40 protein-coding genes (2 of these 40 cut by a window edge) are annotated in these 57,671 nt (G+C 58.5%); 12 read left to right on the top strand and 28 right to left on the bottom strand.

The annotated features are described in order from the left end of the window. Window positions 1-889: the 3' portion of a 6-phosphofructokinase gene (pfkA, locus tag HMPREF1121_RS08560; RefSeq protein WP_044115835.1), read on the top strand. 92 nt of this gene lie to the left of the window's left edge; only the last 889 of its 981 coding nucleotides appear in the window; the start codon falls outside the window, past its left edge; the stop codon is at window positions 887-889. Window positions 890-1,015: 126 nt separating this feature from the next. Here the strand turns inward: pfkA and rpoN are convergent, their stop codons facing one another. The 8 genes from rpoN to HMPREF1121_RS08520 form a co-directional block, all read right to left on the bottom strand. Beyond that, entirely contained in the window at window positions 1,016-2,470 is a 1,455-nt protein-coding gene (gene rpoN, locus HMPREF1121_RS08555) for an RNA polymerase factor sigma-54 (RefSeq protein WP_044115834.1), read from the bottom strand. A gap of 50 nt (window positions 2,471-2,520) precedes the next feature. Continuing rightward, window positions 2,521-3,096 (bottom strand): cob(I)yrinic acid a,c-diamide adenosyltransferase, encoded by a 576-nt coding sequence (locus tag HMPREF1121_RS08550; protein ID WP_044115833.1) that lies wholly within the window; start codon window positions 3,094-3,096, stop codon window positions 2,521-2,523. 52 nt (window positions 3,097-3,148) lie between these two features. Further along, window positions 3,149-3,958: an MBL fold metallo-hydrolase gene (locus tag HMPREF1121_RS08545; protein WP_044115832.1), complete on the bottom strand. Its 810-nt coding sequence runs from the start codon at window positions 3,956-3,958 to the stop codon at window positions 3,149-3,151. Window positions 3,959-3,989: 31 nt separating this feature from the next. Then, window positions 3,990-5,075, bottom strand: coding sequence for an asparaginase (locus HMPREF1121_RS08540; RefSeq protein ID WP_044115831.1), 1,086 nt, complete (start codon window positions 5,073-5,075; stop codon window positions 3,990-3,992). A 631-nt stretch (window positions 5,076-5,706) separates the two neighbouring features. Further along, window positions 5,707-8,226 carry a TonB-dependent receptor gene (locus HMPREF1121_RS08535; RefSeq protein ID WP_084152050.1) on the bottom strand — a complete coding sequence of 840 codons (2,520 nt, stop codon included), beginning with the start codon at window positions 8,224-8,226 and terminating at the stop codon, window positions 5,707-5,709. A gap of 221 nt (window positions 8,227-8,447) precedes the next feature. Further along, window positions 8,448-9,335 (bottom strand): ACP S-malonyltransferase, encoded by an 888-nt coding sequence (fabD, locus tag HMPREF1121_RS08530; protein WP_044115830.1) that lies wholly within the window; start codon window positions 9,333-9,335, stop codon window positions 8,448-8,450. Window positions 9,336-9,383: 48 nt separating this feature from the next. Next, window positions 9,384-10,838 (bottom strand): aminoacyl-histidine dipeptidase, encoded by a 1,455-nt coding sequence (locus tag HMPREF1121_RS08525; protein WP_044115829.1) that lies wholly within the window; start codon window positions 10,836-10,838, stop codon window positions 9,384-9,386. Window positions 10,839-10,877: 39 nt separating this feature from the next. Further along, entirely contained in the window at window positions 10,878-11,909 is a 1,032-nt protein-coding gene (locus HMPREF1121_RS08520) for a lysylphosphatidylglycerol synthase transmembrane domain-containing protein (protein ID WP_044115828.1), read from the bottom strand. A 131-nt stretch (window positions 11,910-12,040) separates the two neighbouring features. On the opposite strand from HMPREF1121_RS08520, the gene rsmA reads away from it, so the two are divergent. Next, a complete protein-coding gene (rsmA, locus tag HMPREF1121_RS08515; RefSeq protein WP_044115827.1) occupies window positions 12,041-12,844 on the top strand; it encodes a 16S rRNA (adenine(1518)-N(6)/adenine(1519)-N(6))-dimethyltransferase RsmA in 804 nt (267 codons plus the stop codon). Window positions 12,845-13,237: 393 nt separating this feature from the next. On the opposite strand, the gene HMPREF1121_RS08510 is transcribed toward rsmA, so the two are convergent. The 4 genes from HMPREF1121_RS08510 to HMPREF1121_RS08495 all read right to left on the bottom strand — a co-directional run bounded on the left by HMPREF1121_RS08510 (window position 13,238) and on the right by HMPREF1121_RS08495 (window position 21,928). Continuing rightward, on the bottom strand, window positions 13,238-15,517 hold the full coding sequence (locus HMPREF1121_RS08510) for a GH92 family glycosyl hydrolase (RefSeq protein ID WP_044115826.1): 2,280 nt from the start codon (window positions 15,515-15,517) through the stop codon (window positions 13,238-13,240). Between the two features lie 154 nt (window positions 15,518-15,671). Then, window positions 15,672-16,688 (bottom strand): OmpA family protein, encoded by a 1,017-nt coding sequence (locus HMPREF1121_RS08505; RefSeq protein WP_198019172.1) that lies wholly within the window; start codon window positions 16,686-16,688, stop codon window positions 15,672-15,674. A gap of 14 nt (window positions 16,689-16,702) precedes the next feature. Next, entirely contained in the window at window positions 16,703-19,141 is a 2,439-nt protein-coding gene (locus tag HMPREF1121_RS08500) for a coiled-coil domain-containing protein (RefSeq protein WP_044115824.1), read from the bottom strand. Window positions 19,142-19,750: 609 nt separating this feature from the next. Beyond that, window positions 19,751-21,928, bottom strand: a complete 2,178-nt coding sequence (locus HMPREF1121_RS08495; RefSeq protein WP_044115823.1) for a TonB-dependent receptor — start codon at window positions 21,926-21,928, stop codon at window positions 19,751-19,753. Between the two features lie 462 nt (window positions 21,929-22,390). On the opposite strand from HMPREF1121_RS08495, the gene HMPREF1121_RS08490 reads away from it, so the two are divergent. Then, entirely contained in the window at window positions 22,391-23,530 is a 1,140-nt protein-coding gene (locus tag HMPREF1121_RS08490) for an MBL fold metallo-hydrolase (RefSeq protein WP_044115822.1), read from the top strand. Between the two features lie 103 nt (window positions 23,531-23,633). On the opposite strand, the gene HMPREF1121_RS08485 is transcribed toward HMPREF1121_RS08490, so the two are convergent. The 6 genes from HMPREF1121_RS08485 to HMPREF1121_RS08460 form a co-directional block, all read right to left on the bottom strand. Beyond that, window positions 23,634-26,828, bottom strand: coding sequence for a TonB-dependent receptor (locus tag HMPREF1121_RS08485; protein ID WP_044115821.1), 3,195 nt, complete (start codon window positions 26,826-26,828; stop codon window positions 23,634-23,636). 187 nt (window positions 26,829-27,015) lie between these two features. After that, entirely contained in the window at window positions 27,016-27,555 is a 540-nt protein-coding gene (locus HMPREF1121_RS08480; protein ID WP_009433396.1) for a 30S ribosomal protein S16, read from the bottom strand. Between the two features lie 158 nt (window positions 27,556-27,713). Further along, complete coding sequence (gene secG, locus HMPREF1121_RS08475) at window positions 27,714-28,112, bottom strand: preprotein translocase subunit SecG (protein ID WP_044115820.1); 399 nt, start codon at window positions 28,110-28,112, stop codon at window positions 27,714-27,716. A gap of 8 nt (window positions 28,113-28,120) precedes the next feature. Continuing rightward, entirely contained in the window at window positions 28,121-28,789 is a 669-nt protein-coding gene (locus tag HMPREF1121_RS08470) for a hypothetical protein (RefSeq protein WP_044115819.1), read from the bottom strand. After that, on the bottom strand, window positions 28,790-29,317 hold the full coding sequence (gene lptE / locus HMPREF1121_RS08465) for an LPS assembly lipoprotein LptE (RefSeq protein WP_009433402.1): 528 nt from the start codon (window positions 29,315-29,317) through the stop codon (window positions 28,790-28,792). Beyond that, window positions 29,301-30,608: a sigma-54-dependent transcriptional regulator gene (locus HMPREF1121_RS08460; protein ID WP_044115818.1), complete on the bottom strand. Its 1,308-nt coding sequence runs from the start codon at window positions 30,606-30,608 to the stop codon at window positions 29,301-29,303. The genes lptE and HMPREF1121_RS08460 overlap by 17 nt, the downstream gene beginning before the upstream one ends. A gap of 688 nt (window positions 30,609-31,296) precedes the next feature. On the opposite strand from HMPREF1121_RS08460, the gene HMPREF1121_RS08455 reads away from it, so the two are divergent. Both HMPREF1121_RS08455 and HMPREF1121_RS08450 read left to right on the top strand, forming a co-directional pair. Beyond that, complete coding sequence (locus HMPREF1121_RS08455; protein WP_044115817.1) at window positions 31,297-32,727, top strand: aspartate ammonia-lyase; 1,431 nt, start codon at window positions 31,297-31,299, stop codon at window positions 32,725-32,727. 174 nt (window positions 32,728-32,901) lie between these two features. After that, the gene (locus HMPREF1121_RS08450) at window positions 32,902-34,758 is read left to right on the top strand and encodes a hypothetical protein (RefSeq protein ID WP_044115816.1); all 1,857 of its coding nucleotides are present in this window, start codon (window positions 32,902-32,904) and stop codon (window positions 34,756-34,758) included. Window positions 34,759-34,854: 96 nt separating this feature from the next. On the opposite strand, the gene HMPREF1121_RS08445 is transcribed toward HMPREF1121_RS08450, so the two are convergent. Then, window positions 34,855-35,232, bottom strand: a complete 378-nt coding sequence (locus tag HMPREF1121_RS08445; protein ID WP_052353666.1) for a hypothetical protein — start codon at window positions 35,230-35,232, stop codon at window positions 34,855-34,857. Window positions 35,233-36,272: 1,040 nt separating this feature from the next. Between HMPREF1121_RS08445 and HMPREF1121_RS08440 the strand changes: the two genes are divergently transcribed. Genes HMPREF1121_RS08440 through HMPREF1121_RS08430 form a run of 3 tightly spaced genes read left to right on the top strand, consistent with a single transcriptional unit; the run spans window position 36,273 to window position 40,909 of the window. Beyond that, on the top strand, window positions 36,273-38,963 hold the full coding sequence (locus HMPREF1121_RS08440) for a 4-alpha-glucanotransferase (RefSeq protein ID WP_052353665.1): 2,691 nt from the start codon (window positions 36,273-36,275) through the stop codon (window positions 38,961-38,963). A gap of 4 nt (window positions 38,964-38,967) precedes the next feature. Then, window positions 38,968-39,963, top strand: coding sequence for a PhoH family protein (locus HMPREF1121_RS08435; RefSeq protein WP_044115814.1), 996 nt, complete (start codon window positions 38,968-38,970; stop codon window positions 39,961-39,963). 4 nt (window positions 39,964-39,967) lie between these two features. Next, window positions 39,968-40,909 carry a phosphoribosylaminoimidazolesuccinocarboxamide synthase gene (locus HMPREF1121_RS08430; protein WP_044115813.1) on the top strand — a complete coding sequence of 314 codons (942 nt, stop codon included), beginning with the start codon at window positions 39,968-39,970 and terminating at the stop codon, window positions 40,907-40,909. A gap of 466 nt (window positions 40,910-41,375) precedes the next feature. Here the strand turns inward: HMPREF1121_RS08430 and HMPREF1121_RS08425 are convergent, their stop codons facing one another. The 9 genes from HMPREF1121_RS08425 to HMPREF1121_RS08385 form a co-directional block, all read right to left on the bottom strand. Beyond that, entirely contained in the window at window positions 41,376-42,092 is a 717-nt protein-coding gene (locus HMPREF1121_RS08425) for an SIR2 family NAD-dependent protein deacylase (RefSeq protein WP_044115812.1), read from the bottom strand. Then, window positions 42,089-44,248: a S46 family peptidase gene (locus HMPREF1121_RS08420; RefSeq protein ID WP_369793571.1), complete on the bottom strand. Its 2,160-nt coding sequence runs from the start codon at window positions 44,246-44,248 to the stop codon at window positions 42,089-42,091. The genes HMPREF1121_RS08425 and HMPREF1121_RS08420 overlap by 4 nt, the downstream gene beginning before the upstream one ends. Before the next feature lie 52 nt (window positions 44,249-44,300). Further along, a complete protein-coding gene (locus tag HMPREF1121_RS08415) occupies window positions 44,301-44,891 on the bottom strand; it encodes a 4'-phosphopantetheinyl transferase family protein (protein WP_052353664.1) in 591 nt (196 codons plus the stop codon). Continuing rightward, window positions 44,888-46,207, bottom strand: a complete 1,320-nt coding sequence (locus HMPREF1121_RS08410; RefSeq protein WP_044115810.1) for a hemolysin family protein — start codon at window positions 46,205-46,207, stop codon at window positions 44,888-44,890. The genes HMPREF1121_RS08415 and HMPREF1121_RS08410 overlap by 4 nt, the downstream gene beginning before the upstream one ends. Window positions 46,208-46,231: 24 nt before the next feature. Then, window positions 46,232-47,515, bottom strand: a complete 1,284-nt coding sequence (locus HMPREF1121_RS08405) for a hypothetical protein (protein ID WP_044115809.1) — start codon at window positions 47,513-47,515, stop codon at window positions 46,232-46,234. A 9-nt stretch (window positions 47,516-47,524) separates the two neighbouring features. After that, window positions 47,525-48,835, bottom strand: a complete 1,311-nt coding sequence (locus tag HMPREF1121_RS08400) for a porin (RefSeq protein WP_044115808.1) — start codon at window positions 48,833-48,835, stop codon at window positions 47,525-47,527. 160 nt (window positions 48,836-48,995) lie between these two features. Continuing rightward, the gene (locus HMPREF1121_RS08395) at window positions 48,996-50,531 is read right to left on the bottom strand and encodes a Do family serine endopeptidase (RefSeq protein ID WP_044115807.1); all 1,536 of its coding nucleotides are present in this window, start codon (window positions 50,529-50,531) and stop codon (window positions 48,996-48,998) included. Window positions 50,532-51,364: 833 nt separating this feature from the next. Next, complete coding sequence (locus HMPREF1121_RS08390) at window positions 51,365-52,627, bottom strand: DUF2851 family protein (RefSeq protein WP_044115806.1); 1,263 nt, start codon at window positions 52,625-52,627, stop codon at window positions 51,365-51,367. A gap of 34 nt (window positions 52,628-52,661) precedes the next feature. Then, entirely contained in the window at window positions 52,662-53,114 is a 453-nt protein-coding gene (locus tag HMPREF1121_RS08385) for a type I restriction enzyme HsdR N-terminal domain-containing protein (protein WP_044115844.1), read from the bottom strand. Window positions 53,115-53,178: 64 nt separating this feature from the next. On the opposite strand from HMPREF1121_RS08385, the gene holA reads away from it, so the two are divergent. The 4 genes from holA to HMPREF1121_RS08365 all read left to right on the top strand — a co-directional run. Then, complete coding sequence (gene holA, locus HMPREF1121_RS08380) at window positions 53,179-54,183, top strand: DNA polymerase III subunit delta (protein ID WP_044115805.1); 1,005 nt, start codon at window positions 53,179-53,181, stop codon at window positions 54,181-54,183. A 2-nt stretch (window positions 54,184-54,185) separates the two neighbouring features. Continuing rightward, window positions 54,186-56,456, top strand: a complete 2,271-nt coding sequence (locus HMPREF1121_RS08375; RefSeq protein WP_044115804.1) for a helix-turn-helix domain-containing protein — start codon at window positions 54,186-54,188, stop codon at window positions 56,454-56,456. A 90-nt stretch (window positions 56,457-56,546) separates the two neighbouring features. Next, entirely contained in the window at window positions 56,547-57,161 is a 615-nt protein-coding gene (locus HMPREF1121_RS08370) for a DUF4254 domain-containing protein (protein WP_009433385.1), read from the top strand. A 24-nt stretch (window positions 57,162-57,185) separates the two neighbouring features. Further along, window positions 57,186-57,671: the 5' end (the start) of a glycosyltransferase family 9 protein gene (locus tag HMPREF1121_RS08365; RefSeq protein ID WP_044115803.1), read on the top strand. 582 nt of this gene lie beyond the right edge of the window; the window shows 486 of its 1,068 coding nt (coding positions 1-486); the start codon lies at window positions 57,186-57,188; the stop codon falls past the right edge of the window.

The raw sequence follows: 57,671 nt of genomic DNA, 5'->3' as shown, positions 1-57,671 counted from the left end.
CTACCACGGCATCCGCGTCAAGGGGATCTACCGCGGCTACAAGGGACTGATCACCGGTGAGATCGAAGACTTCGAGACACAGCACGTGAGCAACATCATCCAGCGTGGGGGTACGATCCTCAAGACGGCACGCTGCCCCGAGTTCCGCACGCCCGAAGGTCGCGCTCAGGCCTATGAGACGATGCGTGCCCACGGGATCGATGCCCTCGTCGTCATCGGTGGTGACGGGTCGCTCTCTGGCGCACGTGAGTTCGCCGAAGAATTCGACATTCCCATCGTTGGGCTCCCTGGCACGATCGACAACGACCTCTACGGCACCGACCTCACGATCGGCTACGACACGGCGCTGAACACCATCGTCTCCGCCGTGGACAAGATCCGCGACACCGCCTCCTCACATGAGCGCCTCTTCTTCGTAGAAGTGATGGGGCGCGAAGCTGGCTTCCTTGCCCTCAACGGCGCTATCGCTTCGGGAGCAGAAGCTGCGATCATCCCCGAGTTTGCCTTCGAGAAAGACCAGCTCGCCGAGACGATTGAGAACGGCTTCCGCAAGACGAAGAATAGCAGCATCGTGCTCGTCTCCGAGAGCGAGAGCACGGGCGGAGCGATGAAGGTCGCCGAGCGCGTGGAGAAGGAATACCCACAGTTCGATGTGCGTGTCGTGATCCTCGGCCACATCCAGCGCGGGGGCTCTCCCAGCGCGCAGGACCGCATCATCGCCAGCCGTATGGGTGTCGCCGCCATCGAAGCCCTCCTCGAGGGGCAGCGCAACGTGATGATCGGGATCGTCAATGATGCCCTCGTGTACGTGCCCTTCTCAAAAGCAATCAAGAAGAACAAGCCCATCGACATGGACCTCGTCGAGTCCCTGCGCATCCTCTCGATCTAAGGAAAGGACTCCCCTACCCTCACACACTTCGCCAAAGCAGCGAGAGAAACAAAAGCACGAGCGGTCGCAAAGCAATAGATGCTTTGCGACCGCTCGTGCTTTATGCGTAATGGGAGAGTGCGGGACTTACAGCTCGCGACGCAGACGTGCTACAGGGAGACGGAGCTGCTCACGATACTTCGCCACGGTGCGCCGGGCTATGGGATAGCCACGGGCAGCAAGGAGCTGGGTGAGCTGCTCATCGGAGAGCGGCTGACGCTTGTCCTCGCCTGCGATCAGCTCAGCAAGGGCTTCGCGGACCTCACGGGTAGAGACGCTCTCGCCCTCATCATTGAGGATGCCTTCGCCGAAGAAGAACTTCAGCATATAGACTCCGTAGTCGGTCTGTACGGACTTGCTATTGCTCACACGAGAGATCGTGCTGATATCGAGGCCTGTAGCCTCGGCGATATCCTTGAGGATCATCGGACGTAGAGCCGACACCTCTCCCGTGAGGAAGAAGGCACGCTGGTGCTCGACGATGGCGGTCATCGTCTTACGTAGGGTCTCCTCGCGCTGATGAATGGCATCGATGAACCAGCGGGCCTGCTCGACCTTGTGGCGCAGGAAGGTCATCGCCTCACGGCTCTGACGCGAGCCATCGCGCTGATCCTTGTGCTGCTCCAGCAGGGCAAGGTAGGTGGGACTTAGGCGCAAGGGTGGCAGATCTCGCTCACCGACGAGCGAAATCAAGAGCTCGCCATCACGCTCGGTGACGATGAAGTCGGGGGTGATGTGCATGAAGCGCCCTTCGCTGTCATCGCCGTAGCCACCAGCTGGCTTGGGGCTGAGATGCGAGATGAAGGCGTAGAGCTCGGAGAGACGCTCCTCGCTCACACCGAGTGCTGCACATAGGCGGTCAAAACGCTTATTGACAAAGTCCTCGTAGTGATGCTCGATCATACGCTGCGCCTCACGATGTAGGGGGGTAGCTGGCAGGCGCTCGATCTGCAAGAGGAGTGACTCTCTGAGGTCGCGTGCACCGATACCAGCGGGATCCAGCGTCTTCACCAGACGGATGAGTTCGGCGATCTCTTCGGGCGTGACGGAGAGGCCTGCCTTGAAGAGCAGATCATCCTCGATCTCCTCGACAGAGCGTGTCAGATAGCCGTCGTCGTCAATGTTCCCGATGATGTAGCGTGCGATCTCGCGGCGTGTCCCCTCCAGCGGAGTGACGAGCGAGAGCTGCTCCATCAGATACTCATCAAGCGAAGGGGCACCAGCCGCGAAGGGGATCTCTTCGCGGACCGACTGGCGCTCCTGCAGCTCACGGAGCTTATAGTCGGGGATATCATCCTCGGTAGCGTATTCGCCGAGCTCCCAGTCTTGGTCGTCGCTATCGGAGGAAGTCGCCTCGTCGTCGGAGCCTTCTTGCTGGGGCGCCTCGTCGTTCTCCTCGAGTGCAGGGTTCTCCTCCAGCTCACGCTCGATACGCGCCTCCAGCTCCAGTCCCGTGAGCTCCAGCATCTTGATGGCTTGGATCTGTGCGGGCGTGAGCGAAAGCGATTGGTCGAGCTTCTGCTGCTGAGTGAGCTTATTCATCGGAGGTAGGGAGCGAAGAGGATGAGGGAAAAGGCAGGTAGAGATACGGGCTACAGATCTTCGTGGTCGTAAGTCCAGACGATCTCCTCACCGTTGATGCGGAAGACCTCCTTACGTGCCAGAGCGAAGAAGTAGTCACTCAGGCGATTGACGAAGCGCAGGACATTCACATCCAACGGCGTCTCGCTATTGAGGCGGTAGATGATGCGCTCGGCACGACGGCAGACGGTACGGCAGACGTGCGCAGCAGCCGTGATCGCTCCACCAGAGGGGAGGATGAAGGCCTTGATAGGTGGTACCATATCGTCAAGGCGATCGATCTCACGCTCGACACGTGCCACGGCGCTCTCAGTGACGGAGGTCACGGTGTGCACATCGTCCTGCGTGGTGTCGGTAGCGAGGTAGCCACCGACGGAGAAGAGCTTGTGCTGTAGCCAGAAGAGGAACTTCTTATCCTCCTCCTCGAGCTCGTGTGCCAGCAGCACGCCGACGAACGAATTCAGCTCATCGATCGTGCCGTAGCTCTCCAGACGGATGTCGTACTTGGGCACACGCTGCCCACCGACCAGGGAGGTGCGGCCTTTGTCGCCGCCCTTTGTATATAGCTTATACTTCTCGGTATCCATAGTGATAGGGGTAAGGCGGGGGTGATGTACCCGCTCTGTAGAGATAACAGCGCTAAGGCTCTAAAAGATACATCGGCGAAGCAGTCGTGCGCTTCAGTGCCGTGAGCGAGAGGTCCTTACCCACGCGAATGCCCTCGGCGAAGAGGCGCTGCTCGACGGTCTTCCAGCAGAGATCGGGGTGGTTGTTGTCCTTACTCAGGTGACACAGCCAGACGTTCTTCATACCCGTGTGATAGACTCGGGCGAGGAGTTCAGCCGCCTCATCATTGGAGAGGTGCCCCTGCGGCGAGGCGACACGCCCCTTGAGGAACTCAGGATAGCTCCCACTGCGTAGCATCTCGGGGTCGTAGTTTGCCTCGAGTACCACGTGGTCTGCACGGCCGATATAGTCGGCGATATCGTCAGTGACGTGGCCGACGTCGGTAGCGAGCGTGAAGCGGAAGTCACCCTTCGTGATGTGGTAGCCCACGTTCTCCGCGCTGTCATGCGGCACGGGGAAGGGCTCGATAGTGAAGCCTGCTACGGTGAAGGGCTCGTAGATCTTGATCTCACGGCGCGAGGGGCCGATAGGGTCCTGCACGAAGCGGCTATTGGCTATGCTGTCGTGCACCAGCCGCGTGGCGTAGACGGGCAGGTGATAGACGCCCCCGATGACCCCGACGGTACGGATATGGTCGGCGTGGTCATGCGTGACGATGACCCCGTGGATGGCACCGCCGTCGAGCGGTATGCCTTCAGCCTTGAGGGTCTTAGTGATAGTACGGATAGGGATCCCCGCATCGATGAGGAAGCCCCCCGCCTCGTCTCCTATGTAGTAGCAATTCCCACTGCTCCCACTGGAGAGGCACATAAATCTTATCATTCGTGGATCTGGGTGTAGATACGTGTCGCCTCTATCGGCGATAGATGGAGATCTCGCGGGAGAAGCCCTCCATCTCCTGATCGAGGCTCATCTCTCCGCGCAGAGGGATGGCCATCAAGCGGCTGACCTCCTCGCTGCTGAAGCCCTGACCGAGGAGATACATCAGCTTCGTCAGTGCGGCCTCAGTCGTGGCATCACGCCCGCTGACCAGCCCGATCTTCTCGAGGAGGACGCCCGTCTCGTAGCGCGTCATATCGACGTAGCCCGTGACGCACTGTGTGACATTCACGATGACGACACCGCGCGCCACAGCGGCACGGAGCGCATCGAGGAACCAAGGCATCATCGGCGCATTGCCACTGCCGAAGGTCTCCATCACCACCCCGCGCAGCGAAGGCACGGAGAGGACGGCTTCGACGACCTCACGTGTGATACCAGGGAAGAGCTTCAAGACCGCCACATGAGGATCGAAGTGCGGGCGCACCGAAAGCGTACGCCCTACATGAGCGTTTGCGATGACGGCGTCGTGGTAGCGGATCTCGATACCGGCATAAGCCAGATGGGGATAGTTATACGACTCGAAGGCGCTGAACTGATCGGCGCTGATCTTGCTCGTGCGGTTGCCACGCATCAGATAGTTCTCGAAGAAGAGCGATACCTCAGGCACACGTGGGCGGCCTGCTTCATCACGAGCTGCAGCGATCTCAATAGCCGTGATGAGGTTCTCCTTCCCGTCCGTACGGAGCTTCCCCACGGGGAGCTGCGAGCCGGTGAAGACGATAGGCTTAGCGAGCCCCTCGAAGACGAAGCTCAGCGCCGAGGCGGTATAAGCCATCGTATCGGTGCCGTGGAGGATGACGAAGCCGTCGTACTTATCGTAGTTCTCCTCGATGACACGAGCCAGCTGTACCCAGTGCTCGGTAGTGATCGCCGAGGAGTCCAGCGGAGGCTGAAACTCCACGCTGGAGATATCGCAGCCCAAGAGACGCAGCTCTGGGACGTTGTCCTGCAGGTAATTAAAGTCAAGGGGTTCGAGAGCACCCGTCTCAGGGTTCTCAAGCATCCCGATCGTCCCTCCGGTGTAGACCAAGAGGATAGATGCGCGTGGTGCAACCATGTTGTAGTGTAGTTGTAAGCACATTAGCAGGGCGAAGCAAGGCCTTTGTAGCCCCCCATCGCCCCCATGTTTATTCTCTACAGACAAAGATAACAATAATATACCGCCATCCGGCTTCTTAGCGGGGCTCTTCTTAGGGCTCGTAGGGGAGCGGAATATAGGATGGCGAAGAAAGCTATATGGCTTTGTGAAGTGACCTCTATTAGGTTGTTGCTCCGTGTAGGGATAAAAGTTGTGGACGAGTGGCTGATAAGCTTGATCTACGTACGTGGCTCTAATATCTACGTACGTGGATATTTGGATTGACGTGCCTGGTCTTTAAATCTACGTGCATAGACAGAGGAAAACCACTATGTGAAGGCGCTTTTTTATTCACGAGAAGGACACTTTTCCCCTCCGCTAAATAAGAGGAATACGCGCGATGAGGCGAAGGGCTTACTTGGACACTTCGGAGAGGCATATCGGCGAGCTGGGCGTGCTATACCACTCTAAAAGGAGGGCAGGACTCTCGGGAACAGGCTCCGATGACGAGCGAATAGGGATAGACCGGATACAACTTCCCCCGCTATACACCCGACACACGGGGTATAGCGGGGGAGGAGAAAGAAGTGAAGTGGTGCGCTTCTATCCCTTAGAAGCGGTAGGTCGCAGAGAGGCTCAAGTGACGTGGCGAGCCAGGGAAGGAGCGCAGACGGTCGTAGCCCGAGACGTAGTAGCGCTTATCCAGCAGGTTATTCGCATTCAGCTGGAGCTGTACATCGCGCACCTTATAGTAGAGAGCCGCATCGAGGAGGACATAGCCAGGGTAGGTGACTACATTGGCACGGCGGCCGACCTGCCCAAGACGCTCACTCACGCCATGGACACCGAAGCCGATACCGAGCCCTTCGATAGGGCCTTGAGGGATGACGAACTTCGTCCAGACGTTTGCCGAATGACGGGGCGTACCAGGGCGCTGCAGGTTGAGGTCCTTCGTCCCCTCGGCAGCCTTAGTGATCTCAGCGACATTGTAGCTATAGCTGGCCATCACGCTCCAGTAGGGCAGGATCTTCCCAGTGACATCAAGCTCTACGCCTCGCGAGAGTTCTTCGCCGATGGGCACCATACGGTTGGGTTCACCCGTGATCCCCGCATTGTAGAGCGTATTGCGCTGGCGGAGGCTGAAGAGGCTGAGCGTCGCCGTGAGGCGGCTATTGAGGTAGTCACCCTTCGCTCCGATCTCCCACAGCTCACTCTGGACGGGATCAAAGGGACCACCCGAAGTGGGATCACTCTGTACAGAGACGGCCTGCGGCTCGAAGCCTCGTATCCATGTAGCGTAGACATTGGTAGAGGGTGTGATACCATAGACCAAGCCTACACGTGGAGTGAAGGCATGCTGGTGCGTGCGGGTCTTCACTCCCTTAGCATCCTGCACGACGTCGGTGAACCACTCTATGCGAGCACCGAGGAGGAGCTGCAGGCGCTGCCATGAGAGCTGCTCTTGCAAGTAAATCCCATTGGTATACTGATCTGAGGGGCGTACGGCCTTCGACTCGTAGATGTACTTCGTGACGTCTTGATACTGATTGCCGACGGTAGAGTTGAGGTCGAAGGCAGGGACGTTCGTACGTGGGTTGCCGTCCTTATCCAGGAGGTACTTAGCGATATCAGCCTTCTTGAAGGTCTTGGCCGTGCCACCGTTAGCTAAGAGGTAGCCGCCTGCCTCGATGTAGGACGAGCCTGGAGCCAGCTGCGTATTGAAGTGGTCATAGCCGAAGAGGAGCTTGTGCTGGACGGCTCCCGTAGCGACATTCCACGTCAAGTAGTTATTGAAGGCGTGATTGCGGAAGTTGCGGAAGCGCTTGGTCACACGCATCAGGACGAGGGCGGGGTCATCCGTGCCGTCCGCCTTCTTGACGAAGGCATTGTCCTGCGAGTGCTCCATCATATCCTCGCTGTAGGAGGAGTAGAGGTAGGTACTATTGAAGAGGAGCCCCTCGGCGATCTGATGCGAGAGAGCGAAGGTCAGGTTCAGCGTCTGCTCACGCAGATAGTCATTGGCTGCCGACTGCGTAGAAGAGAGCGGACGGGAGAAGAGATCCCCATCGCCGAAGATCGCGACGCCACGGTCGAGCTTCCCCGCACTGCTGGTGTACACCAGGTCTACATTGAGGCGAGTACGATCTGAGGGCAGGTAGGTGATCGAGGGGGCTACGATCTGCGTCGTGAGCTTCTGCAGATCACGGAAGGTATCCGAATTCTCATAGCCGAGGTTCAGGCGGTAGAGGAGCGTCTTGCGCTCATTCAGAGGTCCCGTAAAGTCGGCATAGGCACGACTCGTATTGAAGCTCCCAGCCGTCAGCGATACCGAGCGACGGGCTATATTGAGGGGCTTCTTCGTCACACGATTGATGACACCACCTGGGGCAGCATTCCCGAAGAGTGCGGAAGCAGGGCCCTTGATGACCTCGACGCGCTCAATATTCGCCAGCGATGACTGACGCCAGAGGCTCGTCTGAGCACGCATGCCGTTGAGGAGATTACCTGAGTTGCGGTTCCCCGTAGCACGGAAGCCACGGATCGAGAAGTCGTTGTAGAAGGAGTACTGGTTGATACCGCTGATGTTCTTCACCACATCATTGACGGTGATGGCACCTTGGTCTAAGACCAGCTCTTTCGTGACGTAGCCGATGGACTGAGGGACGTCACGCAGGAGTGTCGCCGTCTTGGTCCCAGCGAAGGACAGAGCATTACGATACGACTGCTCACGGCGCCCGATGACGTCGACGGTAGGCAGTGCTTGCTCGCGCTCATCGAGGATGAAGTGCAGGTCTGTGCCTGCTCCCTCTCCGAGGAAGAGGAGACGGCGCTGCGTGATATAGCCCATCGCCTGGATGATGACGGGCTGGCGTCCTGCGGGAAGGCCGTCGAGAGTAAAGCGCCCCTCACGGTCCGTATGCGCAGTGAGGCGAAGCTGAGGATCGCCGACGGCGAGGACTGCCCCCTCGATAGGAGCACCATGAGAGTCGGTGACACGACCACGGAGCTGTGCTGCAGTAGGCGTCACAGCCTTAGCAGAGAGGGTATCTGGGGTAGCTACGGGCAATAGCGTCTCGCCTCGGGCCGCAGTGCTCCATACGAGCAGCCCCAGGAGTATACATTTCTTCATTGACGGATATACAATTGGTGAAATTAGGGAACGAATGTAAATGCCGTGCAAAGGTATAGCGCACACGAGGTGAGCACAATACCTAATAGTATGTATTTTCCAGAGGCTTCTCAGGCATGATCTCCCCTCGGCTGGGGGCTATCAAAGCGCCGCCGCCCGACCGTCTCCGTAAGGGAGAGGGTCGGGCGGCGGACTATTGGGGGATAGAGCGGAGGCGGAGCTTACTGCTTGCCTTCGGTCTCTACTGCGGGAGCGATCTTCTTGACCAGCCCCTGAAGGACAGCACCAGGGCCTACCTCGACGAAGCGCGTAGCACCGTCAGCGACCATAGCCTGTACGCTCTCCGTCCAGCGTACGGGAGCCGTCAGCTGAGCGATGAGGTTCTTCTTGATGCCGTGCGTGCAGTTGACAGCGTGGGCAGGTACATTCTGATAGATGGGGCAGCGGGGGGTATGGAACTCCGTAGCCTCGATAGCTTCGGCGAGTGCGACACGTGCTGGCTCCATCAGAGGTGAGTGGAAGGCACCACCGACGTTGAGGCGCAGAGCACGCTTAGCACCAGCTTCCTTGAGGGCTTCGCAAGCGCGGTCGATAGCATCGACGTCACCAGAGATGACGAGCTGACCAGGGCAGTTGAAGTTGGCAGCGATGACTACCCCACCCTCGATGGTCTTGAGGATCTCGACGACCTTCTCATCGGGCAGACCGAGGATAGCAGCCATCGTACCAGGGTTAGCTTCGCAAGCCTCCTGCATAGCCAGAGCACGCTTGGAGACGAGACGAAGACCGTCTTCGAAGCTCAGTGCACCAGCAGCGACGAGTGCGGAGAACTCACCGAGAGAGTGACCAGCGACCATATCGGGCTGGAATTCGTCCCCGAGGCAGAGTGCTCGGATGACGGAGTGCAGGAAGACCGCGGGCTGCGTGACCTTCGTCTGCTTGAGCTCTTCGTCCGTACCAGCGAACATGATGTCCGTGATGCGGAATCCGAGGATATCGTTGGCCTTCTCGAAGAGCTCCTTGGCTAAGGGATGATTCTCATAAAGCTCCTTCCCCATACCCACGAACTGGGCGCCTTGGCCAGGGAATACATAAGCTGTCTTACTCATTTACTAAATTCTTCTTGTGATGATATACTTAGGGTCTTGGTATGCGAATTAAATCAGCTCCAGCGCCTTGACGAGGACCTTCCAAGTGCGCTCAACAGAGGCGATGTGCACCTTCTCGTCGGGAGAGTGGGGCGAGCGAAGGTCAGGACCGATGGAGATCATATCCATATCAGGCATGACGCCCTGGATGATACCACACTCCAGCCCTGCGTGGACGACGGTGATCTCGGGGGACTTACCCGTGACCTCTTCGTAAGCGCGGCGCATCGTCTTGAGGACGGCGGAGTCAGCGTTAGGCGCCCAGCCGTTGTAAGCACCTGCGAACTCGACCTCTGCACCCGCCAGATTCATCGCGCTCTCGATCTGAGAAGCGACGTACTCCTTGCGGCTCTCCGAGGAGCTACGCAGCATGAAGGTAGCGGTGAAGGTACCGTCGCCGACGAAGATCTTCGCCATATTCGTAGAGGACTCTACGATGCCAGGGAAGTCGGTGAGCATGCTCTGCACGCCATTGATGCACGCATCCAGGGCACCGATGACGCCGTCCTGGATCTCTTCGGGGATGACCGTCTTGGGCAGATCCGTGCGCTCGAGGCTGAGGCTGATGCCGTCCTCGATATTCTTATACTCCGTCTGCAGGGTGTCGAGGAAGTCCGAAGCGAACTCCCACAGGCCGTCAGCCTCTGCTTCGGGGATGGTCACGAGCGCGAAGGCTTCGCGAGGGATCGCATTGCGAGCTGAGCCCCCTTCGAGGTGCACGAGGCGAGCACCGTAGCTGGCGATAGCCTCCTTGAGGAAGCGCACGAGCTGCTTATTAGCGTTGGCACGGCCGAGGATGATATCCATACCCGAGTGACCACCGCGCAGACCCGTCAGGCTGATGCGCACAGCGATATCCCCTTCGGGCGTAGGCTCCTGATCCTTGTACTCGAGTTTGACGTTGACGTCGAGGCCACCTGCACAGCCAGCGAAGAGAAGACCTTCATCCTCGCTGTCGAGGTTGATGAGGATATCTCCCTTAGAGAAGCCAGGCTGTAGGCCGTTGGCACCGACCATACCGACCTCTTCGTCTACGGTGAAGAGCGCTTCGAGAGGGCCGTGCTTGAGGGTGTCATCCGAGAGGACGGCCATCATATAGGCTGCGCCGATACCATTGTCTGCGCCGAGCGTCGTATCACGTGCCGTCACCCACTCGCCATCGATGTAGGCATCGATAGGATCCTTGATGAAATCATGCTCGATGTGGCTATTCTTCTGGGGCACCATATCGATGTGGGCCTGCAGGGTCACCACGGGGCGTCCTTCGAGGCCAGGAGTAGCAGGCTTGCGGATGAGTATATTGCCCGTAGCGTCACGCTGAGCCTCGAGGTTCAGACGCTTTGCCAGAGCAAGGAGGTACTCTTGGACCGCCTCAGTGTGGAACGTCGGGCGGGGGATCTGTGTGAGATCATAGAAGTAGCTCCACACGCAAGCGGGAGACAGGGTCTTGATTTCAGCAGCCATAGTCGATTCGTTCTTAATATGAATAATGGATAGTTATGCTCAGCGCACGCTCGTAGCGGGTGCGGTGCGTCTGCGCGTGTAGTGTCTATTGATGATGGGAAGAGTGATGATCGCGATGAGGCCCACGAGCGTGATCCACAGCGTCTGCGCCGTGTGCACGATGAGGGCGAAGTCCTTGGCTGGCTGGGTAGCCATACCAAAGGTAGTGAAGGTGATGATGACCGCAGCATGCCACGCCCCCATACCCGCCTGGACGGGCACGATAACCGACATACTACTCATGGCGAAGGCGATGCTTGCCACGGAGAGGGGAAGGTCGCGCGTGGCCTCGAAGGCAAAGAGCGCGAAGTAGAAGTAGCAGAAGTACCCGATCCAGATGAGGAGCGTCAAGAGGAGAAAGCGCCCGCGGTGTGGCATATAGCGGATGCTCATCATCCCGTCCCAGATATGCAGGAAGAACTGTGCGATACGGCTCCCGCGGCGGTAGCGCAGGAGCCAGATGAAGCCTCCGAGAGCGAGCAGCCCGACCGCTACCAGCACCACCGACCACGGGGAGTAGATGAAGGCGCACAGCGAGGCCTCCAGCTCGGGGTGGGAGGCGAAGTAACCGATGAAGAAGTCTGTCGAGCTGAGGATAATCCCGAGGAGGATCAGCGCCAGCATCGTCACGTCCGTCAGGCGATCGACGATGAGCGTACCGAAGAGCCCAGCGAAGGGGATGTCCTCACGGCGCTCCATCTCGACGCAGCGCCACACCTCGCCCGAGCGAGGTATCCCCATGTTCACCGTATAGGAGCCGAGCACCGTACAGACGGCATTGATGCGCCGTGGAGGTGCTTCGCCAGCGGTGAGCGGGCGCACAAGGAGCTCCCAGCGCAAGCCTCGGCAGAGGTTGCTCATAAGTCCAAAGAGGAGGCTGAAAAGGAGGATGGGATAGTTGACCCCCGTGCGGAGGGTCTCCTGCAGCTCGTGCCAGTCGGTATCACGATAGAGGCCATAGAAGCCCAACCCACCGAGGAGCAGTGGGACTACAATCCAGAGAATGGACTTAAGGGTAGGATGGATCTTCATTCGACACACACCCACTCGAGAGGCGGGCAAAGCTCGAGGCTCGGCACCACGCAAGGGAGTGTACTCTAATAGCTCTTGATAAATTGTACTACTTTAGTATAGCAAATGTAATAAGTTTTTAGTTATCTCCCATGCAGCAAGTTAAAGCCAAGAAGGCATTAGGCCAACATTTTCTCACCGATCTCTCTATCGCCGAGCGCATCGCCGACAGCATCTCCAGCCACCGCGATCTGCCTGTACTTGAGATCGGTCCTGGCATGGGAGTGCTAACCCAATTCCTCCTGGAGAAGGGCTACGACACGCACGTCATCGAGATCGACACCGAGTCAGTAGCCTACCTCAAGGCGCATTTCCCCGCGCTCGAGGGGCGTATCATCGAGGGTGACTTCCTCAAGATCCCCATCGAAGACTACTTCCCTGGTGACGCTCCCTTCGCCCTCATCGGCAACTACCCCTACAACATCTCCTCACAGATCTTCTTCCGTATGCTCGACTACCGCGAGCGCATCCCCTGCTGCGCCGGTATGCTCCAGCGTGAGGTCGCCCAGCGTCTGGCATCCCCTCCAGGCAACAAGGACTACGGCATCCTGAGCGTCCTCCTGCAGGCGTGGTATGATGTGGAGTACCTCTTCACCGTCGACGAGCACGTCTTCAACCCGCCCCCCAAGGTCAAGAGCGGTGTCATCCGCCTAATCCGCAATGAGCGCACCGACCTCGGTTGCTCCGAAGCCCTCTTCAAGCAGGTCATCAAGACGGGCTTCAACCAGCGTCGTAAGACCCTGCGCAACTCACTCAAGGCGCTCTTCGGAGCCGACTACACGGGCTACACGGCGGAGATCTTCTCCAAGCGCCCCGAGCAGCTCAGTGTCGAGGACTTCGTCACACTGACGCACCTCCTCGAGGAGCATCAGGCGAAGGCCGCTGCTAAGGCATAGCATTTACACGACACGATAAAGCGGGCTCAGATGACTATCATCTGAGCCCGCTTTCGTATCTCTATTCGTCATGCTTGGGAGCCGCATTCTCCATCCTTATAGTGAAGGGTGGCACGAACCTATATTGGTCGATGGGCGAACCACTACTGGTCAGCGAGCGGACCAGTAGTGGTCACGATGCGAAGCAGTACTGGTTGATATTAGTTACCAGTACTGGTCACTTCGTCGACCAGTACTGGTTCACCCAATGACCTCCCGAAGGGGACATTCTGAGTTACGCCTTCTCGCACACGGATTAGCGTGTGAGTGAGGCAAATAAACGACCGCTCCCCCACCCCGTGCGGCTGTGGCACGAGGCGGGGGAGCGGTAGGGCTTTTTAAGAGCGGTGCGGACTATTCCGTCAGCTCGACGCGCTCCGCAGAGGGAGGAGGCGTAGTCGCACCCCAGCTCTTATTGGGGCGAGAGCCCATGGTGAAGACGAGCTTGCCACCGGCAGCCAGGTCGCTGTGGCGGATCCAGGGGCGATCGAGTGGCTTGCCGTTGAGCGTAGCCTTCTGGATGTACTTGTTCTCCGAGGAAGCGCCTTCCGCCTCGATGACGAAGGTGCGACCCGAAGCCAGACGCAGCGTCACCTTCGAGAAGAAGGGCGTACCGATGTTGTACACGGGTATCCCAGGGGTCACGGGATAGATACCCATCATAGAGAAGACCACGAAGGCTGTCATACCGCCACCGTCTTCGTCACCGGGCATACCCATCAGGTCACCACGGAACCACGTGTCGATGAGCTTACGCACCAGACGCTGCGTACGCCAGGGAGCGCCAGCATAGTTGTAGAGATAGGGGATGTGGAGGCTGGGCTCGTTCGACATAGCGAACTGACCGACGTTCCCCGTCTGGTCGGGGAGCTTGCTGTAGAACTCCCACTTCGACATACTGAGTGGTGTGCGCAGGGTCTCGTCCAGACGCTCGATGAAGCGCTCACGACCGCCCATCAGATAGATGAGGTCAGCGGGGTTGTGCTGTACGTCCCAGCGGTAGGTGTAGGCATTGTTCTCATCGTAGTAGTCACGTGCACCGAGGCCACCAGAGAGCTCATAGTTGAAGGGCTCGATGAAGCGCCCCTTCTTATTCTTGGGGTGGAAGAAGCCCGTATCGTAGTTGAAGAGCTTGCGGTAGTCGTAGGAGCGACGCAGGTAGTCGGCACTCTCCACGTCGTGCCCGGAGAACTTCGCCAGCTGCGACAGACACCAGTAGTCGTAGGCAGCAGCAAGGCTGACAGCGATACTCTGACGCTTCTCCCACAGCGTCACCTCGGGGACGGTCTCCTTCTCCCCGATATCCAGACCAGGGAAGTAGCCTTCCTTATCCATAAACTCCGAGAGTACCCCCTTGGGGCGACGTGTCCAGGGCAGGTAAGACTTCTCGGCCATCGTCTTCTTCGCTGCTTGGTAAGCAGCACTCAGGTTGAAGCCCGAGAGCCCCTTAGCATAGGCATCAGCGAAGGTAGCGATGGTGTGCGAGCCGTTCATACGGTGCGTATCGCCCGTGACTTCGGGGAAGGTAGGCAGCCATCCCTCGGGGCTCTGCTCGGCCATACGGAGGTAGCTCGTGAGCATCTGCTGCTCCTTCACGGGGTCGAGGAGGATGCGTAAGGGGTGCGTAGCGCGGTAGGTATCCCACAGCCAGTCGTCGGTGTAGAAGGGTACGCCTTCGTCATCGTGGACCTTCTTGTCGAAGCCACTCCAGTAGCGACCGTCCTCCGAGAGGCAGATCATACGCTCATAGGTGCGGTAGAGTGAGGTATAGAAGACACGGCGCTCCTCGGGAGTACCGCCCTCGATCTCGACCTTATCGAGAGCCTTAGACCACTCGTTGCGCCCGTACTTAGCCACGAGATCGACCTCGAAGGACTGGATCTCCTGCTCGACGTTGCGCTTGGCCTGCTCGACGCTGATGTACGACACACCGTAGCGGAGGGTCACGCCCTGCTTAGCGAAGGAGAGGCAGAGGGTATTGCCACGTGCCACGCCATCGACCGTCACGAGGCGACCCGTGAGTGTATCACGCACGAGGCGCTCCGTGGGCTCAGCATCCATCTCGGCGTAGAGGTAGACACGCGTAGAGTCCTCGAGCTGCTGGTAGCCGAAGAGGTTCTTCCCCGAAGCGACGAGCTCCCCATCGGGCGTGGAGAAGACAAGGTGATGGCCTGCCTTAGCCCGCTCGAAGTTGAACTGATAGATCGCACTGCGGTACGAGGGAGCATAGCGCACACGCACCTCAGGCTCCAGCAAGGTCACCTCATAGAGGTAGGGACGGACGCTCTCGCTATCGTAGCTATAGCGTGATACCTCGGGGAGGCTATCGCTGAGGGCACTCAGCGGGCTGATAGCGAAGGCCGATACACCACGGTGCGACGTCAGGATTACCGGTAGGCCAGCGATCTGCTCAGAAGCATAGTCCGTACGCTGCGGGTGCACACGCATCATCCCATTAGGCAGATGCACTGTGGGGTAGGTGGGCACAAGGAGATGGCTAATATTCCCTATGTAGGGGTCTACATAGTCGATCGGGTCAAGGCTCTTTGAGCGACCGAGACCCGTCGAGGAGCAGCCTACCAGTACGAGGCTGAGCAGGAGGCCCGCCAGGAGCGAGCGTGTCTGATGAAGCATGGGCGATAAATGAAACTTGGGACGATAGCCCCCTATAGACGAGATGCCTTAGCACTCACCTGCAGGGCATATTCTCCTCAAAGATAACGAAAAAGCCCCATCTATCAGCGGGATAGATGGGGCTTCTTGCTATGTGGATAGCGTGCCGATGGGCTTACTTCTTCAGCTCAATGTCGACACGGCGAGCGCTGCTCTTGAGGTCGGTATTGCGGTCGACGCCACCAGCGATGCTGATGAGGCGGTCGGAAGAGATCCCACAAGCAGTGAGGTAGTCAAGGACAGCCTGACTACGGCGCTGCGAAAGACGCTCGTTCACGAGGGCATTCCCTTCGGGGGAAGCGTAGCCCGTGAGGTAGAGCTTCATATCGGGATCGCCTGCGAGGACGCGATAGACTTCGTTGAGAGTGAGGCGTGCTTCGGGAAGCAGATCGCTCTTACCTACGGGGAAGAAGACCTGACGCTTGAAGTAAGAGACGACGACCGTGTCCGTGCGGACCTCTGTCTTCGTCTGCACCTCGGGCTGCAGGGGCTGCTGAATGATCGTAGGAGCAGGCTGCTGGATGATCACCTGGGGCTGCTGTGCGGGCTGAGCCTGCTGAGCGGCACGCAGGGCAGCGAGCTCCTGCTGGAGCTCGCGCAGGAGCGAGTCGCTCGAGCTATTATCTACGACAGGCTGCTGGACGATCGTCTGCTTCTGGCCCTTAGAGCGAGCGGGCAGGACGATAGCATCGCGGTCCGAGTCACGGCGCTGCAGGAGGAGGAGCATCAGCTGCTCGAGGCGATCGAGACGGCTGTTGCTCACCTGAGGCTGTGCCTGGGTAGCAGTATGAGGTGCGTAGGTATAGTTCACGCTACCAGCAGGTGCGTAGGGCATGGGCTGCTGGACAGGTGCTACGCCACCGAGACCGAGGGCACTGAGGAGCATCTGCAGCTTCACCAGACGGAGGTCTTCGGCCGTGAGGCCGTAGGTCGTCTGCTTGGTCTGCTGCTGGCTCTCCGATGCGATACGGGCTTCGGCGACAGCACGCACGGCACGCATCAGATCTTCCTCAGAGAGGGTGATGAGCGTGTCGGCCGCAGCGAGAGGCTGACTCACGCTCTGCCCTGCGCTCTGTGCCAAGGCGACAGAGCTAACAGAGAAGAGGGAGAGAGCAAGGAGGAGGGACTTCATAGGACGCATGTCTCTTAGAAGTTGAAGCGATAGCCTACAGCCAGCTGGTTGTTGCGGAAGGCACCACGAGCGGTGTAGTCAACGAAGACACGACCACCGAGGACGTTGCCGAGGGACGTACCGACGACAAAGTTGGGGAGGAAGCGTGATAGACCACCGATGCTATTGACACCCAGACCGACACCGAGGTAAGGTGTGATAGCCCCGTCGAGGAAGGTAGGCAGGTTGTAGAGGACGTTAGCGTTCAGACCAAAGCCCGTCTTCTTACCGAGAGATACATAGACATCGGGAGCGAAGTCGAACTGAGAGTCGAGGATCTGCATGTAGCCGCGAGCGCCTACGTTGAGAGCGAACTGGTCACCGAAGTTAGGACCTACGAAGAGGGCAGCGCGGTTGAACTTCAGCGTTTCCTTAGCAGGCTCTACCTTGACTTCCTTAGCGTAGACTTCATCCTTCTCGTTCTGACCAGCGACGATGATGCGGTCACGACGGTTCTGCTCATTCTGCAGATACTGCTCGATGAGGCGGATGTCATCGCTGGACTTACCCGACTGCTGAGCACCAGCGGTCTGCTGAGCCTGAGTCGTGTTGATAGCGTCGAGGCGGTCGATGACCTGGTCGAGGCGCTTGACGAGAGCGATGTTGGGGTCTGCCTTAGAGGAGTCCTGGCTCTGCAGCTGCTGGGGCTGTACCTGAGGCTGAGCCTGTACGGGCTGGCCGAGGAAGTTAGGAGCAGCGTAGGGGCTACGGTAGAGAGCGTTCAGCAGGAGGATCTTATCGAGGTCAGAGAGGTTGCTACCCGTGACATCAGATACAGATACCTGTGAACCCTTCTCACGCTTAAGGTCGCTGACAACCTGATTGACGAGAGCGTCGAACTGAGCCTTGGTCAGCGTGACCGTACGGCCCTGCTGAGCGACCTGAGGCTTCTGCGTAGCGACCTGAGCCGTCTGGTTGTCGACGTCCGTGATGCGGTCAGCTACTTCGCTCTTCTCACGCAGTACGCGGGTCACCGTGACGGTATCGCGGCGAGAGACAGCATCAGCCAGCTCTTCGTTGAGCTTCTTGATACGAGCGTCGTAGTCAGCACGCTGAGCGTTGAGCTTCTTGATACGAGCATCGTAGTCTGCACGCAGAGCGTTCATTTCCTCGAGGTTGGATTCCTGCAGGCGAGCGACTTCAGAGCGCATCTGAGCATCGCTGTAGCTCTGGTAGAGCTCACGACCATCGCGGTTAGAGCGACCGAAGTTGAAGCGGACACCAGCCTGGTAGAAGGCGTTGACCTTCACGTCAGCAGGGTCGGTGACACTCGTGATAGCAGGATTTTCCTGTTCGCTCAGCATAGCGTTGATGCTACCGTAGAGAGCGACATACTTGAAGAGGGGGATCTCAAGACCACCACCACCAAAGAGGAAGAGCCCGCTCTTAGGCGTAGCACCCGTGATGGTAGGCGTGAACTTACCCGTGACTTCGCGATAACCAGCACCGAGGTTGAGGTAAGGCGTCAGACCGCGAGGCATGTTCAGACGAGCAATGAAGTTACCCCCGTACATGCGGAGCTCGTTGTTCAGGTCGAAGTCGAGCGTACCAGGAGTCTTCGTAGCTGAGTAGTAGAACCCGCGGATACCGAAGATCGACGAGAAGTCAAACCCTGCAGAACCACCGAGGAACCACTGAGGCTCAAGGCCCGAAGCAGCGGGGTAGTCTACATAAGCGATACCGGGCTCGAGGACGAACTTAACGCCACGGAAGCCATCGGAGTACATGTTACGGTACGCACGAGAGATCGCATCGCCAGAGTCGTAGTTCGTGCCACCGAAGTAGATGTCAAGCGAAGCCTGACCCGTCCAGTTGTGGAGCTGGTCACCACCGTTAGCAGCAGAAGCGAGGTAGCGGTTGCTTGGATTGACGTTGAAGATAAGGTCCTTACCTTCGAGCGAGAGTGATACGCGACGGCCCATGTTGAACTTCAGACCGACACCACCGGCGCCGTAGATCTGCTTTTCCTTATAGCTCGTAGCTGCACCACCGACGGGCGTAGCCGTGTAGCCGAGCTCCATGATACCACCACCAGCGGTGAGGTAAGGCGTGATGAAGGAGTTAGACCAGAGGTTGAACTTGAGTTCACCACCGTAGCGCTTAATGTCTACGTTGGAGTCTTCGAGCTTGTCAGCCCAGTTGAGGAGCCATGAGGGAGTCGAGGAATTGTTCTTGAGCTTGCCCTTGAGGTCAAAGCTACGCTCATAGATCCCGCGGATCTCAACGAGGGGGCCGAAGCCGAAGCCAGCGCGCACACCCCAGAAGGGTGAGTCACCGAGGTTGAGCTTGCTGTCCCAGTGGGTGTAGCCTACTACGGGTGCGACCGTGAAGCTAACATCCTGTACCTGAGCCATAGCCTTGCTACCAATGCCAGCAAGCATCGTAGCGCAAAGAACCAAAGAAAGTTTCTTCATATATACATTCGAATTAGGAGTTGTCATGTTACTTGTCCTGACGAGGGCTGAAGCAGTATGCTAAGGCTTCGTAAATAGCCCTCCATAAGCAAGATGGCATTAGATTCAGTGGGTCGTAGACTCAATGGATCCTCCCTCTAAAGGGAAGCCACCTCACCTGTTAAAACATTACAAAGATATAAAATTCTTAACAACCTGAGATATAAGCAGTCTATTCCTATATAGACAATGGTTATTCCTTGAGAAATGTCTCAGCCCCTATGTAGGAATCTCTCATCTTCTTCGGGGCTTCGCATTTTCATCACCCCAATTGCGACCTATATCTATACAATATATACAGCTCTTTTACGCAACACAAACGCTTCCATCCACCCAAGCACCAGCACAGCGTGCGAGGCAGGAGTCACGCGAAGCAATATACGTCCCCTCCACCGTTCAAATAGATATTCGTATTCAAAGCAGTAGTGGTTCACCACCCCAATAAGTAGTCGATTGCACCACCCTACTACACTGGCAGCACCACGAAACAAGTCGGGCAACCGCAGGACGGAAGAGACCGACCTACGATTGCCCGATTCCCCGCTCATAAGCGGGAGGCATTATCGCCAACTAATAGCGGTAGCTCAGCGAGAGTGTGACCATACGCCCATTGCCCTGCGTATACTCCGCATCGCGTGCTACGAGCTGAGACTGGATGGGGTAATAGGTAGTATTCAGCAGGTTCTCGACACCGAGCCCCACCGTGAAGGCACCGAGACGATAAGCCCCCTGGAGGGAGAGCAGCGAGATGGGCTTGACCACCCCTTCACCCTCGGCGTATTGGCTCTCCTTTGTAGTAGGATTCGTCTTGGGAGCAAAGCGATCACGGCTACCCGTATGCAGAGCAAAGAGACGTAGCGATAGATCCTTGATGGGACGATAGCTGACGTGAGCCGTGAGCTTGAGCGGAGGAATAGACTGCCCCGACATATAGCCATTCCACGAGCCATCAGCGAGACGCTTACGCCCCTCCAGAGCGGAGAAGGTCGCACCCAGTGAGAGCTTCGGACTCAGCGTAGCTTCTGCACTCAGCTCCATACCATAGATACGCTGTGGAGAGCGGTCAACTACCCAGAAGCCATTCTGACTGATAAGATCACTCCCCAGAGCTGCATAAGTATAGTAGAAGGCCCCCTGCAGATCTAAGCGCGTACCTTCCCCGAAGAGATCGGAAAGATGCGAATAGAAGCCTGCCTCATAATTGTGCGTACGCACTGGATCGGTCTCGATCTTCGAGAGGACATCAGCCTTAGCAGAGCGCAGAGTACGCCCAAGGTCATAGATAGAGAAGCCCTCAGAGTAGGAGACAAAGGGCTGGAAGACCTTGAGCCCGTTGTACGTCGCCCCCACATTGAGCGAGAGGTTGCGGTAGCCGAGCGTACCACCCGCGACCTGCACGAGGGGATCACTTTTCTTGGTACGCAGGACGGTATAGTCAGGGACGTGGACATCGATCCAGTCGTAGCGCGCTCCAGCCTTGACAGTCAGCAGGTCAGATAGCACCGCCTTACCCTGCACGAAGGGAGCATAGTTCACCGAAGTCATCTTAGGCACCCAGTAGCGACCATCGACCAGAGGCTGACTTGTCTGATCTAAGAGGAAGTCCGCCCCATAGAGCAGCTGAAGATTCAGCTGTGACGAAGGGGTGAGACGTGAAAGGAGCTGAGCACGTGCCCCCCCCTGCGACGCCTTGGTAAGCGCCTGACCGCTGGTCTCTTCCCAGCGCGGACTCTTCGGATTGTGCTTGCGATAGTCAGCGACCGACTTGATGCTGCGCCCGAAGAGCGAGACTTCGAGGTCAGTCTGAGCGAAGACTTCGCGAGAGCTTAGCTTGAGATAAGCATTATGGTTGTAGGGCAGACCCTCGGGCATCGCTTCAGCAGGCTGGGTCCCTGGGACGCCGATGCGAGGCGAGACCAAGTACTTCCCGCCCGAAGCCACTAAAGGGCCATCCTGCTCTGTGCGGAAGAAGTTGTACATCAGCTCCAGCTGCGTACGGTCGCTGAAGCGGTAGCCTAACTTCGCCAAAGTGTTGATCGTACGCGTATCTCCGAGCCCATAGCGAGGCGAGAGATAGACGCCATTGGCGGCAATAGCCGATCCCGTATGCTGGTAGACACCATCGACGAGGTAACTCAAGGAGCCAGCCTGCCCGTAGACTTGCTGCGAGAGACGATAGCCCGCCGTCTTCTCTGAGCTCTTGAAGAAATTGTGATCCGTATAGCTCAGCTGAGACTGCCCGCCGAAGGGACGTTTCTCTTTACTCTGCTTGGTGACAATGTTGATAATCCCCCCGTTGGCACCATTACCGAAGATGGCGGTAGCTCCCTTGATAACCTCGATACGCTCTACCGCAGCAGGGTCGATGGAGCGGAGGTCACGACTCGTGGCTCGCAGGGGCGTAGACTGGGGGATACCGTCAATAAGGACGAGGATGCTACGCCCACGCAGGGTGTTGTAGCGCTCGTTCACATTGTTGCCCGTAGGAGGCACTCCAGGGATGAAGTAGCCAACGATAGCCTGCATATCAGGCAGGATCTGGCTCATCTCCCGAATATCTCGCTCGGGAATAATCGTGATACTTGCAGCGGCGCGCTGCTTGATCTCCGGCATACGTGAGCCTACGACGACGACGTCCTGGAGCTCGTGATCGGGATGCTGTGTCCCGTGCACACTGGGACTCTGTGCCATAGCCAAGAAGCTGTGACAGCCGAGGCCAAGCGTAAGGAGTAACTTACGATGAATCATTCTATGTACATGATAAGTAGGAAAATCCCCTACCCAATCCACGAGCAGAGGAGACACTTCTTGCCTCATCAAGAGGGCGATACAAAGGTACATCACGGCTGAGGCAAATGAGTCCTATTGATGAAAAATAGCTATATATAGGTAGTCATCGAGACGTGCGGCGATCCTTTTCTACTCTTATTTTATGAGTCGGCGCTCTCCTCTCCTGACATCCACGAACGAACCTATATAGGTCAGCCCGCCAAGCTATATAGGTCACCGCGTCGACCTATATAGCTTACCTCACGAAGCAATATAGGTCAGAGCCGCCACCTATATAGCTCCGTCCGGCATCGCCAGGAGCAGGCTGCATCAAGCAGGTACGCCCCCCCCCCCGAGAGAACTATTACATCCTATCCATCGTTATAGGGATATCTCTCACAACACTTATATCCAGCTCTTCATAGCACCTTACACCTTTTTATGAGTAAGCTCAAGCGACGTATTATGGTTCTCTTCATTACCCTCGGCATCATCGTCGCCGTCCTCTTCGGCGTCGGCTACCTCATCCTCCACAGCCCCTCCTTCGGGGCGCTCCCCTCGGGCGCGCGACTGGAGCGTATCCTGCACTCACCGAACTATCGTGACGGGCGCTTCCAAAATCGCTACCCCATGTCCCAAGGCATGCAGCCCAGCTCCATGGGTGACCGCATCAAGATCCTCTGGAAGTTCCTCTTCGACCGACCCGATAATATCCGCCCTGTCGATAGCATCCCCGTGGTGCGTCACGACCTGAAGAAGCTCGACCGCTCGGAGGACCTCATCGTATGGTTCGGCCACTCGGGCTACCTCCTGCAGATGGACGGCGTGCGCTACCTCATCGACCCCGTCTTCGTCGAGGGCGCCCCCTTCGGCATCTCCAACGCCTTCTTCAAGGGCACGCAGGTCTTCGACGTCGCTGACCTCCCCGAGATCGACTACCTCGTCATCAGCCACGACCACTGGGATCATCTCGACTACCACGTAGCTAAAGAGCTACAGAGCCGTGTGCGCAAGGTTTACACGGGGCTCGGCGTCGGGGCGCACCTCGAGCGCTGGGGCTACCGTCCCGACCAGATCGTAGAGCTGGACTGGGGCGAAAGCACCCCGACAGCAGAGGGTGGGCGCGTACACTGCCTTCCCACACAGCACTTATCCGGCCGAGGTCTCACATCCAGCCAATCGCTATGGGCTTCCTTCGTCCTGCAGGGTCCGAAGCACTCGGTCTACGTCGGTGGTGATGGTGGCTTCGGCCCGCACTATGCCGAGATCGGGAAGCAGTTCCCCCAGCTGGATCTGGCCATCCTCGAGAACGGGCAGTACAACAAAGAGAACTGGAGCGGCATCCACATGCTCCCCGAACACCTCGGCGAGACGATGCAAGCCCTCGGCGCTAAGCGCTTCCTCACGGTGCACCATGCGAAGTTCGCTCTGGCGATGCACCCCTGGAAGGAGCCGCTGCAGAACGCAAAGCGCCTGCGCGATGAGAAGGGCTTCCCTATCCTGATGCCCCGCCTTGGCGACATCGTCCACTACACCGACAGCACCTTCACCACCGACGACTGGTGGGAGAAGCTCGACTAATCCCCACAAAACAAAAAGGCCTCGGGGCACCCCTCTCCACAGAAGTGGAGGGAGGTGCCCCGAGGCTTTTTCGCGTAGAGTAGTCGCCAGGACTACGCCACGATTAGAAGGTGTACTTCACACCGACCTGAGCTCTCCAGCGAGAGTTGATGTCGGAGTAATCCCAAGGCGTGCTGCGGTGGTGCGTGAAGCTGTAGACCGGATTGCCCGTAGCGCGGTCGGTAGAGATCGCGATGGGGGTAATGTTGTCGTACTGGATGTATGGGCTCATACCCCAGCCACGGTTCAGCAGGTTGCCGAGGTTGATGATGTCGGCATTGAGCTGGAGCGTGTGACGACGACCACCGATGTTGAGGAAGAAGTCCTGAGCGAAGTGGAGGTCGAACTTGTGGACGAACTCAGACATGAAAGCATTGCGAGGAGCGATGCGGCCACGCTGCTGAGCGAGGTCACCGCTGCTGGCGATGAACTGCTCGAAGCTGTCTGCCATCTCCTTGTTGGCCTGAGCCTGGCGGATAGCACGGTCTGAGGCAGATTCGCCGGGCTTGTTAGCGATCGTAGCGGTGAAGTAGCCGTTAGCGACTTCTTCCTTCGTGGGGATGTAAGCGAGGTCATTGCGCAGACCGGGGATCGTACGAGCGTCACCGTTGGCGTCACCATAGTAGAGGATCGAGTAGCGACCACCCGACTGCCCGTTGTAGATGATACCGATGGTCGTAGCGAAGTGCTTAGCATACTCTACTCGGTAGTTGAGCTGACCGATGATGCGGTGGCGCATATCGAAGTTGGAGTAAGACAGCTCCTCGCCGTTGATATCGCTCGAGTAGTTGTAGCCCCAGTTCGAAGCAGCCTGCGAGCTCGTACCGTCGTTGCCAGCCTTAGCCTCACCGAAGGTATAGGCGATCGAAGCATCGAGGCCGTGGCCGAAGTCCTTCGCCAGCGTAGCGGTGAGGTTGTAGCTATAGCCGAGGTTGTTGCTCGAGAGAAGGAGCAGATTCGTGTACTGCTTAGCGAGCTCAGCATCGATCTTGTAGACAGGACGGACCTGACCATGGCCATGGTCGAGCGTACCGTTCTCACGGAGGAGGAGGTTGCGGTAGCGTACGCTATTGAGGTTGCGCGTGTACATCCCTTCGAGCGAAGCACGGAAACCACCGGGGAGCTTAGCATCGAAAGCGAGGTTCGAGCGCCATACCTGAGGATAGCGGAAGTTCGTACCGACCATATCGATCTCAGTCGTCTTACCAGGCTGCGTGAACTGATGGTTGACATCAGCGTTGAAGCGCATGGTGGGGACGTTCGTACCGAGGACAGCCGTACGGAGGTATTCCATACCGCTATTGGAGAAGCTATTGGAGATCCATACGAAGGGCACACGACCGGTGAAGATACCCGTACCCCCACGGATGACGTAGCGACTATCAGCGTCGACGTCATAGCGGAAGCCTACACGTGGCGAGAAGAGCGGACGGATAGGAGGCAGGTAGTTGTTCGTGACACCGTATTCCTTAGCGACAGCAGAGCTATTGAAGTCGGGGTTAGCCGTAGGACGATCGAGGAAGAAGGGCATATCGACACGCAGACCGTAAGTCAGGCGGAGGTGATCGGTAGCCTTCCACTCATCCTGAGCGTAGAAGCCCAGCTGACCAGCGCGGAAGCGGGGAGCCCATCGAGCGTCGCCCGTGCGAGAGACGTCAGCAGCAGAGTAGCCGTAAGACTTAGGAGCTACCTCATTAGCCGTACCGATAGCGAGGAAGTCATCGAGCGTGGAGTACTCATAGTTCCCGTAGTAGTTCGTGAGGTAGAGGTTACGCATGCGGAAGAGCTCGTTGTGCGTACCGAAGGTCAGCGTGTGATTGCCGAGTGCGAGCGTCAGGTTATCCGTCAGAGAGAAGATGTCCTGATCGAGTTCGTTAGCAGGCGTATCCTTGTCGACCCCAGCGAAGACCTGATAGCGAGCCTTGCCAGCCATACCATTGATGAGGACGAAGGGGAAGGCACCACCGAGGTAGGTGCGCTTGTCGCGGATACCGCTGTAGCTGACGCGAGCTTCGTTGGAGAGCTTGTCGGTGAGCTTAGAGTTCAGCTCAGCGACGATAGTATTGGTGACGCTGTGCTTGTGGTAACCGTTGTTGTAGAAGCGCAGGCGCGTGGGAGAGTTCGAGAAGTTGTAGGGCTTATCGTTGATGTGGCTGTAGCGCAGCGTGAGGCGATGAGCGGAGTTGATGTTCCAGTCAAGGCGGACCAGCCCCTTGAAGGTTTCGCTGGGGATATCCTGCGTAGCGTAGCTGCCACCATTGTAGCCGAGGCTCGTGAGCTTGTCAGCGATCTTCTTAGCATCTTCCTCAGGGACGACAGAGCCGTTGCCTGGGGTGAAGGTCGAGGGACGGACACCCTTGACGTATTCGCCGTTAGCGAAGAAGAAGAGCTTGTCGCGGAGGATAGGACCACCGAGCGTGAAGCCGACGGTGTTCTCATACTGCTTGTCGAGGGCCTTGCGGGTCTTGACGTCCTTACCAGCAGTCGTGCCGAAGAAGTCCTGGTTGTAGTAGTAGTCGTAGACCGAGCCGTGGAAGGTGTTGGTACCCGACTTCGTGATAGCGTTCATACCGCCACCGGTGAAGCCCGACTGACGGACGTCGAAGGGAGCGATGACGACCTGCAGAGCGTCGATAGCTTCGAGGGAGATAGCATTCTTACCCGAGGTACCGAGACCGAAGACGTCGTTATTGACAGCACCGTCGATCTGGAAGCTATTGAAGCGGCTGTTAGCCCCAGCGAAGGAGCCACTACCGTTAGCCTGAGGCGTGAGCTTAGCGATGTCCATGATGCTACGCGATACGGTAGGGACACGCTCGATGTTCTTGCGAGAGAAGGCTGAGCCAGCGCCAGTCTTCTGAGAGTTGAACTTATTACCCTTAGCCCCCGTGACGACGACCGTGGTGAGCTGCTTGGTATCGTCCTTCATCTCGATGTTGAAGGTCTCCGTCTCACCGAGAGCGAGGTTGACGTTCTCGATCTTCGCAGACTGATAGCCGATATAGGAGATAGTGAGGGTGTAGGGACCACCTGGGCGCATACCTACGATGCTGAAGTTCCCCTTGGCGTTAGTGATAGCGCCGTAGGTCGTACCGGTAGGCAGGTGCTTGGCGACAACGCTGGCGCCGATAAGAGTCTCCTTGGTAGTAGGGTCGGTGATCGTACCGTTGATCGCCGAGGTCGTCACCTGGGCCCATACGGCTGGGGTGGCGAAGGCAAAGAGAGCCAGTACCAAGAGACGAAGTAAATACTTCTTCATACGCTTTGTTTGTACAGGTGGCTGTGACGGCCGTCACAGCCAGAGGACTAAGTGTGAGTGATGGATAAAGGTGGATAAGACGACAAAGAAGCGGACGCCCACCGCTTCACCCCACGTAAGTGAGGTGAAGGGTGAGCGTCCGCTATTTCTTTATCGGAGACATCTCTTACGAGGATGCAGCGGTCGACTATTCTGCAGCAGCTTCTTCCTGAGCAGGAGCCTCTTCGGCTTCAGCGGGAGCTTCAGCAGCAGCCTTAGCTTCAGCTTCGGCGAGCTTCTTAGCAGCTACAGCAGCAGCCTTGGCCTTGTTGGCAGCCTGTTCGGCTTCCAGAGCAGCCTTAGCGGCGTTAGCCTTGTCCTTAGCCAGGGTCTCACGGATAGAGCCAAGGGCACCATCCTTCTTAGACTTCCATGCTTCGAACTTAGCGTCAGCGGCCTGCTGGTCGAATGCGCCCTTAGCGACACCACCGAGGAGGTGCTTCTTCAGGAGAACGCCTTCGTGAGAGAGGATGCTACGAGCCGTGTCGGTAGGCTGTGCACCAGTCGTGAGCCAATACAGAGCGCGCTCGAAGTCCAAATCTACTGTGGCAGGATTGGTGTTGGGGTTGTACGTACCAATCTTCTCAATAAACTTGCCATCTCGTGGCGCTCTACTGTCAGCGACGACGATCTTATAGAAGGCATAAGCCTTGCGACCGTGGCGCTGTAAACGGATTTTCGTTGCCATTTAAATCGGTAAAATTGTTAGAACCTTCTGCTTCGTTGCATTAGATCGGGTGCAAAGATACGCAATAAAACCATACCACCTATCTCCCGCTCTAATAAAGAAATAGGCACGCCCCTCAGCTGGTGAGGGGCGTGCCTATTATATAGGTGTACGGAGCCTTAGTTGGCAGGCGCAGCTGCGGGAGCAGGAGCTTCCGTGGCAGGAGCGGGAGCTGCCGCAGGAGCACCCTGCTGAGGAGCAGCACCACCACCGAGGGCGGGCAGAGCCGTAGGAGCAGCACCCTTAGCGGCATTCTGCTCGAGGACCTGCTGCGTCTTAGAATCCGCATCCGACCCGGTGCCGAGGAAGTGCGACGAGGAGATGCAGAGCACGGCTACGATACCGAAGAGCCACCAAGTAGCCTTCTCCAGCACGTCGGTAGTCTTACGGACCCCCATGATGTTATTCGTCGAAGCAAAGGGTGAAGCCAGGCCACCGCCCTTAGACTTCTGTACGATCACCAGCAGCACCAGAGCGATGGATGCTATCAGGATCAGTACCGTGAGTAGGTAGAACATGTCTTATACTAATTTGTGGTTTTATTATTCTCTATCAGGCGCTCCAGGAAGCGTATCTGGTCTGCAAAGAAACGATTTTTCTCTGGATAATTCAAACTGAGAGAGCGGATAATCCTCAGTGCCTTATCGTAATGCTGCTGCTGAATATAGATCTTAGAGAGGGTCTCCGAGAGGAGTTCTTCAGCAGCAGGCTCCTCTGCCGAAGGGGCTACGGAGGAAGCTACAGTAGCGGAGCGTGGCTCAAGAAGCTCGGAGAGTCCCTCCGCGGGAAGTGGCTCTGCCGTCTCGCCAGCGAAGTAGTCTTGACTCTCCCCCACCCCTTCGTAGTGGAGCACCTCGGGGAGATCTTCGCCTGAGGAGCGTGCACCATCAAGGAAGTGATCGATGAGGTCGAAGGCATCAGCTTCGGCAGGCACATCGGGCGTCGCTGCGACGAAGGCAGGGCGATTCCCCTCGACGAGGCGGAAGAGTTGCTCTCGATCGGGCAGGAGCACCGAGAGGCGACGCAGCTCCGAGGCATAGCGCACGTCTCCCGTCAGCGAGAGATTATATAGGTAGAGGAAGGCGAAGGGTGCGCAGTAGGGATAGGACTCATAGAGCGCACGGATCGGCTCAAGCGTCTCGGCGGTGAGTCGCTTGGGATCAGCCAAGTAGCTATAGAGTTCGTCGCGTGTCATCTACCAGTTCTCTACCGTAGCATTATAGATCTGCTTCAAGAGGTCGTCCATGATCTCACGCAGCAGATCGTCCTGTACAGCGACGAAGGGCTGGCTACGCGGGAAGTCGCGGTAAGCCTTGAAGCTACGCTCGAAGCTCTCCTTCTCATTCACATGGTTGACGTACTTCACCTGCACCGTCACGGTGAAGACCGTGCGCTCGGCGAAGTTATCCTGACTGACGGCCATAGGCGTCAGGTCGTAGCCCGTGATCGTGCAGTAAAGCTCGAGGTCACCCGCCTGCGGGACGAGGGAGAGGCGCGTACGGCTCTCGTAGTAGTCCTTGATCTTCTCGGTGAAGCTGGAGGCGAGGATGGGGTTGACGATGGGCGCCTTATTGATGACCTCACCGATGGTGATGGTCTTGAGCTGGGTGTAGTCGAGCGCACCACCATTGGGGCTGTAGCGGATGCTGCAGCCTGCGATGACGAGGACGAGCGCCCCGATGAGGGCGAAGGCACGGCGGTGGAGCTTATTCTTCCAGTCCATATTCCTTGATTTTGCGGTAGAGGGTACGCTCGGAGATCTTGAGATCCTGGGCAGCACGACGGCGACGGCCATCGTGGCGAATGAGTGCGGCCTGTATCAGGCTACGCTCTGCCTCCTCGAGCGAGAGGGGCTGCTCCTCGAAGTCCGAGACCTCGGCATGATGACCCGTAGCGTGCGGGGTAGCAGGGATCTCGACGACATCCTCCACGGGAGCATAGCCCGAGGGACTCGAGAGGACATTGCGGTAGTCATCACGACCAGCGAGCGTCGTGGGGTGCGCATTGGACGTATGCACCTCGGTAGGTGTGTAGTCGCCGTGAGCCTTGGGCTGAGCGACTGGCACCTCACCACGCATGATCCCGGCGATGAGATTCTTCATCTCCGCCATATCCTTCTTCATATCGAAGAGTACCTGATAGAGGATCTCACGCTCGTTGGCGAAGGACGTAGCGTCCTCACCGAGCACGGCCTGCTGGCGAAGAGCAGGATGATAGTCTACGCCCAGATCCCGTGGCAGGTAGCGCGAGACGGTCTCTGCCGTCACGGTGCGCTCCTCCTCAAGGACGCTGATACGGTCGGTGAAGTTGCGCAGCTCACGGATATTCCCTGGCCAGCGATAGCCCTCGAGGAGCTTAGCGGCCTCGGGCGTCAGACGCAGAGGAGGCATGTGGTAGCGCTCGGCGCTCATCGAAGCAAAGAGGCGGAAGAGCAGAGGGATATCCTGCACTCGGCTACGCAAGGGAGGTACCTCAATGGGTACGGTATTGAGACGGAAGAGGAGGTCTTCGCGGAAGCGACCACGCTCGACAGCCTCCTGCAGGTTCACATTCGTCGCAGCGACGATGCGCACATCGGTCTTCTGGGCTTGGCTTGCCCCGACGGGGATGAATTCCCCCGTCTCGAGGACACGCAGGAGACGGGCCTGCGTCGAGAGGGGAAGCTCCCCTACTTCGTCGAGGAAGATCGTACCGCCCGAGGCTTCCTGGAAGTACCCCTTGCGGTCGGTGATAGCGCCCGTGAACGAGCCCTTCAGGTGGCCGAAGAGCTCGGAGTCGATGGTCCCCTCAGGGATAGCCCCACAGTTCACAGCGATATAAGGGCCGTGCTTGCGGATACTATTCTGATGGATGATCTTCGGGAAGCTCTCCTTCCCGACACCGCTCTCCCCGATGACCAGCACCGACATATCGGTGGGTGCCACCTGCACTGCCGTGCGGATAGCGTGGTCGAGTAGAGGGCTTGTGCCGATGATACCGAAGCGGTGCTTGATCTGCTGAATATCTACGTTCATCTTCCGTCTGTCATTTTGTCGCACAAAGATACATAAGTTCGAGGACTATCAGGACTCCCAAGGCAGGCGCATAACGAGGCCTCCGCATCACACTCCGATATACCTCTCCGAAGTGATACACAAGCCCTTCGCCTTATCGCGAGTATTCCTCTGATTCCGCAGAGGGAAAAGTGTCCTTCTCGTGAAGAAAAAAGCACCTTCCCATAGTGGTATTCTTCTATCTATGCACGTAGTCTTAAAGACCAGGCACGTCAGTCCAAATATCCACGTACGTAGATATTAGATCCACGTACGTAGTCCAAACTTATCTGCCACTCGTTCGCAACTTTTATTCCTACGCAGAGCAACAACCTAATAGAGGTCACTTCACAAAGCTATATAGGTCAACCCATCGACCTATATAGGTTCATACCCCTACCTTCTACGGGCGTGCATCGCACCCTTCGCATAAGAGCACACATACAAGCAAAGCAAAAAGCCATCCTTCCCACGAAAAGGCAGACAGCTTCACACGTTTACCCCTCACCACACGCCCTTTCTCTACATTATTATAATAAGTGCGAGCAAAGCGCCACACAACCCGCTGACAGCCTGCTATTCAAGGGCCTCGCTACCCCCTTGCTGAGAACGAAAAAGCTGTAACTTTGCCCTAAAGTTTAATACACCTTATTAGTAACGACATCATACTATGGCTACTTCAGGCAAGGACTTTCGCCTTGAAAGTGACCTGATCGGCGAACGCCAGATCAGCAACGAGCACCTCTACGGTGTGCAGACCCTCCGCGGGATAGAAAACTTCAACATCAGCAACTTCCACCTCTGCGACTACCCCCTCTTCATCCACGGGCTCGCATGGACCAAGGAAGCTGCCGCTATCGCTAACCACCGCCTTGGCCTGCTCACCGACCAGCAGAAGGATGCTATCGTCCAGGCTTGCCACGAGCTCCTCGAAGGCAAGCATCACCAGCACTTCCCCGTCGATATGATCCAGGGGGGCGCGGGTACGACGACGAACATGAACGCCAACGAGGTCATCTGCAACCGTGCGCTCGAGATCATGGGTCACGAGAAGGGTGAGTTCAAGTACCTCTCTCCTAACGACCACGTGAACGGCTCGCAGTCGACCAACGACGCGTACCCCACGGCTATCCACCTCGGTCTCTACGCTTCGCACCTCAAGCTCCGTCCCCACTTTATCCAGCTCATCGAAGCTCTCGAGAAGAAGTCTAAGGAGTTCGCACACGTCGTCAAGATGGGTCGTACGCAGCTCCAGGACGCTGTGCCCATGACGCTCGGCCAGACCTTCGGTGGCTTCGCATCGATCCTCCGCCACGAGATCGCTAACCTCGACTACGCGGCTCACCAGTTCCTCGCTATCAACATGGGTGCTACGGCTATCGGTACGGGTATCTCTTCTGAGCCCGAATACGCTGGCTACTGCACCGAAGCTATGGCGAAGATCACGGGCTGGGATATCACCCTCACCGAAGACCTCGTCGGCGCTACCAGCGACACGAGCGAAATGGTCGGCTACAGCTCTGCTCTGCGCCGCATCGCTATCAAGGTCAACAAGATCTGTAATGACCTGCGCCTCCTCTCCAGCGGTCCTCGCTGCGGCCTCGGCGAAATCAACCTCCCTGCTATGCAGCCAGGCTCCTCGATCATGCCCGGTAAGGTGAACCCCGTCATCCCCGAAGTCATGAGCCAGGTATGCTACAAGGTCATGGGTAACGACCTCTGCGTCACCATGGCTGGCGACGCTTCGCAGATGGAGCTCAACGCTATGGAGCCCGTCATGGCACAGTGCTGCTTCGAATCCATTGACCTGCTGATCAACGGCTTCGACACGCTCCGCACGCTCTGCATCGACGGCATCACTGCCAACGAAGACAAGTGCCGCGACAACGTCCGCAATAGCATCGGTATCGTCACCGCCCTCAACCCCATCATCGGCTACAAGAACTCTACGAAGATCGCTAAGGAAGCTCTCGAGACGGGTCGCGGTGTCTATGATCTCATCATCGAGCACGGCATCCTCTCTAAGGAAGACCTCGACACGGTACTCGCTCCTGAGAACATGATCAAGCCCGTTCGTCTCGGCATCAAGGCTAAGAAGTAATCCGCGCCTGACCGACACGACTGAGCACGCTCAGCACTAAGCACAGTAGCCCCAACTCTCTTACCCGATGTGGGCAAGGAGTTGGGGCTACTTCGTTTATCTCTACGAAACCAGGGGAAGCTACCGCCTCCCTCCCCTACTTCCCTCCCCGCTCACAGCACCGACATCCCGCTTATGCGCCAGCTCGCTCCCCCCCGACACGCCCAACTCTCGCTCGCCCTGCTCCTCATCGCAGTGCTCCCTATGAAGGCCCATCGCCGCGTCATTCAGCTCCCCGCCTTCGGCCCTCACAAGGGGAAGCAGATCAATGCTACGCCTGTCTTCCGCAAGCTCCTCGAGGGCTTACACCCCGACCTCGAGAAGGGAGGTGACACGCTGGAGCTACGCTTTCGCCCTGGGTGCTACCACTTCACCCGTGAGGGAGCCGTAGAGCGCGAGTACTTCATCTCCAATCACGACCACACTGGTAAGCGTCCGATAGGCCTTCTCCTACGAGGCTGGCGCCACGTCATCGTAAGAGGTGAGGGAAGCGAACTGCTCTTCGAAGACCGCATGCTCCCCATCGTCCTCGACAGCTGTCAGGGCGTCGAGCTCCGAGGGCTTACGATCGACTTCACCAATCCGCAGATCTCGCAGCTGCATATCCTACACTCCGACACCGCGCGCGGTATCGTCTTCACCCCCGCCCCTTGGGTCAAATGGAGCATCACGGACAAGGGACAGCTGGAAGCCTACGGCACGAGCTGGCGCTCTACACCCGACCATGGCCTTGCCTTCGACCCGAAGACGCGCGAGCTCCTCTACCGCACCTCCGACATACTCCTCCCGAATAAGGACATCCGTCAGCTCGCTCCACGCGAGGCTACCGCTATGGGTATAGCAGGCAACCACACGAAGCCGCTTCTCTATGCTCCCCACTGGAAGGACTCCCACCTCCACGCAGGGACGGTCTTCGCCGCCCGCACGGGCTACCGCCCCCAGCCCGCTATCTTCATCACCGAGAGCCGCGATATCCGCCTTGAGGATATGAACATCCACTTCGCCGAGGGTATGGGCGTCCTCACCCAGAACTCCCGTGACATCACGCTGGAGCGCTTCCTCGTCCAGCTACGCCCCCGTGGTGGACGCTACTTCACCACCCAAGCCGATGCCACGCACTTCGTCGCCTGTGAGGGGAAGATCTCCGTACAGCACTGCCGCTTTGAGAATATGATGGACGACGCGCTGAACGTCCACGGCGTCTACCTCAAGGTCACAGCACGCGAGGGTAAGCACACACTCGTCGGGCGCTTCATGCACGAGCAGGCCTTTGGCTACACGTGGGCTATGCCTGGTGACTCGGTGCGTCTGGTCACCTCACGCGATATCCAGGGGCTGGAAGGCAGCTTCCACGTGCGTTCCATCAGCCCAGCTGACGGAGAGCAACTCAAGGGGGCACGCGAGCTGCGCATCACCTTCGACGAGGAGCTACCCGCAGACTACACGCCCGAGCGACAGATCAGTATGGAGAACCTCACCCGCACGCCGAGCGTCGACTTCTCCCACAACCTCGTGCGTCACAACCGCGCCCGAGGCATCCTCATCAATACACCTCGCCCCGTCCTCATCGAGGACAACACCTTCGACCACGTCAGCGGCTCGGCGATCCTCTTCAGCACGGACAATAATATGTGGTACGAGTCGGGGCAGACGCGTGAGGTCACGATCCGCCGCAACCTCTTCCAAGACGTACTGACGAGCCTCTACCAGTTCACCAGCGCAGTCATCAGCATCCACCCCATCATCCCCGAGCTTGCCTCACAGCGCCCCCCCTTCTACGGGCAGGGGCCGAAGAGCATCCGCATCGAGGACAACGTCTTCCGCACCTTCGACACGCCGCTCCTGCAAGCCATCAGCACCGACGGCATCCTGTGGCGTGGCAATAAGATCGAGCCGACGACGAGCTACCCGAAGTTCCACCCCAATCAAAAGCGCTTCCTCCTCGAGGGCTGTCGAAATGTCGACATCGAGGGGAGCGACCTCACCGAGTAGCCCAGCACAAGGAAGGGTATTCGGCCGCCACGTAGACAAAAAGCAAGAGCCACGGCCAGGGGATCCCTGGTCGTGGCTCTTGCCAATAATTTGAGTTTAATGATAGTTCGCTAATTCGCTTGGCGTCGGATCTACGGCTACGACGACCCCGTGATCATCCACAAGGTAGGTGTGTAGTCCGTCGAGGAGTCCTGCACTTGCCATATAGCGGCTACGCTCCGTGGGGGCGATGTAGCGCTGGTCCTCTTGATCCACTTGGTCGAGGGAGATCGTCTGTGACCAGACAGCGTCGTCGGTATCAAGCGAGATGGCTTGGTAGTCGATAGCTGTCTGTGCCTTACCAGCGAAGTAATGATCCCATACCACATTCGCGGCGCGACTGGTAGCATCATAGGCTGCCCAGAAGTGGATGAGACGATAGCGCTGTGCTGACTCCGTGGTGGAAGCACGACCTTCCGCGTCCAGAGACTTCATTTCCGGTAGCACGTCACCCACACTGAGACCACTTGCAGAGGGCTGGGAGGGAAGGCTTGCTGAGGTCGCTCCTAAGAGCACCACGCCCGCCAGTGCGCCGAAAAGAATTCCTTTCAACGTCATAAAATTTGGTTTAGGTACAACATACCTTCAGCGACTCGCTCCATAGCTCGAGACAGGCCCCGAGATCAGGATAAAGACGAAGAAGGTTCCCGGCTTTCGGGTCTGTAGGCCACCGTCTGAGGCACCGCTTGTGCTCCCTCAGGTGACACGCAAAGGTAAGAAAAAGCCAAAACATGGAGCTTTCACGCCCGCGAAGCACTACTTATTTTACACTTTGCACCTCCCGAAAGCCCGCTGATGACGCACCTTTCCGCGCAGTCAAATTTCCGCTTCTCAGGGAGCTACTCTGATATCCCGACGAAGGGGGATGAGTGAACCTATATGGTCCGCGGGCGAACCTATATAGGTCACGTCACCGACCAATATAGCTTCGCTCAGCGACCAATATAGGTGCGTGGGTAGAGCTATATAGCTTTGTGAAGTGACCTCTATTAGCTTGTTGCTCCGCGTAGGGATAAAAAGCTGTGGACGAGTGGCAGATAAGTTTGGACTACGTACGTGGCCCTAATATCTACGTACGTGGATATTTGGATTTACGTGCCTGATCTTTAAGACTACGTGCATAGATAGAAGAATACCACTGCGTGAAGGTGCTTTTTTCTTCATAAGAATGGTACTTTTCCCTCCGCTGGATAAGAGGAATACACGCGATAAGGCGAAGGGGCTTACGTATCACTTCGGAGAGACATATCGGGGAGCTGAGCGTGCGGTGCCTTAGCAGAATAAATAGAGGGTAGGACTCGCGGTAACAGTCTCAATATAGGTCGACCCGCGGACCAATATAGGTTCATCCCCCTCCTTACCGAAGAACGAGGCCACCCTACCCCAGGGCCGAAGATATTGCGTACCTTTGCAACGGAAGGTACACACAGATGCACCTTACTCTACACGAACGAATGGTAGGACCCTATCTATAGATGACAGTCACCTTCTCCATCGAGTACTGGGCGCAGCCCCACGAGCGGCTTACGCTCGTAGGCCGAGCTGCCGACAGCCCCGCCCACTCTGGAGCGCAGACCCTCCCCCTCGAGCACCTCGGGGAAGGGCATTGGCAAGCGACTCTACACCTCCCCTCCGCCACCTCCCCTATACATTATATATATAGCTACCGCCTCACCGATGAGACGGGTGCCGTACTGCGCGAGGAATGGCGGATCTCCCACGCACTTCATCTCCCCGCTGGCGACATGGCCGTCTTCATGCAAGACCGCTGGATCGACTGCCCTGAGGATGCCCCCGCCTTCTCGGCGGCCTTCTGCGATATCCTCGGTCAGCAGGCCACAGCTCCGGAGGAAGCACCACAGCCGGGCCTCACCTTCTCCGTCCACACCCCCGCCCTACGCCGAGGCGAGCGACTTCTCGTGACGGGGAGCTGCGAGGCACTCGGGAGCTGGGATCCTAAAAAGGCTCTTCCCCTCACCTACCGCGGACAAGGACGCTGGAGCGCTACGCTCCCTGCCTCTGCCATAGGCTCCGTCCCCACTTCGCTTCGCTACAAATACCTCCTCAGCACAGACGCAGGCTATACCTACCTCTGGGAAGAGGGCGAAGACCGCTGGGCAAATCTTCCCGACAGCTCCGTCTATCCCTACTGCTATGTGCAGGATAGCTACCTCCATCTCCCCAGCCGCCCCGTGCGTACGGCGGGTCTTGTCGCGCCGCTCTTCTCGCTGCGCAGCGACACCGACTGGGGTATAGGCGACTTCGGTGCGCTCAGAGAAGCCATTGACTTCGCAGCCGAAGCAGGTATGCACGCCGTCCAGCTCCTCCCCATCAACGATACCACCAGCACACGAGGCACCGCCGATTCCTATCCCTACAATGCGATATCCGTCGACGCCCTCCACCCCATATACATCGATCCCGAGGCACTGCCCGCCCTCCCCGCCGAGGAGCGTAAGGCATTCCTCCGCGAGGCAAAGGCGCTACGCCAGCTCCCCGCCGTGGACTACCCACGCGTACTCGAGCTGAAGGAGCGCTTCCTCCGCCGTGCATTCGAGTTGCAGGGTAAGGCCGACCTCACGAGCAAAGACTTCCGCCTCTTCTACGACGAAGCCGCCACTTGGCTCCGTCCCTACGCCCTCTACTGCGTCTTGCGTGACCAGTTTGGCTCGGGCACACCCAGCGACTGGGCGGGATGGGAAGTGTATGACGAGGCGAAGGCAGCCGCCTATCTCGATGCCGCAGCACACGCCGAGGAGGTAGGCTATTACTACTGGCTACAGTTCGTCCTCGACCGCCAGCTCCAGGCGGTGCGCAGCTACGCTGAGGAGCGAGGTGTCTTCCTCAAGGGTGACCTCCCCATCGGCGTAGCACCCCACAGCGTCGACGTCTGGATGGCACCGCATCTCTTCCACACCGAGCAGTCCGCAGGCGCCCCACCCGATGACTTCGCTGCCGACGGGCAGAACTGGGGCTTCCCCACGTACAACTGGGAGCGTATGCAGGAGGAAGGCGACTTCCGCTGGTGGCGCCAGCGCTTCGAGCGTCAGGCCCGCTACTTCCACGCCTTCCGCATCGACCATATCCTCGGCTTCTTCCGCATCTGGGAGGTGCCACGCACGCAGCGCTCTGGCCTCTTGGGGCACTTCCACCCTGCCCTCCCCTACAGTCTTGAGGAGTGGCAGGAGAAGCTCGCCCTCCCCTTCCCCATCGAGCTACTCACCGCACCACTCGTCCACGAAGACGAGCTGACGGCACGCCTTGGCGACAGCTTCGATGACCTCCTCGACAGCGGCTATCTCCATAGCACCGCTCTTGCAGGGCTCTATCAGCTCACGCACGGCGAGCAAGCCGACTACGAGACGGAGGCCGCCCAGCGCGCTCTCGGAGCCGATGTCGCCGCCGTACTCGCGGAGCTATGCACGGAGACTGCCCTCATCGCCGACCCGTACAAGGCAGGGCACTACCACCCACGTATCGCGCTGGAGCGCAGTCGTCTCTTCGCCCGCTTCCCCGAGGAGCTACAGGAGCGCTGGCGATCGGTCAGCGATGACTACTATTACGTACGACACAACGAGCTCTTCCGCACCACCGCCCTGCTGCGTCTCGGTGCGCTGACGAGCCACACGCGCCTTCTGCTCTGTGCCGAGGACCTCGGGATGATCCCCGCCTCTGTACCCGCCGTCCTCGACGAGCTACAGGTCCTCTCCCTTGAGCTGGAGCGTATGCCGAAGGCCTTTACCCCCACGGGCTGGGTACGCCCCGATGGCTTCCCCGCCCGCTCGGTAGCCACGACCTCCACCCACGATATGCCTTCGCTACGTGGCTGGTGGCACAGCCTCTCGGCGAGCGAGCAAGAGCGCTACTATCGCCAGGAGCTCCTTCTCACCGAGGAAGTTCCCGACGAAGAAGCCCTCTATCGCCGCATCATCGAGGCACATCTCGCCTCCCCATCTGCGGCTGTCCTCCTCCCCCTTGCCGACTGGATGAGCCTCGACAGCCGTCTCTGGCTCACCACTCCTGCCGAGGAGCAGATCAACCGCCCCGAGGATCCACATCACTACTGGGGCTATCGCTTCCCCCGCAGCCTAAGCGACCTGCAGGCAGCAGCCCCCGAATGGCGCACCCACATCAAGCATCTCATCACCCTATCCCAACGACTATAAGCCTATGATGGAGCGACTCTACGTCTTAGAGGAAGCCGACACGCAGGAGTTCGTCGGTGTCAACCGCGCGAACCTCGTCACGCTACAGAACCTCTTCCCTAAGACGAAGCTACGCATTCACCAGAACGTCATCAAGGTACTTGGCGAAGACCAAGCCGCCGAAGAGCTTCTGCACATCCTCTCCTCTCTGGAAGCCCTGTGCAGTCGCCACAACCAGCTGACCGAAGCACAGATCATCGAGGTAGTGCGTCGGCACCGCAGTAAGGTCGCCGACACCCTGCCCACCGCCGAGAGCGACGTACTCATCTACGGCGTCCACGGCAAGGCGATCCTCCCTCGCGGGGAGCGTCAGCGCCGTATGGCTCGTGAGTTCGCCGAGCGTGACCTGTGCTTTGCTACGGGTGCTGCCGGCTCGGGGAAGACCTTCATCGCCATCTGTCTTGCCGTCAAAGCCCTCAAGGCAAAGCAGGTGCGCCGTATCATCCTCTCCCGCCCTGCCGTCGAAGCAGGCGAGAAGCTCGGCTTCCTCCCAGGCGAGATGAAGGACAAGCTCGACCCCTACCTCCAGCCGCTCTACGATGCTCTCGGCGAACTCATCCCTGCCCCCAAGCTCAAGGACCTCATGGACACGGGCGTCATCCAGATCGCCCCACTGGCCTTCATGCGTGGTCGCACGCTGAGTGATGCCGTCGTCATCCTCGACGAAGCACAGAACACCACGCCGCAGCAGATGAAGATGTTCCTCACTCGCCTCGGCATGGGCTCGAAGATGATCATCACGGGGGACTTCACGCAGATCGACCTTCCTCGTGGCGTGACCTCGGGTCTGAAGGATGCGCTTGACAAGCTCCACGGGCTGAAGAGTATCAGCTTCATCCACTTCGATAAGACCGACATCGTGCGCCACCCGCTCGTCTCCGAGATCGTGGCCGTCTACGATGCCAAGGACGAAAAGACGTCCGCCCCCTCCGACACATCACAAACTAATCACACAAGATAGAACTATGGCACAGACACTCGTCCGCACGGACTTCCAATTCCCTCATCAGGATCACGTCTATCATGGCAAGGTCCGCGACGTGTACTTCCTCGGTAGCGATCAGGTAGCGATGATCGCCACCGACCGCATCTCCGCCTTCGACGTCGTACTCCCCAAGGGCATCCCCTACAAGGGACAAGTCCTCAACCAGATCGCGACCTACTTCCTCGAAGCTACGCGTGACATCGTCCCCAACTGGCTCATCTCCGCTCCCGACCCCATGGTATCGCTCGGCCTGCGCTGTGAGCCCTTCCGTGTAGAGATGGTCATCCGTGGCTACCTCACCGGCTCGGCTTGGCGTGCCTATAAGGCGGGCGAACGCACCCTCTGCGGTATCCAGCTCCCCGACGGTATGCGTGAGAACGAAGCCTTCCCCTCGCCCATCATCACCCCCACCACGAAGGAAGATGTCGGCCATGACGAAAATATCTCCCGCGAGGAGATCATCCGCACGGGTCTGGTCAGCGAAGAAGACTACAAGCAGCTCGAGGCCTACACCTACGCTCTCTTCAAGCGTGGTCAGGAGATGGCACGTGAGCGTGGCCTGATCCTCGTCGACACGAAGTACGAATTCGGGAAGAAGGACGGTAAGATCTACCTCATCGACGAGATCCACACGCCCGACTCCTCCCGCTACTTCTATGCCGAAGGCTACGAAGAGCGCTTCGAGCGTGGTGAAGAGCAGAAGCAGCTCTCCAAGGAATTCGTCCGCCAGTGGCTCATCAAGAACGGCTTCCAAGGCCGTGACGGCGAAGTCGTCCCCGAGATGACCGAGGAGTACTGCAAGAGCGTCTCCGACCGCTACATCGAGCTGTATGAGACGGTCACGGGTCGTGCCTTCGTCGCCGAGCCCACCGACGACCTCACGGCACGCATCGAGCGCAACGTCCTCGCCGCCCTCAAGTAAGCTCCGCCTTACCTCCCCCACAAGTGTCAGCGCCCCATGATCCTCATCGGATCATGGGGCGCTGCTGTATAGATACGTAAGGGGAAAGAGCGGAGAGAAAGGCACGAAGGAATAGAGGCACTCACTCGTTTGTCATGCGGTATTTCGTGCGAGGTGTAGGAGTATTTCTAAATCTACGTACGTGGATTTTAAGACTACGTAGGGAAATCCTTTGGGCTACGTGCGTGGATCTTAGGACCACGCACCAAGATAGAAGAATAGGTATAGACCTTCGTGGTTTTGGCTGAGGTGGAGCGGAAGTTTTCTCGGGGGAGGGAGAAGGTAAAGGAGTAGTGCTACAGAGCACCGAGGCTGTGAGGAGCACGCTCAAAAAGAGGCTGTCCGCATGCTTCCACGAGGGAAGGGTGCGGACAGCCTTCATAGGATCGAGGTGTGAGCTTCGGTGAGGAAGCTCAGCAGAGGGCGGTTAGCGGCCTTCGGTCAAGCGCGCATAGAGGTCACGCATACCTGCCACAGCTCCCGCCTGGATATGGATGAGGTCGGGGCGGTAGCCACTACGCACGGGCTTCGGGTCGATGCAGTAGACGGGCGCCTTCCCTGGGACGTAGCCCAGCAGTCCCGCTGCAGGATAGACCTCCAGCGACGTGCCGATGACGAGGAAGAGATCGGCCTCTTCGGTGGCTTCAATAGCAGGGATCATCTCCGGCACTTCTTCGCCAAACCAGACGATGAAGGGGCGGAGCTGCGTACCATCGGGCGCTAAGTCCCCGACATGGAGCTCACGTGTCGCTCCCTCGGCTGGGTAGGTGGTGAAGGGATCTCGCACGGAGCGGTTCTTCATCAGCTCCCCATGGAGGTGGATGACACGGCTGCTACCCGCACGCTCGTGCAGGTCGTCGACGTTCTGCGTGACGATCGTCACACGATAGTAGTCCTCAAGGCGGGAGAGCAGACGGTGCCCTTCGTTGGGCTCTGCTCCGACGAACTCCCGACGGCGCTGGTTGTAGAAGTCCAGCACGCACTGGGGATCGCGGTACCAGCCTTCGATGCTGGCGACCTCTTGGACGTCATGCCCCGCCCACAGACCATCGCTATCGCGGAAGGTCGACAGACCGCTCTCGGCACTCATCCCCGCCCCTGAGAGGACGACGAGGTGCGGACGCTGGGGGCTCTGGGTATTCATCGGCGTGAGACGAGCGACAGCTCCTGGATGAGGCGAGGACACTCACCGAGCTGGTCGATGAGCAGGAGGACGTAGCGGATATCACAGATGATGCTACGCTGGTAGGAGGGCAGGTACTGGATGTCACCACCGACACCTTCCCAGTTGCGGTCGAAGTTGATACCGATCAGGTCGCCGTACTTATTGAAGACGGGGCTACCGGAGTTACCACCCGTGGTGTGGGTCGTAGCAGCGAAGTTGACAGGCATCTCATACGTGCCGTCAGCCTTCTTAGCTGCCCAACGCTTGCCTTCGCCGTAGAGCTGCTTCTGGTAGATCTCCTTGAGACGAGCGGGGACAGCGAACTCCCATGAGGTGGGGTCTTCCTTCTCCATCACACCACGCAGGGTCGTAGGCACCTGATACTCGACACCGTCGACGGGCGAGTAGCCACGGACCTGACCGTAGGTGAAGCGCAGCGTGCTATTGGCATCGGGCCAGAGGTTGTCCGTGCCACGCTGAGCCATGATACCGCCGACGTAGGTACGACGAGCCAGATCAATGGGGTTGTCGAAGGCACGGAGATCCTTCGTCAGCTGCTCGCGCTTGGTGCGGACAGAGGCAGCGAAGCGCGACATGAGGTCGGAGGAGAGGACAGCCTGCTGCTCCTTGGCACCCAGCTTCTTGAAGGCCTCGAAGCCCTCGGGCGTGGTGAAGGTCGACTGAGCGAACATCGCATCGACGTAAGCATCTACCGAGCCGAACTTATCGATACCCTCAGCGATAGCCGTGGGCCAGTCCTTGCGGTCGATCTGACGCGTGTATTCAGCGAGCTCAGCCTTAGCGATCTTAGCGTCGAGCGAGGGGAGGTAGTCCTTGTTGTTGTAGGCGGTGAAGGCCTTGTCCGTAGCGGTCAGCGGATCATCAGCACCAGGGGCGCGCGTAGCTTCGATAGCCTGCCACAGCCCTTCGTCAAGGTACCAGAACTGGCGACGCAGGTCACGACGACCCTCGATAGCGCGGTCGATCGTGGAGACAGCATCAGCATAGGACTTGTAGGACTTAGGTGCCTTCTCCTTAGCCCACGAGAGGAGGGACTCCATCTCCTGCTGCTTGGTGGCCTTGAAGTTATTCTTCTCGATACCGAAGTTCGCACCGATAGCACGCTTGTAGGCGTTCTGCGAGCGGGCGTACTTAGCAGCGTACATAATGTTCACCTTGGGGTCGGCAAGCATATCCTTGAGCATGACCTCCTGACGGATGTTGCGCATGCGGATGCGGATATCATTGTCGATGGTCTTCCATTCCTCTACTTCGGAGGGGAGGAAGAAGTGGTTGGTACGGCCAGGGAAGCCCATGATCATAGCGAAGTCATCACGCTGTACGCCATCGGTAGAGATGTTGAACCAGCGCTTGGGCTTCAGAGGCACGTTGCTCTCTGAGTAGGGAGCAGGGTTGCCGTTGGCATCAGCGTAGATGCGGAAGATCGAGATATCACCAGCGTGACGGGGGTACTTCCAGTTGTCCGTGTCAGCACCGAACTTCCCGATAGCGCTGGGAGGTGCACCGACGAAGCGGATGTCGGAGTAGACCTTCTTGGTGAACATGAGGTACTTGTTCCCATTGTAGAAGGGACGGATCTCGACCTCCGTGCCTGGGTGATCCTTGAGGAAGTTGTCACCGACACGCTTGCGAGCTACTGAGCGAAGGAAGGCGGGCGAGAGGTACTCCATGCCCGTGCCCTTACGCACCTTCTTGAGCTCTGCCTGCACGAAGGCCGTGACGTCCTCGATCTTGTCGATGAAGGTCACGACGACGCCCTTAGCGGGGAGCTCTTCGGCGAAGCTCTGCGCCCAGAAGCCGTTCTCGAGGTAGTTATGCTCGACACTGCTGAGCTTCTGGATAGCGTCATAGCCGCAGTGGTGGTTCGTCAGGACGAGACCCTGCGACGAGATGATCTCACCCGTACAGCCACCGTCAAAGCTGACGACAGCGTCCTTGAGCGAGGTGCCGTTGGGGTTGTAGAGATCGTACTCCTTCATCGAGAGCCCGCGCTTGACGAGCTCAGGGTACTTCTTGGAGAGCTGCTCCAGGAGCCACATACCCTCGTCAGCACGTGCGACGGAGCCGACGCCGAGGGCGATGAGGAGCGCAAGTAGGGTTTTACGCATAGTCATTGATACGATATTGAGTGGTTAAGTAATATCAGTGTGATGGGCGGGCAGTAGGCTACGCCTCATGCCAGCCGAAGGTGAAGAGGTAGTCGGGGCGCAGTGTGTAGTGCACCGTGAGCGAGGTAGCCTCACGAGCGTAGCCGAGGCGTAGCTCCTGCGAGGTGGGGTCTATACGCTCCAGCGTGAAGCTATGGAGCGACCCATCGGGCGGGCCGAAGATCTTAAAGGCTGTCTCCTTCGCTGACCACAGGAGGCTACGGAGCTGAAGCTCCGAGAGCGAGGGAGCGCTATGCTCAAGCAGATCCCATTCGACTCCCGTCAGGTAGCGCGAGGCTACGGCACGGATCTGCGGACGATAGGTCTCTATATCTACCCCTGGGCGGAGCGTGGAGGGCGTGAGAAGCACAGCAGCGTGACCCTCGGCATGCGAGATGCTCACGCTCTGCTCGGGCGCACTGGGGAGGAAGGGCCGCCCCTTAGCGTCATGCTCCCGCTGGGGAGGTGTAGCACAATCGAAGAGGTCACAGAGGATAGCACCCACGGTAGCCTCTTCGCTACTACGGCGCTCCCGTCGCCCCACTACGGGGAAGTGACCAAGACAAAGGGCTACCCCAGAGGGTAACCCTTCTATGTACTCCAGCGTCATACTGTACCCGATGTCGTGTCGTCCGCTGGAGGGGGAATGACTTGGACCTCGGTGATGCGGAACTTCTCCAAGCTCGTGACTCGGAAGCTCCACTCGCCAGCCGTGACCAGATCACCCTTGCGGGGTAGGTCTTGCTTGAGCTCGAGGACGAGCCCACCGAGGGTGTCGACTTGCTCCTCGGCCTTGCCGAAGGTGCCTTGCTCGAGGTCGAGCGCACGCAGGACGTCCGTCAGCGGCGTCCCTCCCTCGAAGAGATAGCTCCCGTCGGGTAGGCGCTTGTAGGGTAGCTCCTCCTCGTCATATTCGTCAGAGATCTCCCCGACGATCTCCTCGAGGAGGTCCTCCATAGTGACGATACCGCTCGTACCACCGTACTCGTCGACGACGACGGCGATGTGCTTCTTCGTACTGCGAAACTCCTCAAGGAGGTCATCCAGAGGCTTGTTCTCGGGGATGAAGAGCGCGTCACGGATGAGCTTCGTCCAGTCGAAGTCTGCCTCCTGCTCCTTGTAGGGAATGAGGTCCTTGAGATAGAGGATACCACGGATATTGTCCTCCGACCCCTCGTAGACGGGGATACGTGAGTAGCCCGAGTCGAGAGCGAAGTGGAGCATACGATGGAAGTCCCACGCCACATCGATATCGACCATGTCCACACGGGGCACCATGATCTCCGAGGCGGTCTTGTTGTGGAAGTTGATGATATCCTCGAAGAGCTCCTTCTCCTCGGGCTCGTGTCCCTCGAGAAGGTCGACGGCCTGCGAGAGGTCATCCACGGAGAGATCATAGCGCTTGGGCTGCATGCGACTCGTCAGCATGCTCGTCGAGCGCATGAGGAAGGAGGAGAACGGATAGAGGATGCGCGAGATCAGCGCCATCTTCCCCGAGGAGAAGCGGCTGAAAGCGAGGGGGTGTGCTTGGGCGTAGACCTTCGGGATGATCTCACCGAAGAGCAGCAAGAGGAGCGTCAGGATGACCGTCTGGAAGATGAAGCCCAGGGCGGGAGCATGCGTGAAGTCGAAGATCTGCGCAAAGGCATAGCCGGTCAAGATGACGATAGCCACGTTGACCAGATTATTGCCGATGAGGATCGTCGCCAGTAGGCGCTCCGAATCCTTGAGCAGCTCTACGAGGCCTTGATCCGCAGGATGCTCCTCCTCCTTGATCGTGTCGATGTCGGAGGGAGAGAGCGAGAAGAAAGCGACTTCGGAGGAGGACATAAAGCCCGAGACGACGAGCAGAAGGCCCGATATAGAGAGTGCGATCCACGCCGAGACGGGGATCACCTCATTGATTACCTGACTGAATGATTCCAAATGCGTAGAGGATTGGGGGGAGGATTAGCGTACGCCTTCGTGGCGGCGTACGGCATTGAGGAGGTCGCGGAGCTGCTTTGCCTTCTGCTGGACAGAGGCTTCGAGGAGCTGGAGCTCGCTACGTAGCTCACTGCGCACAGAGGCATCACCCTCTCTCCAGCGAGCACGGAGCTCACTGAGGCGGGCTTCTTCGCGGGCGAGGGACTCGCGCAGGGCTTCGGCCTCAGCGAAGATGCGACGGCCAGCGTCACTCTTGAAGTCTGCCCAGCGGTGGTAGACGACTGAGCCCTGCAGGTGGAAGGTCAGCTCCGCCTTCTCCTCACGCTGCGTCGTAGGCTGTACGGCTACGGCCTCGCCTTCGTAGAGGACACCCGAGAGGGTCGCACGGCGGTAGGCCTCTTCAGGCGCAAGCTCCGTCGTCTCACCACCCTGACGACCAGCGAGGAAGGCAGGACGACCAGTGAAGCGATAGACGTGGACCTGCCCCTCGGGAGCGAAGCGGTCACTGATGAGGATCCCCCAGCCTTCGCTCTCGTGGTAGGCGAGCAGATAGTCGTTGTAGGGGGAGTTGTACGGCATGCCGAGGAGGGTGGGCTCGAAGAAGCTATTGCCCTGCTCGGTGAGGCGCGTCATATAGAGGTCATAGCCACCGAGGCCTGCGGGAGAGCGGCGAGCGAAGAAGAGCGTCATACCATCCTCGAGGAGGAAGGGCGAGCGGATAGGCGCATCGGCCTCCAGCGTCTTGGTCGCTACCCCCTGACGCTCCCAGCTACGGCCTGCCTTAGCGTACCAAGCGAGGGCACGCGCATCGGGGATGATACTATTGCGCCCCAGCGCATCGACGAAGCCGAAGATGGGGAAGACGGGAGGTGCCGGGTGCAGGCTGTCGCCTACTACGGGCGTCTCCACGGGGAGGAGCGAGCGGATATCTGCGGGGAGCTGCTCAGCGACGAGGAAGCGCCCACTGCCCTGAGGGAGGAGCTCGGCTATGCGATCGATCCCGACGAGTGTGCTATCGACGACGCGCAGCTCGTCGGCTGCGCCATACATACGCTCGGCACGTGCTATCTGCCCCTGTAGCATCGTGATGCTGTCGGGCACAGCCTGACGGCGGCGCTGGAGGCTGGAGATGTACTTGGAGAGTGCTGTCGAGGCAGGGCCGAACTGATAGGCGTGATAGGCACGCTCCGCCTCACGGAGGAGCTGCTCAGGGCTCTGCGTGGGAGCCTTGGGCTTCACGACCTTCGCCTCACACCATAGGGGGGCAAAGACGAGGGCAGAGAGAAGTAGGATCGATCGTAAAGACATATCGAATGATTAGAATACGAACTGTGCGCGCAGCTGCAGGGTATGGTAGCTCAGACCATCGCCGCTATTGGAGCGCAGACGGCCGAGTGCAACAGCATCCTTGCTGAAGGAAGTGAAGGTATAGCTGAGGCCGAGCATCATCGCAGTATTGGGATACCAGTTCACCGCCCCAAGGGCTTCATAGGCCTTCCCCATATAATCCTGGGTATCGAGAGCGCTGGCACCGACCATAAGCTCGACATTGCCCCCAGGCTCCACCTCATTATTGACATTGGAGAAGACAGCACCGCTATTGGAGTAGCTACGCTGCTTCCCACGGAGCATATAGGAGCCTACGAGATATCCGCCCCAGAAGGAGACACTCTCACTACCATCAATATTATACGTCTTCTCTCCATTCGTAATAACCCCTGGTCCTTCCTTTGTGGCAAAGGTCGAGCACAGGGCCTCACCCTGGACAAAGAAGCGATCATCACGGTAAGCAGCCTCCAGATCACAGATGGTGTAGTGGTCGATCCCTGAGAAGCCACCAGCGATGAACTTGCGGTTCTCTACGACAGAGCCCGAGCGACCGCCCAGGACGACGATGCCGTCATCCGACGTCACACGCTCGGGGGTACGAGCTACAGCCGAGAAGCCGAAGTGCACAGTCGTCTGATCCGTATTGATGGGGCGCCAGACGGCACGTGCTGAGACACCATAGCCCTCGCCCATGTGGTTCTCACGAGCATTGACGCGCTCGCTGCTACCAGCGAAGAGGCCTGCACCGAGCCAATACTTATCCCCCCAGTGCGAACCAGCAAGCCCCCAGTGACGGGTATAGGGGATGAGGAAGTCGAGAGGCAGTGGGGTCGTGACCGAGCCGTGGCGCGTGGAGGTATTCATCCCGATGCTCAGCGGCTCGAGCTGGTGTCCGAGGACAAGATGCGTCTGAGGACTGAAGGCATAGGCTGCGTAGACATCACAGAAGGTGATGCGCTGCCCCGTGTAGTTGACGTCGATGCGACCCGTCCAGTTACCGTAGCCGCCGAAGAAGCCGAGGCGAGCCTGTGTGATGGAGGTCCCAGCCGCCATACGGAAGGGCTCTTTTTGGGTCGCCCCTGCAGGCAGGTAGGTGAAGTTGGACTTATCGACGGGCGCGAAGGCTGCCGCATCGAGGGTCAAGCGACCATCGACACCGAGGGTCACCTCATCAGGTTGCCCCAGACGCAGGGCGATACCTGTCTGGGCAGCTGCCTTTGTGGACGAGAGGAGAAGGCCACCAGCTACGATGACCGAAGCGATAAGCGCGTAGTTCTTTCTTCTATTCGACGATGCCATTGGAGAATGCGTATTTGTTTACCTTAGACAAAGATAGCCTTTTCTGCAGTACAACGACGGAGAGGAAGCCCATACAGACAGCGTCCCCACGGGGGAGGAGGATAGCTAAGCTACCCAGCCTCGCCCGTGGGGACGCTACATTTATATAGGAGGGATGGACTTACAGATCGACCACGAAGGACACGACTTCGCCCGTCTCGGGATAGAAGCCACGCAGCTGGAGGGCGGAGCGACGAGAGCGGCTCTGGCTACCAGCCTTATCGAGAGTGGAGACGACCTGATTGAGATCGCTCTGCGAGCGCAGAGGCACGTTGTTGGCCGTCAAGAGGACGAAGCCTTCGCGGACCCCAGCCTTACGCAGGGCGCTATTCGACTGGAGGGACTGGACGACGAGGCCATAGGAGAGACCGTAGGCACGGAGCTCATTAGCGCCCAGCTCCTTGAGGGTAGCACCGAGGCGGTTGTTCGCCCCATTGGCAGACTGCTTGAGGAGCTTAGAGCCACCTTCCTGATTGCGCAGCGTGACCTTGTAGGTCTTCTCTGCGCCCTTGCGGTTCACCGTGACCTGAACAGCGTCACCAGGACGGAAGCGGGAGAGCTGCTCCTGGAGCTGAGCGAAGGAGGTGATGCGGTGGCCGTCGATAGCGGTGATGACGTCACCCTTCTCGATACCAGCGGCCAGTGCGGCGCTGATCTCTGCGAAGTCAGCGACATAGAAGCCTTCGTTGACCTTCAGCCCTTCCTTCTGTACGAGTTCGCTGGTGACATCAGCCCCTGCGACCCCGAGCATACCACGCTGTACGGTACCGTACTTCTTGATATCGGAGACGACCTTAGCGGCGATGTTGATGGGCACTGCGAAGGAGTAGCCGGCATAGTTCCCCGTCTGAGAGTAGATCATCGTGTTGATCCCGACGAGTTCGCCTGCAGCATTGACCAGGGCCCCACCACTGTTACCAGGATTGACGGCAGCATCGGTCTGGATGAAAGCACCTACACCGAGCTGGTCGCCCGTAGCAGCGGCACGCGACTTAGCGCTGACGATACCTGCGGTGACGGTGCTGGTGAGGTTGAAGGGGTTCCCTACAGCCAGGACCCACTCGCCGAGACGGAGGTTCTCTGAGTTACCGAAGGGGATCGTAGGCAGGTCCTTAGCCTCGACCTTAATCAGTGCGATATCGCTGGAGGGGTCGGAGCCGATGAGCTTAGCCTTGAAGGTACGGTTGTCATTGAGCGTCACAGAGAGCTCGTCACCACCCTCGACGACATGGTTGTTCGTCATGATGTAGCCATCATTGCTGATGATCACACCCGAGCCATAGCCCACGACGGGCTCGCTACGACGTGAGCCCCCACGAGGATCGCCACCGAAGAAGAATTCGAAGGGGTCGATCATCTGCTGGGACTGCACCTGCTGGGTCTTCTTCACCTTGATGTGGACGACCGCCTTCACCGAGCTCTCGGCGGCAGGTGTGAGGTCTGGAGCATTACCTATCTGGCGCGAGCCTATGGCATAGGCTGTATTCTGGAATCCATATTCATTCGCTGAGGTCACACCCTCGACGCCCGACTGAGCGGTATAGCTACTTGAGCTACCACCATTGCGGGTCATTACGTGGACCGTAGCAGCCGAAGCTGCAATACTTACCGCTACCAAGCCTAAGACAGCGGCTGATTTCTTCAATACCTTGTTCATAGTCGTTAAGTATATTCTGTTCTTTATCTGATTGAAAAACACTCCGGAGCTCCTCACCGCGGGCTCAAGACGTGCCGTGCTTCGTAAGGAACGGCTACGCACTCGACCTCAGATATAGGTGGGTGGCGGGGAAGCCCCTTTACCCTATAAGAGTCAAAGAGGGTGCCAATGTTTAATTCACCCCTACAAAACTTCACATTCTGCCAAAATCGCAGACTTTTTCTGGGCAATATGACAGCATTTCGCTGCCCCCACATAGCACAGACGTAGCGGGTACCCCGCGACGAAGTAGCACCACCGGAAGGGCAGGAGTATGAACCGATATGAGTACGTGGGCAGAGCTATATAGCTTTGGACTGATCCCAATACAGCTTTGTGAAGTGACCTATACTTAGGTAATTGCTCCGCGTAGGGATAAAAGTTGTGGACGAATGGCAGAAAAGTGTGGACTACGTACGTGGCTCTAATATCTACGTACGTAGTCTTTAGGGTTTGCATACGTAGTCTTTAAGACCACGTGCGTAGACAGAGGAAAATCACTACGGGAAGGCGCTTTTTTCTTCGCGAGAATGCCACTTTTTCCTCCGCTGGATAAGAGGGAATACGCGCGATAAAGCGAAGGGCTTGCGTATCACTTCGGAGAGGTGTATCGGGGAGCTGGGCGCGCGATACCTTACACTCGAAATAGAGGACTGGACTCGCGGCAATAGCCTCCTCTATAGAGTTCACCCAGCGACCAATATAGGTTCGCATCACCCCCTCACGGAAGAGCGGAGCGTCACGCTCGTCAGGAAGGGAAGTAAGATCAATAGGAAAGGCTGAATCCCAGCGCCTTAGCGGATGGCACTCGAGCAAGAAGACAGGGAGATGGAGAACGGGCAGCGATGGCACCTTCGTGGGGTGCAGTAGTCGGCGTGGAGCTGGAGGAGGGCCTGCGACTCCAGAGCGGAGCGTGCGGTGAGACCGGCTTCGGTGAAGAGGCGGGTCACGTGGTTCGCCTCCGCAGGGAGCTTGTCGAGGCACAGCTCTTCGCCCACCTGCTCTCCTACCCGCTGGTAGTGGGCACGCCAGGCCTCACGATAGGGTACAAGGACGTTGATAGCGATATGTGCTACGGCTTCCTCGGAGAGCATCCCGTTCCCTCGCCACTTTCCACCGCAGTAGTGTGCAGGGAGGGGGTGGCGCAAGAGGGTCATCAGCGCCCCCATGCTCGGCATCTCGGGGAAGACACTCCCCCAGAGCGGAGCATGCACGATGAGTGTGGCGAGCTGGAGGAGGCGATACTCGGGGAGGCCCGTGGGGCGAGTTCGCGCCCGACGAAAAGTACCTTGCGGAAGAGGTGTCAAGCCATACTTATGGGCGAGGAAGGCATATTCTCGCTGCCGCTCCTCACGGAGCGCTTCGTCGGGAAGGTAGTCGAGGAGGCCTGCTGAGCCGAGGAGGAGTGCCTCGACCTGAGGGAGCTGGTCGCGGTGCTTGAGGAGGAGATGCAGGGGCAGGGCGAAGGCCAAGCGCTCCATCGCATCGCCATTGAGCCCGAAGCCCAGCGCACGGAGGAAGAGCGCATAGAGGGTCTGCGCCCAGTCGCCTTCGCTCCGCTCAAGGAGCTGACGCACGGCCGTGACCTTGCGGAAGAGGCGGCTACGCGAGAGACAGGAGAGCCACATACGACGCTCTTCTTCGGGGACGGAGGCGAGGTGGTCTGCGCAGGGAAGCTTTACCTCTGCGGAGAGGAGGGCAGCTGCCTCGGGACGAAGCTCTTCGGGCACCATCAGAAGGCAGGTAGGTAGCACCTCTCCCGAGGGGAAGATGACAGGGCGATTGTCCTGCTCGACGACGTGGAGGATGACGGATCGGTAGGAGGGATCGGTATCGTGATGATGCTGGTGCCACTCGCTCGAGGCGTGGTGGATCTCCACCGCCCCCACCCAAAGGAGGTCATCGATCCGCACCTTGGCGGCGAAGAAGTCGGGGCCAGCATGCACATTGAGTACCCCAGGGTCAAGAACCTCAATGCGGGCACCTGCCAGAGCACCCTGCGGGATCAGCTCCGTATAGCGGCGGTGTGCCCATATATAATGTAGGAAGGCTTCCATGGTGTGTCGGTATTAGGCGGTAGGGGAAGCTCCGTCACTCTAAGCTATCATAGGAGGGGAATTCGGAGAGGAAGATATAGCTCATCGTGTCGTAGTCGATACGGCAGACGAGATGGTCGAGGCCGTTGCTCAGGGCGAGGTACGGCACGCGCAGGACATAGTTGTAGCGGACGATCTGCTGCAGCACGGTCTCTGTCAGTGCGACGTGGGGGGCCTTATACTCGAGGATCATCTGCGGGCGGAGCGCCTTGTCGTAGAGGAGGGTGTCGCATCGCTTCGAGGTCTCACCGAGGCGCAGGGCCACTTCATTCTGCATCAAGGGCTGGGGATAGCCTAAGACATCGATAAGATAGTGGACGAAGTGCTGGCGCACCCACTCCTCGGGCGTGAGGCGGACGAACTTACGCCGCAGCTCATCATACACGTAGGGCTTGCCCTCACGCTGCTCCAGACGCAGGCGACACTTCGGCAGGTTTAGCTCGATCATGCTTATCTTTGTAGAGAGTACTTCATTGGGCTCATACCCACGAAAGTACATAAATATAGTATAGATGCCCACGTACGACGAGATCATCCGTTCGCTCAAGCAACGCAAACCCCAGCGAGTCTACCTGCTCGCTGGCGACGAACCCCTCTTCATCGACCAGATAGCCTCCTTTGCGGCCAAGGAACTGATCCCCGCCGAGGAGCAGGACTTCAATCAGAGCATCCTCTACGGTGCCGAGGTCAATGCCCGCACGATACTCCTCGAAGCCCTGCGCTTCCCGATGATGGGCTCGCAGGTCCTCGTCTTGGTGCGCGAAGCCCAGCAGGTGCGCGACCTCGACACCCTCGCCGCCCACCTCGATGAGCTCCCCGAGAGTACGTGCCTCATCCTCTGCTACAAGAAGAAGGCCGACAAGCGCAAGGCGCTCTACAAGGCCATCAGCGAGCGAGGTGGCGTCTTCGAGTCCACGAAGATGTACGACTCGAAGATCCCCGACTTCATCATCAAGAGCTTCGCCGCACGCCAGCTCGATATCGACCCACGCACGGCCCATCTGATGGCCGACAGTACGGGGAATGATCTGGAGAAGATCCTCAACGAAGTCGAGAAGATCGCCCTTGCTCTCTCCGAGAAGGGCACCCGCACCGTCACCCCCGAGGTCATCGAATACTACATCGGCGTGAGCAAGGAGTACAACAACTTCGAGCTACTCACAGCGCTCATCCGCCGTGACGCAGCGCGCGCCTACCGCATCGCCTTATACTTCGCCTCCGACGAGCGCAACCATCCCATCCAGATGACGCTCTCCACGCTCTTCGGCTTCTTCTCGAACCTTATGGCGGTCTACTACATCGCCCAGCCCAACGAGCGGAGCATCGCCTCCCTCCTCGGGGTGCAGCCCTTCGTCGCCCGCGACTACGACCTGGCACGTCGAGGCTACTCGGCCGCACAGACCTTCGCCATCATCCACCAGATACGCCTCATCGACGCTTACTCGAAGGGGGTAGATGCCAACATCCCTACGAGCCAGCTCTACTCTGAGCTCGTGTCACGTATCTTGGCCGCCTAAGCATGCAGCGCAAAGAGTACCTTCAGGCCTTCATCGCCCATACCAACCGCAACATCTTCCTCACGGGGAAGGCCGGCACAGGGAAGACAACCCTACTACATTATATCAAGGAGCACACCTACAAGAGCTGCGTCATCGCCGCTCCCACGGGTATCGCCGCCCTCAATGCAGGCGGTACGACCCTCCACTCCCTCCTACAGCTCCCTATCGGCGCCTTCATCCCCGACTCCATGGCTCAGCTTCCATCGACGCCCAACCAGCTACTGGTCACGCCACGGGACTTCCGCCGACACATCCATCTGCAGGAGCGTAAGATCCGCCTCCTCCGAGCCCTCGAGCTGCTGGTCATCGACGAGGTGAGTATGCTCCGTGCCGACACGCTCGACCTCATCGACCTCCTCCTGCGTAGCGTCCGTAGAAGCCCGCTACCCTTCGGCGGTGTGCAGGTGCTCTTCATCGGTGACCTGATGCAGCTCCCGCCCGTGGTCAAGCCGCAGGAGTGGGACGTACTGCGCCAGTACTACCCCAGCCTCTTCTTCTTCCACGCACACGTCCTGCAGAAGTATCCCCCGCTCTATATCGAGCTCACGCACGTCTACCGCCAGCAGGATGCCGGCTTCATCGACCTCCTGAACCACCTGCGCTACAGCGCCCTCACCCCCGAGGATATGCAGTGGCTCCGTGGACGTATCAACCCCGCCTTCGACCCCATCAAGAGCGAGGGCTACGTGACGCTGACGACGCACAACGCCCGTGCTGACGAGATCAACCGCAAGGCTCTCGAGGCCCTCCCTGGCGCATATCAAGACTATCACGCCAGCATCGCAGGGGACTTCCCCGACCACCTCTACCCCATCGAGCCTATGCTCCGACTGAAGGTCGGCGCGCGTGTCATGCTCATCAAGAACGACCTCCAGCAGCCCCGCCGCTTCTACAATGGTATGCTCGCTACCGTCGAGGAGATGACCGAGAAGAAGCTCATCGTGCGGCTGGAGAATGGCGAACTCCTCGACGTACCCGCCTACAGCTGGGAGAATGCTCGCTACCGTCTCAACGAGGACACGGGCGACACCGAGCCCGACATCCAGGGCGTCTTCAAGCACTTCCCTATCCGCCTGGCGTGGGCGATCACGATACATAAGAGTCAGGGACTGACCTTCGACCGTGCTGCCATCGACCTTGAGGCCGTCTTTGCTTCGGGGCAAGCCTATGTAGCACTCTCCCGTCTGAGAAGCCCCGAAGGCCTTGTCCTCCTCTCGCCCTTAGGCTCCGACACGCTCTCCGTACCGCCCGAGATCACAGGCTATGAAGCCACCCGAGCCAGCGACGAGGAGCTACGTCAGTGCCTCACCGCCGATAAGCTCAACTATTGGCTCCAGCAGGCTGTCCAAGCCTTCAGCTGGAGCGACGTCACCGACCTCTACCGCCAGCACGCCTACAGCTACCGCATGGAGAGCGAGCGTAGCCAGAAGAGCCGCTTCGGGGACTGGGCGCATGAGCAGGCTTTCAAGGTCGACGAGCTCCGTCAAGTAGCCGACCGCTTCGTCCAGCAGCTCCACAGCCTCTTCGCCGAAGGGGAATCTGCCCTACCCGCCATCGCTGAGCGCACCCGTAAGGCCTTCGCCTACTTCCTCCCCCGCTGGACAGAGGTCTTCGTGAGCCTGCTCGAGACCCAGCGTGATGCCCGTGGTATGAAGAAGGTGAAGGAGTTCATCGCCGAGCTTGACCTCCTCTACGCTGAGACCGTACGCCTGATGCGCGGCCTCATACGCATCGAGAGCTGTACACAGGCGCTCGCTACGGGCGAGCCGCTCCATCGCGACGATCTCCAGATAGACGAGCGCCTCGGCAAGTGGCTCCAGGCAGCAAAGGCCGAGGTCAAGACGCCCTACATCGTACCCGACAGCGGCACGCCTTCCCCCAAGACCAAGAGCAAGAAGAAGACCGCCGAGCGAGAGCCCCGTGTGAGTACGCAGGAGCAGACGTGCCACCTCATCCGCGAAGGGAAGACCGTACTCGAGGTAGCAAGCATCCGTAAGCTCAGCGTCGGCACGATCTACGGGCATATCACGCAGCTTCTCGAGAAGGGACTCCTCACGGAGCAAGAAGCAGGGATCGACAGCCGTCAGCTCGATGAGCTCGCACCGCTCTTCGCCAAGATGGGTGATGAGGCGGGGCTGAAGTACATCCACGAAGCCCTCAAGGGACGTCTCGACTACTACGAACTGCGCCTCTACCTCACCGCCTTCCGACTGTATCGGCCCCGCCGATAGAGGTAAGTCGGAGTCCATTAGGACAATACACCTTTTTCATTATCTTTGATAGGCGCTACACCTGACACTAATAAGGCGCTCAGATAAGATATGAAGCAGTTCAGCCAATTAGCCATCCGCATCTTCCAGGAAGCTATCCAAGCCTACGAGCTACGAGGCAGCGTGGACACACCCTGCACAGGCAATCCCTACCCCGAGCACACGATCGAGCATGACCTCTTCCGCAAGAACTGGATCGACAACGCCCAGTGGTGCCTCGAGGACATCATCCGTGACCCCGAGATCGACCCCGTCGAAGCGCTGAAGATCAAGCGCCGTATCGACCGCAGCAACCAAGAGCGCACCGACCTCGTGGAGCTCATCGACAGCTTCTTCTATACCCACTTTGCAGATGTGAAGCCCCTCCCCGATGCCAAGATCAACACCGAGAGCCCCGCTTGGGCTATCGACCGTCTCTCCATCCTCGCGCTGAAGATCTACAATATGAACAAGGCCGTCCAGCAGGCTGGCTCCGACGAAGCACTCCGTGAGAAGTGCGCTTCCAAGCTCCGCACCCTGCGCGAGCAAGAGGTCGACCTCACGACGGCTATCAACGAGCTCCTCGAGGACATCGCCGCTGGCCGTAAGTACATGAAGGTCTACAAGCAGATGAAGATGTACAACGACCCCGAGCTCAACCCCATGCTCAAGGGTCAGACCTTGTAGTCTCACCACTCCTACTCGCTATCTGTGGCCCGCTACCTCATCATCCGCCTCTCCGCCATGGGCGACGTGGCGATGCTCATCCCCCTGCTCTACGCCGTAGCACGTGCCAACGAGCAGCATGAGTTCATCCTGCTCACCCAGCCGTTCTTCACGGAGCTCCTCCTCGATGCCCCCGACAATGTCGAGGGGATGGCTATCGACATCCGTCGTGGCGAGGAGCGCAGCTTCCTCGGACTGCTGCGCTATGCTCGGCGCCTCAGGCATGAGCACTTCGATGCGGTACTGGACCTGCACGACGTACTGCGCAGCAAGGTACTCCGCTCGATCCTCCGACTGACGGGCGTACCCACGCAGCACCTCATCAAGCCCCGTGAGGGGCGACGCCGCCTCGTCGCCGACAGCGCGACGAAGGATCTCACGCCGCTGCCGCCGATGTGGAGCCTCTATCAGCAGGTCTTCCGCTCGGCGGGGCTGAGTGTCCCCGAGGCCATCCCTCCAGTGGCCATACAC

The sequence above is a fragment of the Porphyromonas sp. KLE 1280 genome, assembly GCF_000700805.1.
Classification (GTDB): domain Bacteria; phylum Bacteroidota; class Bacteroidia; order Bacteroidales; family Porphyromonadaceae; genus Porphyromonas; species Porphyromonas pasteri.
This window is presented reverse-complemented; position numbering and strand designations above follow the sequence as displayed.

What these genes read in the sequence shown, in the direction of transcription:
- rpoN (WP_044115834.1), bottom strand. Translation starts at nt 2,470, where the DNA reads ATGAATAAGCTCACTCAGCAGCAGAAGCTCGACCAATCGCTTTCGCTC.
- HMPREF1121_RS08550 (WP_044115833.1), bottom strand. Translation starts at nt 3,096, where the DNA reads ATGGATACCGAGAAGTATAAGCTATATACAAAGGGCGGCGACAAAGGC.
- HMPREF1121_RS08545 (WP_044115832.1), bottom strand. Translation starts at nt 3,958, where the DNA reads ATGATAAGATTTATGTGCCTCTCCAGTGGGAGCAGTGGGAATTGCTAC.
- HMPREF1121_RS08540 (WP_044115831.1), bottom strand. Translation starts at nt 5,075, where the DNA reads ATGGTTGCACCACGCGCATCTATCCTCTTGGTCTACACCGGAGGGACG.
- HMPREF1121_RS08535 (WP_084152050.1), bottom strand. Translation starts at nt 8,226, where the DNA reads ATGAAGAAATGTATACTCCTGGGGCTGCTCGTATGGAGCACTGCGGCC.
- fabD (WP_044115830.1), bottom strand. Translation starts at nt 9,335, where the DNA reads ATGAGTAAGACAGCTTATGTATTCCCTGGCCAAGGCGCCCAGTTCGTG.
- HMPREF1121_RS08525 (WP_044115829.1), bottom strand. Translation starts at nt 10,838, where the DNA reads ATGGCTGCTGAAATCAAGACCCTGTCTCCCGCTTGCGTGTGGAGCTAC.
- HMPREF1121_RS08520 (WP_044115828.1), bottom strand. Translation starts at nt 11,909, where the DNA reads ATGAAGATCCATCCTACCCTTAAGTCCATTCTCTGGATTGTAGTCCCA.
- rsmA (WP_044115827.1), top strand. Translation starts at nt 12,041, where the DNA reads ATGCAGCAAGTTAAAGCCAAGAAGGCATTAGGCCAACATTTTCTCACC.
- HMPREF1121_RS08510 (WP_044115826.1), bottom strand. Translation starts at nt 15,517, where the DNA reads ATGCTTCATCAGACACGCTCGCTCCTGGCGGGCCTCCTGCTCAGCCTC.
- HMPREF1121_RS08505 (WP_198019172.1), bottom strand. Translation starts at nt 16,688, where the DNA reads ATGAAGTCCCTCCTCCTTGCTCTCTCCCTCTTCTCTGTTAGCTCTGTC.
- HMPREF1121_RS08500 (WP_044115824.1), bottom strand. Translation starts at nt 19,141, where the DNA reads ATGAAGAAACTTTCTTTGGTTCTTTGCGCTACGATGCTTGCTGGCATT.
- HMPREF1121_RS08495 (WP_044115823.1), bottom strand. Translation starts at nt 21,928, where the DNA reads ATGATTCATCGTAAGTTACTCCTTACGCTTGGCCTCGGCTGTCACAGC.
- HMPREF1121_RS08490 (WP_044115822.1), top strand. Translation starts at nt 22,391, where the DNA reads ATGAGTAAGCTCAAGCGACGTATTATGGTTCTCTTCATTACCCTCGGC.
- HMPREF1121_RS08485 (WP_044115821.1), bottom strand. Translation starts at nt 26,828, where the DNA reads ATGAAGAAGTATTTACTTCGTCTCTTGGTACTGGCTCTCTTTGCCTTC.
- HMPREF1121_RS08480 (WP_009433396.1), bottom strand. Translation starts at nt 27,555, where the DNA reads ATGGCAACGAAAATCCGTTTACAGCGCCACGGTCGCAAGGCTTATGCC.
- secG (WP_044115820.1), bottom strand. Translation starts at nt 28,112, where the DNA reads ATGTTCTACCTACTCACGGTACTGATCCTGATAGCATCCATCGCTCTG.
- HMPREF1121_RS08470 (WP_044115819.1), bottom strand. Translation starts at nt 28,789, where the DNA reads ATGACACGCGACGAACTCTATAGCTACTTGGCTGATCCCAAGCGACTC.
- lptE (WP_009433402.1), bottom strand. Translation starts at nt 29,317, where the DNA reads ATGGACTGGAAGAATAAGCTCCACCGCCGTGCCTTCGCCCTCATCGGG.
- HMPREF1121_RS08460 (WP_044115818.1), bottom strand. Translation starts at nt 30,608, where the DNA reads ATGAACGTAGATATTCAGCAGATCAAGCACCGCTTCGGTATCATCGGC.
- HMPREF1121_RS08455 (WP_044115817.1), top strand. Translation starts at nt 31,297, where the DNA reads ATGGCTACTTCAGGCAAGGACTTTCGCCTTGAAAGTGACCTGATCGGC.
- HMPREF1121_RS08450 (WP_044115816.1), top strand. Translation starts at nt 32,902, where the DNA reads ATGCGCCAGCTCGCTCCCCCCCGACACGCCCAACTCTCGCTCGCCCTG.
- HMPREF1121_RS08445 (WP_052353666.1), bottom strand. Translation starts at nt 35,232, where the DNA reads ATGAAGTCTCTGGACGCGGAAGGTCGTGCTTCCACCACGGAGTCAGCA.
- HMPREF1121_RS08440 (WP_052353665.1), top strand. Translation starts at nt 36,273, where the DNA reads ATGACAGTCACCTTCTCCATCGAGTACTGGGCGCAGCCCCACGAGCGG.
- HMPREF1121_RS08435 (WP_044115814.1), top strand. Translation starts at nt 38,968, where the DNA reads ATGATGGAGCGACTCTACGTCTTAGAGGAAGCCGACACGCAGGAGTTC.
- HMPREF1121_RS08430 (WP_044115813.1), top strand. Translation starts at nt 39,968, where the DNA reads ATGGCACAGACACTCGTCCGCACGGACTTCCAATTCCCTCATCAGGAT.
- HMPREF1121_RS08425 (WP_044115812.1), bottom strand. Translation starts at nt 42,092, where the DNA reads ATGAATACCCAGAGCCCCCAGCGTCCGCACCTCGTCGTCCTCTCAGGG.
- HMPREF1121_RS08420 (WP_369793571.1), bottom strand. Translation starts at nt 44,248, where the DNA reads ATGACTATGCGTAAAACCCTACTTGCGCTCCTCATCGCCCTCGGCGTC.
- HMPREF1121_RS08415 (WP_052353664.1), bottom strand. Translation starts at nt 44,891, where the DNA reads ATGACGCTGGAGTACATAGAAGGGTTACCCTCTGGGGTAGCCCTTTGT.
- HMPREF1121_RS08405 (WP_044115809.1), bottom strand. Translation starts at nt 47,515, where the DNA reads ATGTCTTTACGATCGATCCTACTTCTCTCTGCCCTCGTCTTTGCCCCC.
- HMPREF1121_RS08400 (WP_044115808.1), bottom strand. Translation starts at nt 48,835, where the DNA reads ATGGCATCGTCGAATAGAAGAAAGAACTACGCGCTTATCGCTTCGGTC.
- HMPREF1121_RS08395 (WP_044115807.1), bottom strand. Translation starts at nt 50,531, where the DNA reads ATGAACAAGGTATTGAAGAAATCAGCCGCTGTCTTAGGCTTGGTAGCG.
- HMPREF1121_RS08390 (WP_044115806.1), bottom strand. Translation starts at nt 52,627, where the DNA reads ATGGAAGCCTTCCTACATTATATATGGGCACACCGCCGCTATACGGAG.
- HMPREF1121_RS08385 (WP_044115844.1), bottom strand. Translation starts at nt 53,114, where the DNA reads ATGATCGAGCTAAACCTGCCGAAGTGTCGCCTGCGTCTGGAGCAGCGT.
- holA (WP_044115805.1), top strand. Translation starts at nt 53,179, where the DNA reads ATGCCCACGTACGACGAGATCATCCGTTCGCTCAAGCAACGCAAACCC.
- HMPREF1121_RS08375 (WP_044115804.1), top strand. Translation starts at nt 54,186, where the DNA reads ATGCAGCGCAAAGAGTACCTTCAGGCCTTCATCGCCCATACCAACCGC.
- HMPREF1121_RS08370 (WP_009433385.1), top strand. Translation starts at nt 56,547, where the DNA reads ATGAAGCAGTTCAGCCAATTAGCCATCCGCATCTTCCAGGAAGCTATC.